This is a genomic window from Streptomyces sp. PsTaAH-137 (genome assembly GCF_003259365.1).
Classification (GTDB): domain Bacteria; phylum Actinomycetota; class Actinomycetes; order Streptomycetales; family Streptomycetaceae; genus Streptomyces.
In genome coordinates this window covers 283,876-340,472 of record NZ_QLLY01000007.1, presented here as the reverse complement: position 1 = coordinate 340,472, position 56,597 = coordinate 283,876, and the positions used below count along the sequence as shown (strand labels likewise).

Sequence of the window (56,597 nt, the reverse complement as noted above, 5' to 3'; positions counted from 1 at the left end):
CGCAGCTTCCCCTCAAGGCTGCGCTCACCGCGGGAAGCCGCATCCCAGGGTCGCGGGGAACTACGCGAGGCAGGGCCACCGGCCGTCAGGTAGCGACGAGACCTTGGCAGGGTTGAGGGGCGCGGGGAACTGCGCGAGAAGCGGCCACCGGCCGTCAGATGGCGACGAGCCCTTGGCGGGGCAGACGCGGGTCTTTGAGGGGCGCGGGGAACTGCGCGAGAAGCGGCCACCGGCCGTCAGATGGCGACGAGCCCTCCGCGAGGCAGACGCGGATCTTCCAGGGGCGCGGGGAACTGCGCCACCAGCCCCCACCGAACCGGCCCCCGGCCACGAAGCGTCACACAGCCCCCCGCACGGGCCGATCCCCCGACACCCGAGACCACCACACCCCCTCCCCGCGCGTGAGCCCCGCCAGAGCCACCTCGATCTCCCGCACCGCACGCGCCGTCAGCTCCCCGGTGATCAGCCACGACGTGTCGCCGCCCGAGGTCCGCCCGAACTCGGCCCCCAGGGAGGCAAGACGCGCGCTCACCGGGGCGAGCGAGTCCAGGGGAACCTCGGCCTCGAAGGTGTGCACGGGCTCGAAGACCCGGGTGCGGGCCCGCTCCAGGGCCCGCCGCAGCACGAGCGCCGTCACCGTGCGGAAGTCACCCGCCACGCTGACCGGCGAGTCGAACCCCGATCGGATCAGGGTGACATGACAGTCCGTCACCGGCCAGCCGTGCAGCCCGCCCGCGACGAGCGCGCCCAGCACCGTGTCCTCGACGGCCTGGTGGAACGCCCGCGGCAGGGCGCCCAGCTCGGTCTCGTACGAGAAGACCCGGCCGGAACCGGGCGGCCCGGGCGCGACCCGCAGGCCGACGGTCGCGGGCAGCCCGGTCGTACTGCGGTGCCCCATCTCCTCGACGTCCTCGCCGATGCCCACCGGACGCTCCACGCACCGGATCCGGCTCGGCTCGAACACCGCCTCGATGCCGAACTCCTCAGCCAGCGTGGCCCCCAGAACCTCCTTCTGCACCTCCCCGTACAGCAGCAGCCCCGTGGCTCCGGCGGCGGCCGGACGGGCGTGGATCAGCGGATCCTGGTCGGCGAGGTCGAGCAGGGCCGCGCGCAGCGCCGCACCCTGCCCGGGCCGCACGGCCCGGGCCACGGTCTCCAGCGTGGGCGGCGCGAACCGGGTGCGGCCGTCGTCCGTACGGCCGAGCCGGTCGCCGACCCGGATGCCCGCGACGCCCCGTACCTCGGCGATCCGGCCGGGCCCCGCGACCTCGCCCTCCGCCCCGACGACCCGCAGCCCGGTGAGGCGCGCCGGTACCGACTGGGTGCCGCCGTCGGCGTCCCGGCGCAGGAACGTCACCTTCTGCCGCGCCCGCAGCTCACCGTCGTACACCCGCAGGGATCCGACCCGTTCACCGGCGGGCCCGCGCCGCACCGCGAAGACGGTCGCGGCGGGCGGCGCCGACGCGTCCGCCCCGCCCGCCGGGGGCAGGAACTCGACGATCGTGTCGACGAGTTGCCGCACCCCCTGGCCGCCGAGCGCGGACCCGTACAGGACGGGATGCGCCCGGCCCTCGGCCGTCCGGGCGGCCAGCGCCCGCCGCAGCGTGCCGGAGGTCGGCGGCGGTCCGTCGACCAGCGCGGCGAGAACCGTGTCGTCCACCTCCGCGAGGGTCCGGGCCGCCGCGTCGTCCAGGCCCCGGGCGATGACCTCGGCCTGCGGGGTGCCCGCGCGGCGGACCCGGGACACCGGGACCACGTACGGGGTGAGCCTGCGGCGGATGTCGTCGAGCAGCGGGCCGGTGCGCGCGCCCGCCCGGTCGACCTTGTTGACGAACACGAGCGTGGGCAGCCCGAGCCGCCGCAGCGTCTTGAGCAGCACACGCGTCTGCGCCTGCACGCCCTCCACCGCGGAGATCAGCAGGACGGCCCCGTCGAGCACGTCGAGGGCCCGCTCCACCTCGGCGATGAAGTCGCTGTGGCCCGGGGTGTCGATGAGATTGATCTGGGTGTCGCCGACGGTGAACGCGGCGACGGCCGAGCGGATCGTGATGCCGCGCCGCCGCTCGATGGCGCCGGTGTCGGTGCGGGTGTCACCGGCGTCGACGCTGCCGAGACGGGCGATGGCCCCGGTGTCGAACAGGAGCCGCTCGGTGAGGCTGGTCTTACCGGCGTCGACGTGGGCGAGAATGCCGATGTTCAGGGTGGTGCGAAACTGCGGGGTCTGCATGGAAGGTCGAGTCCTCGAGAATCGTCCGGCGTGGGCGCTGAACTGCTTCGAGGAATCGGCGCATTCCGTTCTCCTGCTCCGTGAGGGCTGTGACCCGGCTATGGTGCGCAGCGGGTCAGGGAGCGGCGCAACTCATTTTCCCGGCGGCGCGAACCGGCGCACGTACCGCTTCTGCCACGGGGTCTCCACCGCGTGCGGGCCGTAGTGGCGGCGCACGTACGCCACCGCGTCGGCCGCGGGGACGCCGTCGAGCACCGCGAGGCACGCGAGCGCCGTCCCGGTCCTGCCGCGCCCGCCCGCGCACGCCACCTCCACCCGTTCGTCCGCGCTGCGCCGCCACACGTCGGCCAGTACCTCGCGGGCCCGCCGCCGGTCCGCGGGCAGCCGGAAGTCCGGCCAGCGCAGCCAGGTGAACTCCCAGTCGAAGGGCGGGGGTTGCTGCCCCAGCAGATAGAGGCCGTACGAGGGGTGCGGGCCGGGCGGCAGCGGCGCGCGCAGCCCACGCCCCCGTACCAGCCGCCCCGACGGCAGCCGCAGGACGCCCGGCGCGTCCGGGTCCCAGGTCACCGTGCTTCCTGTGCGGCCGAGAGCAGGAACGCCGCCAGCCTGCGGGCCCGCCCGAACGCGTCGGGGAACACGTCGAGACCGTCCGAGACGAGGGCGCCCTCGTGCAGCAGCATCAGCGAACGCCCCAACTCCCGTGCCGCGTCGGGCGACACCTCGTGCGCGAGGCCGGTGAACAGCTCCAGCATCCACTGCTTCTGTCCGGTGATGACGGCGTACGCGGGGTGGGCCGGATCGCTGATCTCGGCGTGCGCGTTGACCATGCTGCAGCCCTTGCCGCTGTGCGCGGCCATCCACTCCTGCGAGGCGTCGAACACCGCCAGCACCCGCTCTGTGGGCGTGAGGGTCGCCGGATCGTGGTGCGCGGCCAGGAAGGCGCGCCAGCGGGCGTCCCGGGTGGCCAGGTAGTCGACGACGATTCTCTCCTTGGAGCCGAACCGGTCGTAGAGCGTCTTCTTCGTGACCCCCGCCTCGGCGGCGATCAGATCCACGCCCACGGCGTGGATCCCGCGCTCGTAGAACAGCCGTGAGGCGGTCTCCAGGACCCGCCGTGCGGCGGGTGTGAGATCGGGCCGGTCCGGGTCGACGGCGGGGGTGACGTGCGGGGCGGAAGAGGCAGCCATACCGCAAGACTATACCGATCTGTATAGTGGCGGTCGTGGCCGCAGAGTAAACAGATCTGTCTACTCGCGCTTCCTGTTCCGACCGCTGTCGTCCCGAGGTGGTGTTCCCACCATGAACGTGCTGCTGTCCATCGGCTTCGTCCTCACCTGGAGCTCCGGTTTCATCGGGGCCAAGCTCGGCGCCGCGGAGGCGAGCGCCGTGACCACGCTCATGTGGCGGTTCCTGCCACTGGCGCTCGTGCTCGCCGCCGTCGTGGGGCGCCGGGCCGCCCGCGAGCTGACGGTGCGCGGCCTCGCGCGGCAGATCGCCGTCGGCGCCCTCTCGCAGAGCGGCTATCTCCTGACCGTCTACTACGCCATCCAGCTCGGCGTCTCCAGCGGAACCACCGCTCTCATCGACGGCACCCAGCCCCTGGTCGCGGGCGCCCTCGCCGGGCCGCTGCTGCGCCAGTACGTCACCGCGCGCCAGTGGGCCGGGCTCTGCCTCGGTCTGGCCGGTGTCCTGGTCGTCACCACGGCCGACGCGACCGCCGTGACGGGCGTGCCCCCGTGGGCGTACGGGATCCCCTTCCTCGGCATGATGTCGCTGGTCGCGGCCACCTTCGTGGAGAGCCGCTCGACCACCCGCGTGGAGCCGATGGTCGGACTCGGCGTGCACTGCGCGACGAGCGCCGTCGTCTTCACGCTCCTCGCCGTGGTGACCGGACAGGCGACGCCGCCCGCCGCGCCGTCCTTCTGGCTCTCCCTCGCCTGGCTCGTCGGCCTGTCCACCTTCGGCGGCTACGGCCTGTACTGGGTCGTGCTGCGCCGCGACGGCCTCACCCGCGTGAACACGCTGATGTTCCTGATGGCGCCGGTGACCGCCGTGTGGGGCGCCCTGATGTTCGGCGAGCCCTTCGGGGTGCGGACCGCGCTGGGCCTGGCCCTCGGGCTCGCCGCTGTCGTCGTCGTACGGCTAGGGCCCGTCTCCCAGATCCCTCCTGCCCCGCGACGCCTGGCACGCGCTCTCGCCGCACCGGGCACAAGGCCGAGTACGTCCAGTACGAGGCCGTGCACCCGGCGCGCCGAGAGCACGCACCAGCCGCCGCAGGACCCGCCCTCCGGGCGGACGGAGGGATCTGAGAGACAGGCCCTAGGAGAGCGGCGGCGTGACCAGGTGGCGGTTGGGGAGGATCGCCGCCTCGGCGAACTCCGGGAGCTCGGCGACGACGACACCCGCCTGCGCCAGGACGCCGATCCCGTCGGCGCCCGGTACGAAGGTGTCCGGCTCGCGCCAGGCCGTCACGACGCGCCGCACCCCCGCGTCGACGATCAGCCGCGCGCACGGCTTCGGCCGTGAGGCGCGGCGGGCGCACGGCTCCAGGCTGCTGTAGACGGTGGCCGTCGCCAGACGCGGGTCGTCGACGGGAAGTTTGGCGAGCGCGGCCTCCTCGGCGTGCACGACCGGGTCGCCGCCCTCCCGGGAGTGCCCCCGCGCCAGCTCCGTGCCGTCGGCCGCGACCACCACCGCGCCCACGCTGAACGCCGTCTCCGAGGGCGGGCAGTCGGCGGCCAGGTCGCAGGCGAGCCGCAGCCAGTGCCGGTCCGCCGCCGTGGGCTTGTCCGTGGTCCCGGGCACCGTCGGCGCGTACCGCGTGACGATCACGTCGCCGACCCGCTCCGTGTCCAGGACCCGCATCCGGCTGCGCGGCCCGCCCGGATAGGCGCCGGGACCGAACAAGCGCGGCGCGTCCGGCTCGCCGACCACCAACGGGGCGACGGCGAGCCGCAGTTCGTCCGCGAGGCCCTCCTGGAGCAACTGGGTGTGCACCCGCGCCCCGCCCTCGACCATCAGCCGCCGCACACCACGCCCGCCCAGATCGTCCAGGAGCGCCGCCCAGCCGACAGCCGCCCCGAGCCCCACCACGTGCGCCGCGTCGCCGAGCCGGGCGCGGGCGACGGCGGCGCCCCGGTCCGTGGAGTAGACGAGGCGCTCGCCGCCCGTCGTCCAGAACGGATCGCCGGGATCGAGCTCCCCGGACCCGCTGACCGTCACCTTCAGCGGATACGCGGGCCGCCCGCCGGCGACCCGCTCGGCGCGCCGCGCCGCGGAGTTGACCAGCAGCCGGGGCCGGTCGGCCCGCAGGGTGCCCGCGCCGACCAGGATCGCGTCGCTCTCCGCGCGGATCGCGTCGACCCGGTCGAAGTCCTCCGCACCGGAGAGGAGCAGCCGCCCCTCCCCGGTGTCGTCGAGGCACCCGTCGAGCGACACGGCGGCGGACAACAGCACATGAGGGCGGGGCATGGCGACTCCGTGACCAGGAGGAACGAACACCCCGACCCTACCGAGGAGCCGGCGGCGTCCCGTCACCGAAGGGCCGGCCGCCGAGCCGCTCCCGCCCGTGCGGGGCCGACCAGCCCGACGGGTCGGGGCCGAGCGGCACGATCCCGGTCGGGTTGATCCCGGTGTGCACCTGGTAGTAGTGCCGCTTGATGTGGTCGAAGTCGACCGTGTCGCCGAAGCCCGGCGTCTGGAACAGATCCCGCGCGTAGGCCCACAGCACCGGGTCCTCCGTCAGCTTGTTGCGATTGCACTTGAAGTGACCGTGATAGACGGCGTCGAACCGCACCAGCGTCGTGAACAGCCGGACGTCGGCCTCCGTGATCGTGTCCCCGACCAGATACCGCTGCCCGGCCAGCCGCCGCGACACGAGGTCGAGCCGGCCGAACACATCGCCGTACGCGGCCTCGTACTCGCTCTGCTTCGTCGCGAACCCGGCGCGGTACACGCCGTTGTTGACGTCCTGGTAGATCCCCTCCATGACGTCGTCGATCTCGTCGCGCAGCGGCTCCGGGTACAGATCGGGGGCGCCGGGGCGGTGCAGCGCCGTCCACTCGGTCGCCAGATCGAGGGTGAGCTGCTGGTAGTCGTTGGTCACGAGCTTGCCGGACGGTACGTCGACGATCGCCGGCACGCTGACCCCGCCCGGATAGCCCGTCTCGCGGGCGTCGTAGGCCTCACTGAGGTAGCGGATGCCGAGCACCGGGTCGCGGCCGTCCGGGTCGAGCGTGAACCGCCAGCTGCGGTCGTCCTGGATCGGGTCGGTGACCGCGAGCGGCAGGGCGTCCTCCAGGCCGAGCAGCCGCCGCACCACGAGCGCCCGGCTCGCCCAGGGGCAGGCCAGGCTGACGACGAGCCGGTACCGGCCGGCCTCCACCGGCCAGCCGTCCCGGCCGTCGGCCGTGATCCGGTCGGCGAAGTGACTGCGGGAGCGCTTGAAGCCCTTCTTGCCGAGCGAGGCGTTGCCGTCCATGAGACATCTCCCTGAAAAACCGGATACGGACGTCCACGAGCCTGCCCGGGAAACGCGGGACGTACCACCGCTACCGCGGGAGGCGGCGCTTCGTGTGCGGTGAGAGGCTGGAATCGACTCACGGGACGCCCGAGAACCCTCCCTGTCCCCGAGGTCACTCCAGATCGCTTCGGACCGCGGAAGGTGCGCGCGCATGACGATCCTGACCGGCGACTACCTGACCCTGGACGACGGCCGCCCCGCCGTCCGCCTCACCCGCACCTACCGGCGCCCGGTCGAACAGGTCTGGAGCTACGCGAGCGACCCCGCCGAACTGGCCCGCTGGTTCCCCTCGGCGTTCGAGGTGGACGAACTGCGCCCCGGAGCCACGATCCGCTTCTTCGACGACCCCCACATGCCGGAGTCCACCGGCACCGTCCTCACCGCCGACGCCCCGCACCACCTCGCCTACACCTGGGGCGGCGACGAACTCCGGCTCGACGTCGCACCGCTCGGCGACGGCAGCACCCGGCTCACCCTGACGAACGTCCTCGAGAGCGCCGATACCGCGGCCCGCAACGCCGCGGGCTGGGAGGTCTGCCTGCACGCCCTCGACGCGGCCGACCGGGGCGAGGCGGAGGCGTCGTCAGGGCCCGCCTGGAAAGAGCTGTACGACGCCTACGTCCTGGCGGAGTTCCCCTCGGGCGCGCCGGTCCCCGGCCTGGACGACGCCGGCTGAGGCGGCCACACCCCGGGCACCAGAACCCCCGACGCATAGGCGCGGGCCACCAGTTCCGTACGGTTCGCCGCGCCCCAGCGGCTGGACAGCCGCCGCAGGTGGTACGTGACGCCGTCCGTCGTCAGGCCCGTCTCGCGCGCTGCCTGCGCGGTCGTCGCGCCCGCCGCGAGCAGCGCCAGGATCCGCTTCTCGTTCGGGTGCAGCGCGTCGGTCGACGGCTCGTCCCGGTCCGCCGCCGGGGCGGGAGCGGTACGCAGCATCACCAGCAGATCGGGCAGCGCGTTCGGCGCGTCGCTCACCGGGTCGACGATCAGCTCGCCGTGCCGCCGCGCGTCGTGCGTGTCCCGCCAGGTCACCGACACCGTGTAACGGGAACGGCGGCGCAGCTTCAGGGCCTCGGCGATCCGCTCCACCTGCGCCGCGTCCAGCGGCGGGAACAGATCCAGCATGTCCCGGCCCTTCAGCCGGCCCGGCGTGGTGCCCCACTCGGCGGCCAGCGCCGCGTTCGCCAGCCGCACGGTGCCGTACGGATCGCACACCGCGACCGGCATCGGGATCCGGTCGAACAGCACCATCGCGCGATTGCGCCACACCACCGCGTCCACGGACCCTCACCTCCCGCCGGGCATGTCACGGACCGGCGTCCGGCACAACCCCGGCGCGCCGCCGGTCACTACACAATCATGTAGTGGACCTGCGGCGACCGGCGGGGGAGCGGCAGCAAGCTGGAAGCTCCGATCCACCGCTTCGCGAAAGGCAGTTGTCGCACCATGCCGCACAACGCGCTGCTCCCGCCGCCCCCCACCGACGGCCTTCCGCTCATCGACATCTCCGCCACCGGCCCCGGCGCGGCCCCGCTCCAGCAGGTCATGGGCCTGATGCGGGAGCACGGCCCGGCCCTCGTGCGTCGGCTGCACGGCCGCGACGCCCTGTTCGTCGCCGATCTCGGCCTGGTCACCGAACTCGCCGACGAGGACCGCTTCGCCAAACACGTCGGCCCGGCCCTGCAGAACGTCCGGGAGTTCGCCGCCGACGGCCTGTTCACCGCCTACAACGACGAGCCGAACTGGGCCCGCGCCCACGACATCCTGATGCCCGCCTTCGCGCTCGGCTCCATGCGCACGTACCACCCGGTGATGTACCGCGTCGCCCGCCGCGTCATCGACAGCTGGGACCGCGCGGCCCGCGACGGCAGCCCCGTCGACGTCCCCGCCGACATGACCCGGATGACCCTCGACACCATCGGACTCGCCGGATTCGGCTACGACTTCGGGTCCTTCGACAGCGCGGAGCCCCACCCCTTCGTCGAATCGATGGTGCGCTGCCTGGAATGGAGCATGAAGCGCCTCGCCCGCGTCCCCGGCGGCGATCACACGGCCGTCGACGCGGCGTTCCGCACCGACGCCGACCACCTCGCGCAGGTCGTCGACGACGTCATCACCGCCCGCGTACGGGGGACGGAGGCGGCCGGTGACGATCTGCTCGGCCTCATGCTGACCGCCGAACACCCCCGCGACGGTTCGACGCTGGACACTGCGAACATCCGCAACCAGGTCATCACCTTCCTCATCGCCGGACACGAGACGACGTCCGGCGCGATGTCCTTCGCCCTGTACTACCTCGCCAAGAACCCCGCCGCCCTCGACCTCGTACGCCGCGAGGTCGACGACCTGTGGGGCGACACCGCGGATCCCGAGCCCGGCTTCGACGACATCGGCCGCCTCACCTACACCCGGCAGGTCCTCAACGAGGCGCTGCGGCTGTGGCCGACGGCCGCCGCCTTCAGCCGGCAGGCCCGCGAGGACACCCTCCTCGGCGGACGCATCCCGCTGCGCGCCGGACAGGGCGTCACCGTCCTCGCGCCGATGCTCCACCGACAGCCCGTCTGGGGCGACAACCCCGAGCGCTTCGACCCCGGCCGGTTCACCCCCGAGGCCGAGGCGGCCCGCTCCGTGCACGCCTTCAAGCCGTTCGGCACCGGCGAACGAGCCTGCATCGGGCGGCAGTTCGCCCTGCACGAGGCCACCATGCTGCTCGCGATGCTGGTGCACCGCTACCGGCTGCGCGACCACGCCGACTACCGGCTCACGGTGAAGGAGACCCTCACCATGAAACCGGACGGCTTCACCCTCACCCTCGCCCCGCGCACCCCGGCCGACCGCCGCCGCGGCCCACTGCCCGGCTCGGGCACCACCACCGGATCCGAACGGGGCGTGGAAACCGCCGAGTTGCCGGTGCGCGTGCGCCCCGGCACGAGCGCGCTGTTCCTGCACGGCAGCAACTACGGCACCTGCTCGGGACTCGCCCGGCAACTCGCCGACGAGGCCGCCACCCTGGGCTGCACCACCGAGGTCGCCCCGCTCGACGCCTACGCGGGCGCCCTGCCCACGGACCGGCCGGTGATCATCGTCGCCGCCTCCTACAACGGCCGGCCCACCGACGACGCACGGGAGTTCGCCGCCGCCCTCGACGACATCCCCGGCGACATTCCCGACGGGGTCGTGTACGCCGTCCTCGGCGTCGGCGACCGCAACTGGGCCGCCACCTACCAGCACGTCCCCACCCGCATCGACGAGCGCCTCGCCGCGGCGGGCTCCGACCGTCTGTGCGAGCGCGCCGCCGCCGACGCCTCCGGCGACCTGAACGGCACCGTGCGCACCTTCACCGCCCGGCTGCGCGCCGCCCTCCTGGAGCGCTACGGCGACCCGGACGCCACCGGCGCCGCGCCCGCGTCCTCGACGCCGTACGAGATCCGAGTCCTGACCGGCGGCCCGCTCGACGCCGCCGCCACCCGGCACGGCCTCGGCGAGCTGACCGTCACCGAGTCCTACGACCTCACGGCGCCCGGGCACCCCCGCGCCAAGCGGTTCCTGCGGCTTGCCCTGCCCGAGGGAACGACGTACCGCACCGGCGACCACCTCGCCGTGCTCCCCGCCCACGACGCGGCCCTCGTGGACCGGGCGACGGCGGCGCTCGGCCTCGACCCGGACACCCTGCTCGACCTGCGCGACCACCGGCCCGGACGGACCGCGCTCGCCGTCGACCGGCCGCTGACCGTACGCGAACTCCTCACCCGGCACGTCGAGTTGCGGCACCGTCCCACCGCCGACGCGGTGGCCGTGCTGGCCGCGGCCAACCCCTGCCCGCCCGAGGCAGCCGCCCTGAAGGCGCTCCCGGCCGACGACCCGCGCACCTTCGTCGAACTGGTCGAGGACCACCCGGCGCTGCGCGGAGCGCTCACCTGGCCGGCCCTCCTCGAGGTGCTTCCGCCCCTGCGGCCGCGCCACTACTCGATCTCCTCCAGTTCCGCGACGGGCGAACCCGGCCACATCGACCTGATGGTGTCCGTCCTCGACGCACCGGCCGCTTCCGGCCGCGGCCGCCACCGGGGCACCGGCTCCACCCATCTCGCCGGACTGCGGCCCGGAGCGGTGGTCCTCGGCCGCGTCCAGCCGTGCCGCGACGTCTTCCGCATCGCGCCCGAGGCGCCCGAACCGGTCATCATGATCGCGGCCGGGACGGGCCTCGCCCCCTTCCGCGGCGCGGTCGCCGAACGCGGTGCCGGGCTCCCGCCCGCCCTCGTCTACTTCGGCTGCGACCACCCCGACCGGGACTTCCTGCACGCCGGCGAACTGCGCGCCGCGGACGCCGCGGGGACGATCTCGCTGCGGCCCGTCTTCAGCGAGGCACCGGTCGACGGGCACGCGTTCGTGCAGCACCGCATCGCCGCCGAGGCCGCCGAAGTGGGCCGGCTCCTCGACGCCGGGGCCCGGGTCTACGTCTGCGGCGACGGCGCCCGCATGGCGCCCGGGGTACGGGCCGCGTTCCGGGCGCTGTACCGGGAGCGCACGCCCGGCGCGGACGAGAGCGCGGCCGAGGCATGGCTCGCCGGACTCGTGGCCGAGGGGCGCTACGTGGAGGACGTCTACGCCGGCTGAGGACCTTGGCCGGAGCCTGCCGTAGCGGGATCGTCACACAGGGCCCAGAATCAGATACATGTCCTTTATGTCCGCGGGTGTGACGTGGCTGGGACTGGGCCTGACGGTCGGTGTGGCGGGCCTGGTGACCTACGGTCTGGCGACCTTGCCGTGTTCGGCGACGGTCCGCCAGGAGGATGCCGAACTTGTCTGTCGCCCCGCCCGGCGCCTGGCGCTGGGCCTCGGAGCGCTGGCGGTGTCGGCGGTCGTGGTCGGTACGGTGCTGCTGGTGTTCGCCGTCACCGACTTCGGCTGAGACCCTTCGGGCCGCCGCACGGACGGCCCGAAGGGGGATGTGTTCCGGTCGGCGTCAGGCGCCGTCGCCGCCCCCGTAGGGGCGGGTGATGACCTCCATGCCGTGGCGTGCGGGATCCATGAAGTACACGCCACGACCGCCGTCGTTGTGGTTGATCTCGCCCGGCCGCGCGCCGTGCGGATCGGCGTAGTAGGTGATTCCGGCGTCCTTGATGCGCTGGAAGACGCCGTCGAACTCCTCCTCGGTGACGAGGAAGGCGTAGTGCTGGGTCACGATGGATCCGGCGGGGACGGACGCGAAGTCGAGGGTGACGCCGTTGCTGAGGTCGAGGGCGACGAACGGGCCCCACTCGGCGCCCACCTTGAGACCGAGGATGTGGGCGAGGAACTCCGCCGACTCCCGGTTGTCCCGGGCGTGGACGATCGTGTGATTGAGCTGGACAGACATACTGGATTGCCTCCAGAAGGCAACTCCGGCACCTCCATGCCTCACCGGGTCGGTGACCGGCACGCGATGCGGCCGGGAGTATAGGCACATCCCTGCGCGACCGGCCACCGAACAAGCCGGGAAGGTCAGTCCAGTGCCAGTTCCGGGTTGTACATGTCCAGCCAGAGCGCCAGGTCGAGCGTGCGCTCCAGGCCGCGCCGCGACGCCTGGGTGATCTGCGGGGCCTCGCGGTGCGCGGCCCGGTGCACCCGGTCGCGGTCGACGATGTCGAAGACCCGGTGCGAGGGGCGCGCCAGCAGATCCTTGGTGTGGTCCTGGAGCGCGACCGCGTACTTCGGGTCCTGCGTCGAGGGGTACGGGCTCTTCACCCGGTCGTACACCGACTTCGGCAGCACATCCGCGGTCGCCTCCCGCAGCAGGGACTTCTCCCGGCCGTCGAAGGACTTCAGCGCCCAGGGCGTGTTGTACACGTACTCGACGAGCCGGTGGTCGCAGAACGGCACCCGCACCTCCAGGCCCACCGCCATGCTCGCCCGGTCCTTGCGGTCGAGCAGCACCCGGACGAAGCGGGTCAGGTGCAGATGGCAGATCCGCCGCATCCGGTACTCGAAGTCGCTCTCGCCGTCGAGCCGCTGGATGCCGCGCACGGCGCCCGCGTAGTTGTCGGCGACATAGCCGCCCAGGTCGAGACGGCGCGCGAGGTCCGGGCGGAGCACGTCCGCGTCGTCACCCATGTGCCGGCCCATGTTCACCAGCCACGGGAAGGTGTTCGCGGCGCGCGCCTCCTCGTCGAAGAACTGGAGGTAGCCGCCGAACACCTCGTCCGCGGACTCGCCGGAGAGCGCGACGGTCGAGTGCTCGCGGATCGCCTTGAACAGCAGGTACAGCGAGGCGTCCAGGTCACCGAAGCCGGCCGGGAGGTCACGGGCCCGGATGACCTTGGCGCGGACCTCGGGGTCGGCCAGCGCGTGCGAGTCCAGCACGATGTCGCGGTGGTCGGTGCCGGACGCCTTCGCCACGTCGTGCACGAAGGGGGTGTCGGGCGTGCCGCGCAGTTCGTCGGCGACGAAGTTCTCCGCCTGCCCGAGGAAGTCGACGGCGAAGCTGCGCACCGTCTCGCCCCGCCCGGCCAGCTGCTGAGCGGCGATCGCGGTCATCGCCGAGGAGTCCAGACCGCCCGAGAGCAGCGTGCAGCGCGGGACGTCCGAGACGAGCTGGCGGCGCACGATGTCGTCGAGCAGCTCGCGCACCGTGGCGATCGTCGTGTCCTTGTGGTCGGTGTGCGCCTTCGTCTCCAGCGTCCAGTACGCGCGTGCCCGCAGCCCGGACCGGTCCACGGTGACGACCGTGCCCGGCTCGACCTCGTGCATCCCCTCCCACACCGCCTGCCCCGGAGTCTTCACGAACGTGAAGAGTTCACGCAGCCCCTCCAGGGAGACCCGGCCCCGGGCGAGCGGGTTGGCGAGGATCGCCTTGGGCTCGGAGCCGAACAGCACGCCGTCCGGGGTCTCGTAGAAGTAGAAGGGCTTGATGCCCATCCGGTCGCGGATCATGACGAGCTTGTCGGTGCGGCCGTCCCAGATGGCGAAGGCGTACATGCCGTTGAGCCGCCGGGGCAGCTCCTCGCCCCACTCCAGGTAGCCGCGCAGGACGACCTCGGTGTCCGAGTCGGTCCTGAACCGGTGCCCCTTGGCGGCCAGTTCGGCGCGCAGCTCGGTGTAGTTGTACGTCTCGCCGGAGTACACCATCGCGACCGTGCCGCCCGGTGTCTCCACGGTCATCGGCTGCCGTCCGCCCGGCAGGTCGATGATGGCGAGCCGGCGGTGGCCGAGCCCCGCGGGGCCGTCGATCCAGGTGCCGCGGTCGTCCGGGCCACGGCACTCCATGGTGGCCGTCATCGCATCCAATGTGTCGTGCGAGGTCCGCAGGTCACGGTCGAAGGAGACCCAGCCGGTGATGCCGCACATATGCTTCCTCCCGCTTGCCGTTCCGTCGTGTCGCAACCGGTGCGGCCGGTGTGACCTGCGAGAAAGCAGGGGTGAGTGCCATCGGACCCGAACCGGTTGTACACGGCATCTATGTGTCGAGCGTGTGTCATGGCGGCGGGGTCGGTCAATGCGCCCGTAACGCGGCGAACGGGGTCACCCCGTCGGTTTCGGCCGTGCGTCAAAAAGGTAAAGCGACTGATCCCCATAGCAAATCCGCCGTGTGCGGAGTCCTGGGTGATGGTCGCCTCGGGCAACCGGATAGATCCGGCCAACGGCAAAGATTTGATCAACCCTCGATCCGGGGCCGGGCGCGCGAAAGGGGCCCGGGAGAGTTTCCTCGCCGGGCCCCCAGGGGCCGTGTCAGTCGGTGGTCTTGAGGTCCCCGTCGAAGGTCGCGGCCGCCAGGCCGAAGGACAGGGTCATCCCGACCCCGGAGGTGACCGAGATGGCCCGCACGCCCGCCGCGACGTCCCGGACGAGCAGCGGTCCGCGCGGGCTGCTCGCGTACACGCCCTGCCAGCGCTCGGTGACCCGCACCTCGCGCACGCCCAGGACCCGGGCCGCCTCGCGCAGCAGCAGTGCCGAGACCGCCTCGTCCTGGAAGGGGATCTCGGTCGCGTCGTACGCGTGCGAATCGCCGACCAGGACCGTGCCGTCGGGCAGCCGCGTGAACATCACATTGGCCACCACGTCCAGCAACTCGGGGCTGTGCGCGGTCACCTCGGCGCGCAGCGCGGCCGCGGACGGCGTCGCCGTGAACGCGTCGTAGCGCAGCATCGAGGTCGCGGTGAGCACCGCCGCGTCCGTGCGGAACGCCTCCGGTGCCGCGATCCGCGCCATCGACAGTCGGCACCGCTCGATCCCGTGCGCCTCCGCCTCGGCCGGGTGCAGCCGGTCCAGGTCGTGGCCGACGCAGAGCAGGATCCGCTCGCCGTGGAGGTCGCCGCGGGCCGTGTGCACGATGCCCTCCTCGACCCCCGTCACGTTCGTGCCCCACACCACCGTCGCCCCGGGCTGCTCCGCCAGCCAGGCCGCGAGCCGTGGCGCCGCCTCGCGCGGGTTCACCCGCAGGTCGGCCGGGAGCAGGGCGCCGCCCACCAGGTCGTCGCGCGCGTCCGCGGCCCGGCCGAGCGTGTCCGCCACCTCGTCCCGGGTGCGCATCCGCACCGCGTCCGCGCCGCGCGTCCGGCGCAGTTCCTCCAGGACCGCCAGCTCCGTCGCCGAACGGGCCACCACCAGGGCACCCGCCTCCGGCGCCCACAGCCCCGCCCTCCCCGCGGCGTCCAGCCAGCCGGTGCGCGACCGCTCGGCCAGGCCGAGCAGATCGCCCTCCTGCGCGGTGACGCAGCAGTGCCCGAAGTTCCGCACGGACGCGCCCACCGGACGCCGGTCCCGCTCGACGACGGTGACGCTGAGGCCGCGCCGCACCGCCTCGACGGCGTGGGCGAGCCCGACGATGCCGGCGCCGACGACGACGAGGTCGCTGTGGCCGCGCGGCAGCTCCGCGGCGGGGGAGAGTGCTGTTGCGATGCTCATGATGACCAGCCTGCGGAGCGCGGCCCGCTCCCAGCAAGGGCTGTCTATACAAGTTTCCCGAGTGTTTACCAGCTGTCGATCAATCGGGACCTTGTCCTGTTCGGGGCGGAACTGTAAAACTCGACTTGTGAAGACAAGTGCGGAGAGCGGGCCGCTGCACCAGCGGCTCGGCGCCGAGTTCCGGCGCCGGATCGAGGCGGGGGAGTGGCCCGAGGGGCAGCCCGTGCCCAGTGAGTCCCAGCTGTGCGAGGAGTTCGGCACCTCGCGCGGTCCGGTGCGTCAGGCACTGGCCCAGCTGCGCGCGGAAGGACACCTCGTGGGCGGCCGGGGCAAGCCGCCCGTGGCCCGCAGGGTCACCCCGTCCCAGCCGTTCGCCTCCCTCATGTCGTTCACCCAGTGGGCGCGCTCCATCGGCCGCACTCCGGGCCAGTTCACCGTCGAGGTGGCCCGCCGCCGGGCGGGCGCGGAGGCGGCGGCCCGCCTCGGTCTCGACGAGGGCGAGGCGGTCGTCGACCTGATCCGGCTGCGCAAGCTGGACGGCGTACCGGCGATGGTCGAGCGCTCGACGTTCCTGCTCGACGCGGGAGTCCACCTCTTCGCTGTCGACCCCGACGCGGGCTCCGTCTACGAGGCCCTCACCGCCCGGGGCGTCGACCTCCACCACGCCCGCCACACCATCGACGCCATCGCCGCGGACCCGGAGGACGCCGACCTCCTCGGCATCGCGGCCAGCCAACCCCTGCTGCGCGTACGACGGTTGGCGTTCACCCGCGACGGCACGCCCGTCGAGTACGCCGACGACCGCTATCTGCCCTCGATGGCCACCTTCACCATCGAGAACACCGTCGGGGGCCGCACCGTCGCGGCCCGGGAACGCACCGACGACACGTCACTTCATCCCACGCAGGCTCACCACACGCTTAAGGACACCCAGTGATCGAACTCGCCGTCTTCGACATGGCAGGAACGACGATCGAGGAGCACGGCGCCGTCTACGAGGCGCTGCGCCACGCCGTTGAGGCGACGGGCGTCACCGTCGACCCGGCCGACCTCCAGACCTGGATGGGCACCGACAAGCGGGAGGCCATCGCCGCACTCGTCCGCATCGGCGGCGGCACGCCCGACGCGGACCTCGTGGAGCGGCAGTACGAGGTCTTCCGTACCTACCTCAAGCGGCGGTACGAGGAGGTGCCGCCGGAGCCGATCGCCCACGCCGACAAGACCTTCGACGAACTGCGCGCCCGCGGCGTCAAGATCGCGCTGACCACCGGATTCAGTGCCGACGTGGCGCTCCCGCTGCTCGCCTCGCTCGGCTGGTCCGCCGAGGAGGGCGGCAATCTCGACGCCGTCGTCACCGCCGACGAGGTGCGCCGGGGCCGTCCCGCCCCGTACATGATCCACCGGGCGATGGAGAAGTGCGGGGTGTTCGACGTGCGCACGGTGCTCGTCGCCGGTGACACGGTCGTCGACCTGGAGGCCGGGACGCACGCGGGCGCGGGTGTCGTCGTGGGCGTGCTCACGGGCCAGCTGACCCGTGAGCAGCTCGAAGCCCACCCGCACACCCACGTCGTGGACAGCGTCGCAGACGTCCCGGGCCTGCCCGAGGCCTCCGCTAGCTGAGCGCCGCGTCGACGATCGCCTGGGCCTCGCTCTGCACCTGGGCGAGGTGCTCCGGTCCGCGGAACGACTCGGCGTAGATCTTGTACACGTCCTCCGTGCCGCTGGGCCGCGCCGCGAACCACGCGTTCTCGGTGGTCACCTTCACGCCGCCGATCGCCGCGCCGTTGCCCGGCGCCTCGGAGAGCCGGGCCGTGATCGGTTCGCCCGCGAGGGTGTCCGCCGTGATCGCGTCGCCGGTGAGCTTCGCCAGGCGGGCTTTCTGCTCCTTGGTCGCCTTGGCGTCGATCCGCGCGTAGGCGGCGCCCGACGCGCCGTGCTCGGCGGCGAGTTCGGCGTAGTACACCGACGGCGTCTTCCCGGTCACCGCGAGGATCTCGGCGGCGAGCAGCGCGAGCAGGATGCCGTCCTTGTCGGTGGTCCACACGCTGCCGTCCTTGCGGACGAAGCTGGCTCCGGCGCTCTCCTCGCCACCGAAGGCCACGGACCCGTCGACGAGTCCCGGCACGAACCACTTGAAGCCGACGGGGACTTCGACGAGTTGCCGGCCGAGGGAGGCGGCGATCCGGTCGATCACGGCGCTGGAGACGAGGGTCTTGCCGATCGCGGCGGACGCCGACCACTGCGGGCGGTGGCTGAAGAGGTAGTGGATGGCGACGGCGAGATAGTGGTTCGGGTTCATCAGACCCGCGTCGGGCGTGACGATGCCGTGCCGGTCCGCGTCGGCGTCGTTGCCGGTCAGCAGGTCGTAGTCGTGGCGGCGGGCGAGCACGGAGGCCATCGCGGGCGCCGAGGAGGGGTCCATCCGGATCTTGCCGTCCCAGTCCAGCGTCATGAACCGCCAGGTGGGATCGGTCTTCGGGTTCACCACCGTCAGATCGAGGCCGTACAGCTCGGCGATCCGCGACCAGTAGTGGACGCTCGCCCCGCCCAGCGGGTCCGCGCCGACCCGCACGCCCGCGGACCGGATGGCGTCCACGTCGATGATGTCCTTCAGGTCCTCGACGTAGGCCTCGCGGAAGTCGTACGGCTCCCAGGCGGAGTCGTCACCGGTGGCCGCCTGCCAACCGGTGTCCTCCAGAAGCTCGTTGGCTCGCTCGGCGATCCATGCCGTCGTCGTCGAGTCGGCCGGACCGCCGTGCGGCGGGTTGTACTTGAAGCCGCCGTCGCGCGGCGGATTGTGGCTCGGAGTGATCACGATGCCGTCGGCGCGGTCCGGTCCGCCGCCCGCGGTGCGGTTCCAGCGCAGGATCGCGTGGCTGAGCGCCGGCGTCGGCACGAAGTCGCCGTGCGCGTCGGCCATGACGCGCACGCCGTGCGCCGCGAGCACCCCGAGCGCCGTCTTGAGGGCGGGTGCGGACAGGGCGTGCGTGTCGGGGCCGATGAACAGCGGGCCGGTGATGCCCTCGGCCGTGCGGTGCTCCACGATGGCCTGGGTGATCGCGGCGATGTGCTTTTCGTTGAAGGCGCCGTCGAGGCTGGAGCCGCGATGGCCACTCGTGCCGAAGACGACACGCTGCTCGGGGCGCGTGGGGTCGGGCTCCCTCGTGTAGTAGGCGTCGACCAGGGCGTCGATGTCGACGAGGTCGTCCGGCCGGGCGGGGGTTCCTGAGCGGTCAGTCATGGGAGCAGTTTCCCACTTGTGGCCTTGAGGCCCGGCCGGACCACCTCGCTTTTTCCTGTGGGTTCAGGCGTTCTTCGTCAGCTCGGCGAGGGCCGCGGTGATGTCCGCCTCGGACGCCTCCTTGGTGATGCCGAGCTCCGAGAGCACCCCCGTGCCGTTCTCCTGCTCGAGGAGCGCGAGCAGGATGTGCTCGGTGCCGATGTAGTTGTGGCCCAGGCGCAGGGCCTCACGGAACGTCAGCTCCAGGGCCTTCTTGGCCTCCGCGTCGAACGGGATCAGCGCCGGGGACTCGTCGGCCGCCGCCGGCAGCCGGTCCGCGGCGGCCTGCCGCACGGTGTCGAGCGGCACGTTCTGCGCCACGATCGCCCGGGCGCCCAAGCCGTCCGGCTCGTGGAGCAGTCCGAGGACCAGGTGCGCGGTGCCGATCGAGGTGTTCTTCGCGGCGTGCGACTCCTGCTGGGCGCTCACCACGACGTTCCGCGCGCGCTCGGTGTAGCGGCTGAAGCCCTGGCTGGGGTCGAGGTCGCTCTCCGAGCCCTTCGGCACGAAGCGCTTCTGCGCCGCCTGGCGCGTGACGCCCATGCTCCTGCCGATGTCGGTCCAGGAGGCGCCGGAGCGGCGGGCCTGGTCCACGAAGTGGCCGATGAGGTGGTCGGCGACGTCGCCGAGGTGGTCCGCTGCGAGGACCGCGTCCTGGAGCTGGTCCAGGGCGTCGGTGTGGACCTTCTTGATGGCGTCGATGAGGTCGTCGAGGCGGACGGACGAGGTCATGCCCGTGGTGTCCACGGCATCCGATGGATTCGTCATGAGGCAACCGTAGGTTGACAGTGCAGGGGTGTCAACCTTCGGTTGACACCCCGATGTGAGGTGCCCTGACTCCTCGGGGAACGGAGATTTCGTGCGTGATCGATGAGTCCCGGCGGCGGATCCGGTCTGCCGTGCATGACGCGCATCATCGCCGACATCTCGGTCTCCCTCGACGGGTTCGTCACCGGCCCCGACCCCGGTCCGGACAACGGCCTGGGCACCGGCGGCGAGGCTCTGCACACCTGGGCCTTCTCCGACGACCCCGACGACCGCCGGATCCTGCGGGAGGCGACCGCCCGCTCGGGCGCCGTCGTCCTCGGCCGCCGACTGTTCGACGTGGTGGACGGGCCGCACGGCTGGAGCGACACGGTGGGCTACGGCGCCGCCGAGGCGGGTACGCCCGCGTTCGTCGTGGTGACGAGCTCGCCGCCCGCCTCGGTGCGGCTCTCCGGCCTCGACTGGACCTTCGTCACCACCGGCCTGCCCGACGCCGTCGCCGTCGCCCGCGAGCGTGCGGTGGTGACGTCGGCGCAGAGTGGGAGGGACCTCGACGTCGTTCTCATGGGCGGCGGAGCCACGGTCCGCTCGGCGATCGACGCCGGCCTGGCCGACGTCCTGGTGCTGCATCTCGCGCCCGTCGTGCTCGGCGCGGGAACACCCCTGTTCAGCGGCGCGGTGCCGCGCGATCTGGTCCGGCGGAGCGTGACACCGACGTCGACCACGACCCACCTGACCTACGACCTTCACAGGAGAGCCGCATGACCACAGTCGATGTCAAGGGGATCGCCCTGGGCGTCCAGTCGTTCGGGGCCGACGACGCCCCGCTCGTCCTGCTCGTGGGCGGGACGACGATGCTCTCCTGGCCCGACGCCCTGTGCGAGCGCCTCGCCGCCGGCGGGCGCCGCGTCGTGCGCTACGACCTGCGCGACAGCGGGGAGTCGACGACGGTGGATCCGGAGGCGCCCGCCTACACCCTGCGCGACCTCGCCGCCGACGTGGCGGCGCTGGCCGACGTGCTCGGGGGCGCACCCGCACACCTCGCCGGGATCGGCGTCGGCGGGATGGTGGCGCAGGTGGCGGCCCTCGACCATCCGGACGCGTTCTCGGCGCTCACCCTGGTCGGCACCCGTGCCGTCGCCCCGGGACCGGTCGACGACGATCTCCCCGACCACGACGGGCCGACGATGAGCCGGCTGTTCGGGCACCCGATGCCCGACTGGTCAGACCGCGAGGCGGTGGCCGACTTCGCGGGCGCCGGCGCGGAGATCCTGGGCGACGATCCCGTCGCCGCCCGCGAGGTCGCCGCGCGCGTCTGGGACCGCACACCCGGCACCGCGCCCGCGCTCCGGACGGCGAACCACCTGGGCATGGTGTTCTCCCGGCTCGACTGTGCGCCCCGATGGCGCGAGCGCCTGTCCGGCATCGGGATTCCGGCGCTCGTCGTGCACGGCCGCCGTGACAGGTTCTTCCCTGTCGGCAACGGCGAGGCGCTCGCCCGCGAGATCCCCGGTGCGCGGCTGCTCGTCCTGGAGGACGCCGCCACCGCGCTCCCCGCCGCGGCGGCCGACGAGGTCGCCGCGGCGATGCTCGCGCTCGGGTAGCGCCCGGACCGGGTGTCGGTCCGGGCGGCTCAGACGGCGGGCGGATTGAGCCGGGCGAACCCGGCCTGCGTCCGGTACGGGTAATAGGGATACGGCACCTTCACCGCGCTCGCCGCGTCCAGCCTCTCCACCTGGTCCGCGGTCAGCTCCCAGCCCACGGCGCCGAGATTCTGCCGGAGCTGCACCTCGTTGCGGGCCCCGATGAGCACCGAGGAGACGGTGGGCCTGCGCAGGAGCCAGTTGATGGCGATCTGCGGAACCGCCTTCCCCGTCTCCTCGGCGATGTCGTCGAGCGCGTCGACCACCCGGTACAGCTGCTCGTCCTCGATCGGCGGCCCGAACTGAGCGGTCCTGTGCAGCCGGCTGTCCGCGGGCAGCGGCTGCCCGCGCCGGATCTTCCCGGTGAGTCGGCCCCAGCCGAGAGGGCTCCACACCACCGCGCCGACACCCTGGTCCTGTCCGAGCGGCATCAGCTCCCACTCGTAGTCCCGGCCGACGAGCGAGTAGTACACCTGGTGCGCGGCGAACCGCGGGCGCCCGTGCCGCTCCGCCTCCGTGAGCCCCTTCATCAGCTGCCAGCCCGAATAGTTGGAGACCCCGGTGTAGCGGATCTTGCCCGCCTTCACCAGGTCGTCCAGCGTGGCGAGCACTTCCTCGACGGGGGTGCTCGCGTCGTAGGCGTGCAGCTGGAAGAGGTCGATGTAGTCGGTGTCCAGCCGGCGCAGGGCCGCGTCGACGGACGTGATCAGGCGCGAGCGCGAGACCCCGGCCTCGTTCGGCCCGTCGCCGGTGGGCAGCGCCGCCTTCGTCGAGATCAGGGCCCGGTCGCGGCGTCCCTTCAGGGCCGCGCCGAGCACCTCCTCCGAGGCGCCGTCGCTGTACACGTCGGCCGTGTCGAACAGGGTGACGCCGGCCTCCAGGCTGAGGTCGACCATCCGTCGTGCCTCGTCGACCCCCGCGTCGCCCCAGGCCGAGAAGAGCGGTCCGCGCCCGCCGAAGGTCCCCGCTCCGAAGCTCAGCGCGGGAACCTTCAGGCCGGACGCCCCCAGCTGTCGGTACTCCATGTCGACCCCTCCTGCTTAAAGGTGCTGCCGTTCCGTTAAGGCGTGACGCAAAGCTAGCACGGCGAGAGGGGTAATGAAACCCCGGTTCCTTTAGTGGCGTCGGAGGGGCGTCCCGGTGATCGCGCGCGCACGGAAAGGGTGGCCGGGCACAGGCCCGGCCACCCCGTCGTACCGTGCCGCCTCGCTACGGCAGCTGGTTGATCTTGAACGTGGACGTCGTGTTGCGGACGTCCACCGCGTTGTCGCTCAACTTGAGGTTGTGGAAGGTCACTTCACCGACCGCCGGACCCTGTCCGGACTCCGGCATCTCGTTCGCCCACAGTCCGAATCCGGACTTGGCGTCGTAGGCGTCGCCGCTCTTGTGCGCGCCCGAGATCGTGACGTCGGTGAGGATCGTGTCCTTGATCGGGAACTGCGGCTGGCCTCCCACGTAGTTGGTCTGGAACATGATGCCGCTGTACGTCGGGTCGAGGATGTCGACGTCGTTGACGCGGATGCCCTGGAACACCTTGGACGCCGAGAACATCCAGATCCCGGGGAAGGTCTGCCCGCCCCAGAAGTGCCCGCCGGAGCGGACGATCGAGGTGTTCTCGACCTTCGTCGGGCCCGTGCCGAAGCCGTTCATCGGGTAGCCGAAGTCCAGCGAGCTGATCGTGATGCCGGAGTAGACGAGGGTGTCCGCGACGAGCATGTTGCGGAACGTGTTGTCGTACCCGCCGTAGACCGCGATACCGGCGGCCCGCCAGGTGAGCAGCGAGGTCAGGTTCTCGAACACGTTGTTCTTCTCGTCCGCGCCGCCCGCGTCGATCGCCGAGAACAGCGCGAAGCTGTCGTCACCGGTCGAGCGCGCCTCGTTGTTCACGACGTGGTTGTCCGTCGAGCCGTTCGTCATGTTGACGCCGTCGGCGAACGTGTCCCGGATCCGGGAGTTCTTGATGGTGACCCGGTCGGTGTTGGCGCCCCAGTACAGGCACACCGTGTGCTCGTTCCAGATGTCGTCGATGGTGATGTCGGCGACGTTGGCGAAGTCGAACACCTTGCCGGGGCCGTCGATGCGCGAGGTGTAGTTCCCGAAGAACGAGAAGTGCGCGAACGTCGATCCGTTGGCCGTGGCGTCCGCGCGGAAGCCCGCGTCGGTGTTCTCCTGCGACGACGGCGTGTGGAACCGGGTGAACCAGGGACCGGCGCCGACCACCTTCACGGCCTTGCCGTACACCTGGAACTTGTTCGACGTCTCGTAGTCACCGGCCGGCAGGTAGACGCCGACGAGCTTGCCCGTCGTGTCCATCCGCACCTTGTCCAGCGCGTCCTGCACCGCCTGCTGCGAGAAGCCGGTCGGCACGGCGTACGTCGCCGGGTCCGGGTTCGCGAGCTGAGTGGCCTCCTCCAGGTTGACGTAGTCGATGGTGTACGTGGATCCGTTCGCGGCGTCCTTCTGGAGCCGGATCTTGCTGCCCTTGGGCACGGTCGTGCCGAGCAGCAGGTTCGCCTCGTCGTAGATGTGCCGCGGCCCGCCCGCGCTCGGCGTGTTGCCGGGCCCGGTCTCGTTGCCGTACAGCCACGCGTACTTCGACGTCAGATCGATGGCCTTGAGGAACGTGCCGTCGACGTAGACGTTCAGCGTGGAGTTGGTCCCGCCGCCACCGGTCGAGTCCGGCATCGAGAAGCGGGTGACGAGGGTGTTGGTCGGTGCCTTCGTCGTCCACTCGACGTACGAACCGGTCGAGCCGAGGGTGACGGCCTTGCGGCCGGACGCCTCGCCCGCCAGGTCACCGACGGTGCGGTTCGGGCCGACGGACTTCGCGCCGCCGCCCGCCGTGCCGTCCTCCGCCTCGTACATGTCGTACGGCATGCTCGCGCCACGCCCCACGAACAGCGGCTGCGACGACGTGTTGTTGGCGCGCTTCACGGCCAGCTCGTTGGCGTCGTCGGCGATCACCGTCTTCACCGTGAACTTGCCCTTGCCCGCCGTCCAGCTGCCCAGTTTGACCGGGTCCGTGGTGCTCCCGGCCGCGATCGCGCCGCTCGCCGAACCCGTGAGCGTCTTGACGACCGTGCCGTCGGAGTCGGTCACCGTCAGCGTGACCCCGTGCGCGCTGCTCGAACTGGCCTGGTTGCCCTGGTTCTTGATGGCGACCGTGAAGTTGACCGTGTCGCCCTCGGCGGGCGCGCTCGGCGACCAGGCCACCGGCGAGGCCACCAGGTCCGCGCTCGTCACCGGCTTGACGACCAGCGACGTCGGACTCGTGTAGCTGTTGTTGCCCTCGTTCTGCTCGATCACGAGCCCGCTCGGGTCGACGACCGCGCCGACCGTGTACGTGCCCGCGTCGCGCGCCCCGATGTCCGCGCTGACGGTCGCCGTGGCGCCCGCCGCGAGCGCGCCCACGGAGGCGGTGCCGACCTTCTGCGAACCGATCAGGAAGTCGAGGTCGGTGGCGTCGGCGGCCTGCGTGCCCGCGTTGCGGACCGTCGCCGACAGCGTGATCTTGTCCGACTCGACCGGCGCGTCCGGCTTCGACGTGATGCCCGTGACCACCAGGTCCGGGTTGGGCGCCGGAGCGCCGAGCACCTGGAACTCCGCCACTTGGGCGCCCGAGGAACCGGAGTTGGCGGTGATCGAGAGGCGCACGTCCGCGACGCGGCCGCTCACCGGGATGCTCACCTTGTTGCCGCTCGCGGGGGAGAAGGAGTAGTCCTTCGCGGCGACCAGCGTCGTGAAGCCCGACGCCTTCTGTTCCCGGCCGAGCACCTCGATCTTCTGCGTCCGCGCCGACCAGGCCGCGTCCGGGTTGAGCTTGACTACGACCGACGACAGGTCCGCGTTGGAGCCGAGCTTGACCGTCAGCGTCCCCGGATACGCCCCGGCGGCGCCCTCCCAGTAGGTGCTGGTGTCGTCGTCCACCGCGTTCTCGGCGACGTAGGTGAAGGTCGAGGACGAGGCCGACACCGGCTTGCCCACGGCCAGGTTCGCGTCGTTGGACGTCGAGCCTTTGCGGGTCACGGAGTTGCTGGCGGCCGACGCGTTGCCCGCGGCGTCCTTCGCCCGCACGGTGTAGGTGACGGTCGCCGACTGCGGCTGGGTGTCGGTGTACGTCGTGACGTCACCGGCCACCGACTTCAGCAGCGAACCGTTCGCGTAGATGTCGTAGCCCGTGACCTTCACGTTGTCGGTCGAGGCGCCCCAGGTCAGCTTGACCTGGCCCGCCGTGGCCTCCGTGAAGGCGAGGTTCGACGGCGCGGTGGGCGCCTGCGTGTCGCCCGAAGCACCCGTCCGCGTCACGGAGTTGCTGTTCGCGGACTGGTTGCCCGCCGCGTCCTTGGCGCGCACGTAGTAGGTGAGGGTCGCCGACGCGGGCTGGTTGTCCGTGTACGTGAGCGTGTCGCCGTCGACCGAGGCGCGCAGCTGGTTGTTGGCGTAGATGTCGTAGCCGGTGACCTTGACGTTGTCGGTCGCCGCCTTCCACGTCAGCTTGATCTGCCCGGTCGCGGGCTCGGTGTACGCGAGCGAGCCGGGCGCGGACGGTGCCGTCGTGTCCCCGCTCGTCGGCCCGTACACCTCCAACTCAGAGAGCTGACCGGCCTGTTGCACGGTGTTCCCGGTGACCTTCACCCGCACGTAGCGCGTCGTCACCGTGTTGAACGTCAGCGTCTGGGCCTGCCCGTTCGCCGAGTTGAACTCGTACGCCTTCGACGCGACGAGATCCGAGAAGTCGCTGCCGTTCGTGCTGCTCTGCAGCGTCAGCGTCTGCGACCGGGTCTCCCACGTCGACGGCAGCCGCAGCACCACCCGGTTCACCTGCACGGATGCGCCCAGGTCGACCTGGACCCACTGCGGCAGCGCGTTGTTCTGGCTCTCCCAGTAGGTGGCGGCGTTGCCGTCACCGGCGTTCGCCGCCAGGTACGTCTGCGTCGTCGAGCTCGCCGTGAAGGTGCGCCCGCGCGCCAGGTTCGCCGAGGAGTCGCTGCTGCCGTGCACCTCCAGCTCCGACAACTGGCCCGCCTGCCAGCCGGAGTTGGCCGTGATCACGACCCGCACATAACGGGTCTGCGTCGCGCCGAAGGACACCGTCACGGTGTTCGACGATCCTTGCGCGAAGGAGTACTGGGCCGACGCCTTCAGGGTGTCGAAGGTCTGTCCGTCCGCGCTGCCCTGCACCGACAGCGTCTGCGTGCGGCTCTCCCACGCGGCCGGAAGGCGCAGCACGACCTCGTCGACGCGGGCCGCCGTGCCCAGGTCGACCTGCACCCACTGCGGGAAGCTGGAGCCCGAACTCTCCCAGTAGGTCGAGGCGTTGCCGTCCGAGACGTTCCCCGCGACGTACTCCGCGTTGGAGCTGCTCGCCTTGGCGGCGGCACCCGCGGCGAGGTTCGGCCCGCCCGCGGCCTGCGCCGAAACCGCCGGAAGACCGAGGAACGCCAGGGTGAGGGCGAGCAGCGCCACCGCGAGGCCGCGCCACCCACCCCCCGCTCTCCGTCTGCCGGATCCCGGCACGAACTGTCCGATCATGACTCCCCTGTCCCCGCGCCCGTCGGCGCGGTGAAGCGAATGAGGTGAGCTGGGTGAGTGACGCGAAGGATTGCCATCGTGTTCTTGCATTCAGTTGTTGGAGAATTGCAGAGTGATGTTGTGGAGTCCACCGTTTGCGCAGAGGGAGTTGCGATGAGAGAGAATCCAGGACCATGCCCCACGCACAGGCGTCCGACGGATCCGCCCTCTTCTACGACGTCCTGGGCAGCGGCGCCCCGTTGCTGCTGCTGGCCGGCCAGTCGAACCATCACCGCTGGTGGGATTCGGTGCGCGACCGGTTCGCCGCGCGCTTCACCACCGTCGTCATGGACTGGCGCGGCACCGGCGAAAGTGACGCCCCGGACACCGACACGTACAGCACCCGGAATTTCGCCCGGGACGCCGTCGCGGTCCTCGATGCCGCCGGTGTCGAGCGCGCCCATGTGTACGGGACGTCGATGGGCGGCCGCGTCGCCCAGTGGCTGGCCGCCGACCACCCCGGCCGCGTCGACCGCCTCGTCCTCGGCTGTACGTCACCGGGCGCGCCGCACGGCGTCGAGCGCGGCCCCGCCGTCCGCAAGGCCCTCGCCGATCCCGACCCGGACCTGGCCCGCGCGGCTCTTCTCGACTTGATGTACACCCCCGCGTACACCGCCACGCGTCCCGGCCCGTTCCACACCCTCGGCGACCCGGCGATGCCCCCGCACGCCCGCCGCCGCCATCTGCGCGCCAGCGCCCGGCACGACGCCTGGGACGCGCTGCCGCGGATCGCCGCGCCCACCCTCGTGGTGCACGGCACCGACGACGACTTCAACCCGGCGGCCAACGCGCCGCTGCTGGCCGAACGCATCCCCGGCGCCCGGCTGAGCCTGATCCCCGGCGGCCGCCACGCCTACTTCGAGGAGTTCGCCGACACGGCCACACCCCTGGTGACCACGTTCCTCGAAGGCTCCTGAGGGCACCGGATGCCGCCCGACGGCGGACTCCGTAGGCTGCCGATGGCCCGAACATCACGGAGGAGTACGACATCATGCCCGCCGCTCACGTCACCCTCGCCGACGTCCTTACCGCCGCGGACACCGGCGCCACCGGAGCGCTGTGGCGCCTGGACGGCGCGGCCCGGCAACTGGACGCCAACGTCATCCGGCTCCGGCCGGGCACCCGCGGCACGCCGCACGTCGAGCCCGACCTCGACGTGCTGCTCTTCATCGCCGAGGGCGGCGGCACCCTGTGGCGGGCGGGCGCGGAGGAGGAACTGGCGCCGGGCACCCTGCTGTTCGTGCCGCGCGGCGAGGAGCGCGCCGTCAGCGCGGGCGACGACGGGCTCGTCTACCTCACCGCGCACCGCAGGCGCCCCGGCATGACCATCGGCCGGGCCGTCGCACCGGTCACCGCGGAGGGCGGCGAGGCACCCTGTCTGCTGCCGCGTGTCTGCGCGGAGTGCGGCCGGGTCACCGACGACGCGGCCGCGGGATACTGCGCCTGGTGCGGCAAGCGCTTGCCCGGACAGGACCAGGGGCGGACTTCAGGCCTTGCTTGAAGCGGGGCGTTCACGCCAGACGGGCCTCTTCGCGACAGCAACTCCTTGGCGCCGCAAGGGTCTTGACGCCCCGCCTCCGTCACTTCTCGCCACTGATTCAACACACAAGGTTACCTAAAGCCGGGGGTGCGGGATGAGATCCCGGCCGCCGCGCGGCAGACTCTGGCCCGCGGCGGCCGCTGCCGACTCCCGGGCCGGCCGTCAGAGGTGGGGGAGCACCACCGGGGAGTCCGGGCGTGTGGGGCGCGCGGACTCCCCGCCCCCGGGCGGATCACCTCAGGACGACGGCACCGTGTCCTCGAACGCCGTGCCCGCCGAGCGGTAGGCGGCCACCTTCGCCGCCACCTGGGCCGGAGTGAGGACCTGGTCCTTGACGTGCAGCACGTAGTCGACCTGCTGGTCGTAGGCGCGCGCACTGGTGCTCGTGTTCCCGGCCAGGTCGATCAGCCACTGGTTGAAGTTGATCGACATCGGCCGCTCGGGCAGGTACGCGGCGTCGTGCGTGCCGAACAGCTGACCGTCGACGTAGTAGTGGATGGAGCTGTTGTCGATGGTGAGCACCAGGTCGTGCCAGCCGGCGTAGCTCTGGCGGCCCTCTGTGTGCTGGTTCACCGCCTGCCACGGATCCGGGTTGTACGTCTCCCAGGACGTCGTGTAGAGGATGTTCGACGGCTCGCCCCAGCCGCCGTTGGGCAGGTACTCGAAGTCGTACTCGGCGTAGTCGTCTGCCATCGGCGCCTTCAGGTCGTTGATGGTGAAGAACGTCTGGACGAGGTGGTCCCCGTCGGGCCCGCTCTTCGGCGCGTCCGCGAACTTCACCCGCGCCGCGTAGGTGCCGTTCTTGAACTTGGTCGCCTTGGTGAGCACTTCGGTCTGCTTCGTGCTCTCGCCCGTGCCCGAGGTCGACGTCTCCAGGTTCATCACGGAGTTCCCCGACACGACCGGGAAGGTCACCTTCTCCGGCGCCCAGGTCGCCCCCGGCACCCCGGGCCCGCCCGAGTTGGAGCGCACGCTCCAGCCGTTGGCCGCGATCCGCGGGTCGTTGTACGCCGTGTAGGAGAAGTCGTCGAAGAGGGTCGCGCCGCTCCCGGGCGGGTCGGTGGGGTCGGTCGGGTCCGTGGGATCGGTCGGATCCGTCGGGTCGTTGCCCTCCGGCGCCGTGCCCCACACGGTGGCGCCCTTGAGCTGTGCCGTCACCTTCGACCAGTTCCCGTACGCGGCTTGCGTGGCGCCGAACGAGTAGTCGTCGGCCTGGTTGAGCGGCTGCCAGTCGGCGCGGTAGAAGCGCAGCTGCATGTCGCCCGTGTCGGCGCCGGCCGCGAGCGTCCCCGCGTCGGACGTGAACCCGATCTCCAGATACCGGTCGGCCGTCGCGGTCGGATGGGCGAGCGTGCCGAAGGTGCCGGTGATGCGGGCACAGCCCTTGACCGCCCACGAGCAGGCGAAGCGGTAACTCGCGCTCGCCGAGTCGGACTTGAAGTAGTAGCGGATCTTGACATCGCTCAGGGCGACGGCCGAGGAGCCGGTGTTGCGCACCTTCAGCCAGGGCTCCGCCTGATCGCTGCCGGTGCTGCCCGTGTGGTACTGCACGCTCAGCCCGCTGTCGGCGGCCGCGGCGCCCTGCGGGAGCGCGAGCAGGCTCGCGCAGCCGAGCGCGGCGGCGACGGCGCAGGCGAGCGCCGTGCGCGTCCGGGGAGACGCGGTCGTCCTGGTCGCTCTGGGGGTCCTTCTCATGACTGTTCCCTTCCGGAACGGTGGGGGTCGGGGACGTACGGGTCGAGCGGCCCGTGCCGCACGCCGAGCGCGGCGAGCCGGGCGCCGTGCACGCCGAGACGGACACGGAAGTCCTCCCACGACGGGGAGCCGTGCCAGGCGCGGTCGGCGAGCGCGGACAGACGGGGGAAGACCCTGCGGTCGATGTGGCCGACCGTGGGGGCGTACTCGGTCCACAACTGGGCCTGCACACCGAGCAGACGACCCGAGACGTCCGGGTCGGTCGGTGGTTCGTGCTCGTGGACCGTGCGCAGCCCGAGCACCAGGCCCGGCTCCGCGTGCGGCTCGTCGGGGGAGTCGGTCTGCGCGTAGTCCAGGTACGAGGCGCGGTGCTGGCTGCTGATCACGGGGTGGCCGCGCTTGAGCGCGATCCGGGTGTGCTCGGGATCGCGCCAGGACATCACCGCGAACTCCGTGGGCAGCCCCTCCCCGGTCTCGGCCCACACCACGGGGGTCCGTCCGCGCTGGAGGAGATGGGCGCCGATCCGGCCCAGGAACCAGTCCCGCAGCGCGTCCGTGTGCGCCAGCCCCTCGGCGGCGGCCCGGGCCCGCGCCACCGGGCTCGCCGCCCACTCGGTGGTGGGGCACTCGTCGCCGCCGATGTGGATGTGCCGGGACGGGAAGACGTCGACGACCTCGTCGAGAACGGCGCGGCAGAAGTCGAGGACCGGCTCGTGGACACCGAACACCGTGTCGCACACGCCCCAGAGGGGCCACACGTCCAGCCGCCGCCCGGGAACGTTGCCCAGCTCCGGGTACGCGGCGAGCGCGGCCCGCGCATGGCCCGGCATCTCGATCTCCGGGACGACGGTGACACCGCGGGCGGCGGCGTACGCGACAAGGTCCAGCAACTCCCGGCGCGTATAGGCCCCTTCGTGCGGAACGGGGCCGGCGCGCCGTCCGCCGACCTCGGTCAGCAGCGGGTACGCGGCGACCGGCATCCGCCAGCCCTGGTCGTCGGTGAGATGCAGGTGCAGCACGTTGAGCTTGTGCAGAGCGAGCAGATCGACGGTGCGGCGCAGCACGGACACCGGCTGGAAGTGCCGGGCCACGTCGAGCAGGAAGCCGCGCCAGGAGTGCCGGGGCACGTCCGTGATCTCGACGCAGGGCAGCCGCCACGCGACGCCTGGCCGAGGCGCCCCGGAGAGGGCCTCGACCGGCAGCAGCTGACGCACCGTCTGGATTCCGCGCAGCAGCCCCGTGAGGTGTGCGGCGCGCAGGAGGACGGCGTCCGGGGCGACCGTCAGGCCGTAGCCTTCGGCGCCCAGGCCGCCGAGGTCCGGATCGAGCGCGAGCACGAACGCGCCGTCGGGGGAGACGGGCAGCGGCAGCCCGGTGGCGGGGGCGAGGAGGGTGCGGAGCAGATCGGCGGCGGCTCCGGCGCCGGGGGAGACCCGGACCGACGTCGTTCCGGACAGAGTGAAATGACCGGGCCGATGGGTGAGTTGAGTGGGGAGAGGGACGAGTGCGGGCAGGGGTGCGGGCACGGAGAACCTCCGAGGCGAGGGCGTCAGCCCTTGACGGCGCCGGCCGCGAAACCCGACGTCACATGCCGCTGGAGCAGCAGGAAGATCGCCAGGGCGGGCAGCGCGAACAGGGTGGAGGCGGCCATCGTGGCGCCCCAGTCGGTGCCGAACGTGTTCTGGAAGGAGGACAGCCACACCGGCAGCGTCCGGTGGTCCTGCTCCTTGATGATGAGGAAGTTGGCGTACGCGAACTCGTTCCACGCCGTGATGTAGCCGAACAGCGAGGTCGCCATCAGGCCGGGCGCGAGCAGCGGAAACGCGATGTGCCGGAACGCGCCGACCCGCGTACAGCCGTCGACCTGCGCCGACTCCTCCAGCTCCTGGGGAATCGTCGCGATGAAGCCGCGCAGCACCACGATCGTGAACGGCAGCGTCATCATGAAGTAGACGAGCGTCAGGGTGGGCAGCCGGTCCAGCATCCCGGTGTCCCGCGAGATGATGTACACGGGGATGATCAGCGACTCCCACGGTGCCATCTGCGCGACGAACACCATCAGCATGAAGTGCCGCCGGCCGCGCCAGCGCATCCGGGCCACGGCGAACGACGCGCCGAGCGCCACGAGCAGCGCCAGTGCCACCGCGGCGAGGGTGACCAGCACGCTGTTGCGCCAGAAAAGCCCGAACCCGTCGGCGTCGACCGCCCGTCGGAAGTGGTCGAAGGTCCAGCTCTGCGGCAGCAGTTGAGGGTTGTCCGACTGGATGTCCCGGGACGGCTTGAAGGCCGTGGTGACCATCCAGTACACGGGGAACAGGCACACGACGACCGTGACGGTCGCGGCGATGTTCAGCGGGAGGCGGCGCAGTGCGCGCGGCGTGCTCACAGCTCGGTCTCCTGTCGGAACATCTGCCGGAAGTAGGCGACGAGCACCCCGGACATCAGCAATACGGTGATCATGGACGCCGCGGAGCCCAGGTCGTAGCGCTGCTGGGCGAGCGCGGTCTGCACCGCGTACACGGGCAGGATCGTCGTCGCGTCGCCCGGACCGCCCCGCGTCATCACCCAGATCTGCACGAACGCCTTGAAGGTCCAGATCACTTCGAGCGAGAGCACCAGCATGAAGATCGGCCGCACGATCGGCAGCGTGATGGACCGGAAGATCCGCGGCCCCGACGCGCCGTCGATCCGGGCCGCCTCGTACAGCTCGGCCGGCACGGTGGTCAGCGCCGAGTACAGGGTGATCGCCGCGAACGGCACCGACTGCCACACCACCAGCGTCACCAGGATCGCGAACGCCGCCGAGCCGTGCGCCAGCCACGGATAGCCCTCGAAGGACGTGAACCCGAGCCCGGTCAGGGCGTGGTTGACGATGCCGAACTCCGAGTGGAACAGCCACTGGAAGACGGTCGTCGCCGCCACCACCGGCATCGCCCACGTGAGCACCAGCGCACTGAGCACCGCCGTGCGCCCGAACCGGCCGAGACGCTCGATCATGAGCGCCACCAGCGTCGAGAGCACCATGATGAGCGCGACACTGAGGGCCATGAACAGGAACGTGCGGCGCACCACCGTCCAGAAGCGCGGATCGGTGAGCAGGGTCGTGTAGTTGTCGAACCCGACGAAGGGCGCGTCACCCAGGATGAGCTGGCGCAGTCCGAAGTCCTGGAAGGAGATCAGGACCGTCCGGGCCAGCGGGTACACCAGCAGATACAGCATGCCGAGCACGGCGGGGGCGATCAGCAGGTAGGGCCAGACGCCGGACATGGTGGGGCGGCGGGGCGGGCGCGGTGGGCGCCGGGCCGGCCGGGACAGAGGGCGGCGGGGCGCGGTCCGCTCGCGGACGACCGACACGGCGCACACTCCTTTCGGGGAGGCGAGGCCCGGCGAGGACGCCGGGCCCGAGGGAGCCGGGGACAGGGCGTGGGCGTCAGGAACCGGCGTTCATCGCCGACGTGATCGCCTCGGACGCCTTCTTCGCCTCACCGGCCGGGTCGCCACCGGTCAGCACCGCCGTCAGATAGTCCTTGATCGGGTTCTTCGCCTCGACGGCCGCCCAGCCCGGCGTGTTCGGCGTCGCGTGCCCGACGGCCGCGCCCACCGCCATCGCGGACGCTCCCGGATCGGCGGAGACCGCGCTCGCGAGCGTCGTCCTGTTCGGCACGTAGCTCATGGCGACCGCCAGCTTCTTCTGCCAGGCGTCGCCCGTCAGCGCCTTGACGAAGGCGTACGCCTCCTCCTGGTGCTTGGCCACGGCCGGGATCACCAGGTCCGAGCCGCCCGTGAACACCGCTCCCGGAGTCCCGGCCGTCTTGCCGGGGATCGGGAAGAAGCCCAGCTTGCCCTTGAGCTCCGGGTTGTTCTGGGCGACGACGTTCGCCCCGCCCGGCGTGGAGATCACCTGGGCGACCTCGCCCTTCGCCATCACCTCGGCCTGCGGCGGCTGTGCCTCGTCGGAGTCCTTGGGGCCCTTGCCGAGCGCCTGGAGCTTCTTGTAGAAGGCCATCGCCCGCCCGGCCTCGGGCGAGTCCAGGGATCCCTTCCACTTGCCGCCGGACTCCTCGGCCAGGTCACCGCCCTCGTCCCAGACGAAGCCCGCGTACGTGTACCAGTTCTGCCCCGGCAGGTAGATGCCCTGCTGCTTGCCCTTGTTCAGCTTGCGGGTGGCCGCGACCCACTGGTCCCGCGTCTTGATCGTGGACGCGTCGACACCGGCCTTCTCGAACAGGTCCTTGCGGTAGACGACCACCCGGTTCGCGGCGTAGTACGGGATGCCGTACTGCTTGCCCTCGTACGCGCCCGGCTCGGCGAGCCCCTTCAGCCAGTCCTTGCCGCCGAGATCGTCGACCTTGCCGCTCAGGTCGGTCAGCCCGCCGCTCTGGGCGAACTGCGCGACCTGCGTGTTGCCGCTCTCGATCACGTCGGGTGCGTCGTTGCTGGCGAGGGCCGCGGTGACCTTCCCGCCGATGCCGTCCCACTCCTGGATCTGCACCCGCACGTCGATGTCGGGGTGCGCGGCCTCGAAGCCCTTCACGAAGTCCTTCTGGAAGGCGGCCGACACGCTGTCGCGCATCAGCCACACGTCGATCCTGGTGCGCCCGCCGGCCGAGTCTCCGTCGGAGCCGGACGAGCTGCTGCAGGCACTGAGCCCGGCGACCGCGACGAACGCGGACAGGCCGGCGAGGAAGCGGAGCTTCACGGTTCACCTCTGGGGGACGGACCTGACCAGTTGGCAACTGGTCAGGTGACCTCTGATGAGGCAGAAAGCTGGCATAGACCATTGGCCCCGTCAACCCCCTGGTAAAACATGGGTAGTTAGGCAAGCGCTTGGCGATCACCACGGCTGCGTGGTCAACTGGTAAGGCAACTGGTTGTACGTACGTAAGGGAGGCGGACGTGAAGGACGCGCAGGGGGATGCGCAGGGTGCGGTGCTCAAGCGGGAGCGGGTGCGCGACCACATCCTCGAACTGATCGAGTCCCACCGCCCCGGCGACGCCATCCCGTCCGAACGGGCGTTGTGCGCGAGTCTCGGCGTCTCCCGGCCCACGCTGCGCGCTGCCGTCGATGAACTCGTCGCCGCCGGACTTCTCGTTCGCGAACACGGCCGCGGGATGTTCGTCGCCCCCGAGAAGATCACCCAGGAACTCGTCCCGCAGGAAACGGGGCTGACGCTCCCGCAGGCGTCCGGTGCCTGGTCGAGCCGGCTCCTGGAGTTCACCACGATCCCGGCGGGCGCCCGCGTCGGCCGCAAGCTGCGGCTCTCACCCGCCGCGCAGATCGTGTACGTGGCCCGCCTCCGCCTCGTCGACGGGGCGCCGATGGCCATCGAGCACCTGCACATCCGCGCCGACCTCGTCCCGGGCCTCAGCGCTCGGGAACTGGAGGACGGTGACCTGTACGAGCATCTGCGGACCCACCACGACGTGCACGTCCAGGAAGCGGTGCAGGCCATCGAGCCCACGGTCGTCACCCGCGCCGAGGCCGATCTGCTGGAGGTGCCCGAGCTGTCCCCGGCGCTGCTCGTCGAGCGCCTCACCTCGGACACCGAGGGCCGGCCCGTCGAGTACGTCCATTCGCTCTACCGGGGCGACCGCTACCGGATCGTCTCCCGGCTCACGCTCGGGCCCGTCGCGGCGCCCGTCGCCCCGCTGCCCGGACACCACCCGGGCATCCCGCCCGGCGACTTCGCCCACCGCGACACGGTCGCCTCCATCACGCGTGGCGACGTGCAGACGCCCTGAGCCTGGTTACGGTTCCGTCATGGCCGACTACCGCATCGAAACCGTACGCAATGGCGAACGCGACTGGACCGCCCGCAACGACCGGGGAGCCGAGGTCCGCATGGCGCCCGCGGACGTCCCCGGCTCCCAGCCCTCCTTCACCCCCGTCGAGCTGCTTCTCGCGGCGCTCGGCGGCTGCGGGGGACTCGTCGTGGACCGTACCGCCCGCACCGTGCCCCACGACGATCTGCGCATCACCGTGGAGTCCGTCTCCCGCCCCGAGGACGACGGCCGCGTCGGCACCTTCAAGGTCTCCTACGAGATCACGCTGCCGGAGGGCGACACCGCCGCGGCCGAGGCCCTGGAGCGCGGTATCCGGCTGACCCACGAGAAGCACTGCACGGTCAGCCGCACCGTCGAGCACGGGGCACGCCTCGAAGCGTTCGGGCCCGACGGCACGATGCTGTTCATGGGCGGCTGACCGGGGGCGGACATGGCGAGGCCCCAACAGGCCGGTACAGCGAGCCTGTTGGGGCCGATCCGAGAATCTCGTGCCGTTCATCCGAACGGCACGGTCGCCGTGGCTACGGCAGGCTGTGCACCTTCGGCCCCACGGAGTTGGACCACGCGCTGCCCGCCGTGGCGTCCCAGTTCGTGGACCAGGTCATCGCGCCGCGCAGCCCCGGGTAGGTCTTCCCGGGCTTGAACGAGCCGCAGCCCGTGCCCCGCGCAAGGCAGTCGAGCGCGTTGTTGACCACGGACGGGTCCACGTAACCGCTGCCCGCGCCGCGCGTGGAGGCCGGCACGCCGAGCCCGACCTGCGACGGGTCGAGGCCGCCCTCCAGCTGGATGCAGGCGAGCGCGGTGAGGAAGTCCACCGAACCCTGGCTGTAGACCTTGCCGTCGCAGCCGAGCATCGAACCGCTGTTGTAGTACTGCATGTTGACGACCGTGAGGATGTCCTTCACGTTCAGCGCCGTCTTGAAGTACTCGCCGGACGTCGACTGCATGTCGATGGTCTGCGGCGCCATGGTCAGGACGAACTTGGAGCCCGCCTTCGCCGCGAGCGCCCGCAGCGCCTTCGTCATGTAGGTGGAGTTGAGGCCGTTCTCCAGGTCGATGTCGACACCGTCGAAGCCGTACTCCTGCATGAGCGCGTACGCGCTGTTGGCGAACGCGGTCGCGGAGGCGTCGCTGTTGACCGAGATGCTGCCCTTCTCGCCGCCGACCGACAGGATCACCGACTTGCCCGCCGTGTGCTTCGCCGCGATGTCCGCCTTGAAGTCGGCGGCGGAGGCGTAGCCGACGGCCGGGTCGAGGTTGAAGGTGATCTGGCCGGGCGTGGTCGTCGCGTCGGCGAACGACACCGCGATGATGTCGTACTGCGAGGAGACGTCACGGAGCTTCTGCACGGTGGCGCCGTTGTTGAAGTTCTGCCAGTAGCCGGTCAGCGCGTGCTTGGGCACGGTGCCGCCGCCGGGGTTCCCGCCCCCGGTGGCCGCCGTCCGCGCGCTCACCGCGGTCGACTTGGCGGACTCACCGGCCGCGTTGGTGGCACTGACCTGGAAGCTGTACGAGGTGTCGGCGCTCAGTCCGGTCACCGTGGCGGACGCGCCCGTGGTCGAGGCGACCTTCGTGCCGCCCCGGTACACGTTGTAGCCGGTCGCGCCGGAGACGGGCGACCAGGACAGGTCCACCGTGGAGGACGTGGTCGCGCCCGCGGCGAGCCCGGACGGCGTGCCCGGGATCTGCACCGGGTCTGTGCCGCCGCCCCCGTCGGGGCCGAAGACGTTCACGTCGTCGACGTAGTACGCGCCCTGCCCGTACCAGCCGTGCGTGTAGATCGTGACGGACGTCGTGTTCGCGCCGGTCTTGAAGCTGGTGGTCAGCTGCTGCCACGACGAGGCGCCGGGCGTCCACGTCGACACGTCGGTGGTCCCGGTGCCGCTCGCCCCGAGGTACACATAGCTGCCCTGCACCCAACTGCTCAGGGTATACGTCGAGTTGGCCTTCACCGCGACGGTCTGGCTGCACTGGGCGGTGTCCTGGCCCGCCGGTGTGGCCTTGAGCGCCTTGGCGCCGCCGTGCACGGGGGAGGAGACCGTGGCGCCGCTGCCCGCGGTACAGGTCCAGTTGCTCAGGTCCGACTCGAAGCCCGCGTTCTTGGCGACGTTGACGTCGGCGGCCTGGGCGGGGGCGGCGAGCGCGGTCACACCGAGCGCGGCCGCCGAGGTGACGGCGAGCGCTGCGGCAAGGCGCCGGGGTGCGCCGGGTCTGCCATGACGTGCACGGTCCACAGAATGCCTCCGGGGGAGAGGAGAAGGGCGGATGTGAACGACGGTGGCCACCGCTGTCGTGCGCCCAAGTTGGTCCAGACCATTCGCGTTGTCAAGACCTCTGGAGCGACAAGGAGTTCGGAACGTGCGAGAGCGGCGCCGGACCCGAGGTCCGGCGCCGCTCCGAAAGGGGCCCCGCGGCCCGCCGGCGAGGGTTCGTCAGAGCAGTCCCCGCGCGTACGCCGCCTGCCCCACGTGCTGCAGATCGTCCGAGAGAACGCTCACCAGGCGCACCCCCAGCGTCACCGGCGGATCCCAGCGCTCGTCGACGATCCGGTCCAGATCGGCGGGTGTGAGCCCGGAGAGGTGGCTCAGGGTCTTCTCGTGCACGGCGTCGTAGTAGTCGAGCAGCAGGTCACCGGAGGCGACACGCACCTGGCCGACCTCCTTCGCCGTGTGCCCGTACCCGGTGTCCGTCTTCGAGAGCGGCAGATCGAAGCGCTCGGCCCACCCGTCGGCGAGCCACACCTGGTCGGTCCCGGCCGCGTCGGCGACATGGTCGTCCTGCACCCGCGTGAGATGCCAGATCAGCCAGGTGATGGAATTCGCGCCGTCACCGGGACGCGCCTGCAACTGCTCCGGAGAAAGCCCCTCGACGACCGCGTGCACCTCTTCCTTAATGCGGTTGTAACCCTCAATGAGTACGTCATGTGAGTGCATGGTGTGCAGTGTCGTCGACGCGGCGCATTTCGGCCAACGGAGGCCGCGAATATGCCGGAAGACTGGCGTGAAAAGCGTGGTGACAGGGAGCGGCGAGTGCCGATACTCGACAAGTGGGACGGTTGAACATTGTTCGGAATCGGCGGGCCGCGGTAGTCGGCAGACCCATGGAACGGCTGCTCCCGCCGTACGGGTCGATTACTGATCACTCGCCACCGCGAAAGTGATCATAGGCGCCAGGCAATGGGGGAGATCGTGCACGACGAATTCCTGTGCCACGTCACCGCATACGGAATATGCGGCGGGCAGCGCGTGGGTGTCCCGCTCGGCACCTACCGTGCCCCGACCCTCCCCCTCGCCCTGTGGTGGCTGCGCGACCGCGCCACGTGGATCGCCGAACGTCTCGACCCCCGGCCCGAGCTGCCGCACGTGCCCGAGGGCGCCCTGATGCCGGTCGCCGCCGACGCCCCCGACGTGCCCTCCCTGCTGCGGGCCTGGTGCGCGGACACCGAGCACCAGGAGCGCGTCGCCGAGGAGCTCGCGGGCGGCCGCCTCGTCCGGGTCGCCACCCGCGACGACACCACCGAGTACGAACTGCTCGCCGAGTCCGTGGACGCCCTGCGCATGGCCCGCACCGTGCCCCGCGCCGAGGCGCCCGTGTGGGCGTCGGTATGACCTGACTAATCGCCGTCGCGGGTGAATGCGCGCGTGACGGCGGGTGGGCACGGGGAGTGTGGTCACGCACAGTGAGAACCACCACCTCGGGGCCGCCCACATGAAACACAGATCCGCATGCGCCGTCGCACTGCTCGTCGCCGCCGCACTCGTCCCGGCCGCGTCCGGCGCTCAGGCCGCGAAAGGCCCGGGACAGGTCTGTTTCTGGACCGAATCCGGCCAGCACGGCCAGGCATGGTGCTATGCGCCACCCGGATACGCGGAGGCCGAGAACGGCACGCAGCGCCGTGCCGCCTCCTTCGAATCGCGCGTCGGCCAGAGCGTCTACGCGATCAGCTACACCGTTTCCCACTGCCTCTACCGGGAGATCCGTCGCGACGACTACTCCGAGAACTGGGAGTGGGCCGACAAATTCGACGGCGTGAGCGACAACACCATGGGATGCGAGCGGGGCTGAACCGGCCATGATCCATCGCCCCCGCGTCCGGGCGCTCGCGTTCGTCACGGGCGCCCTGCTGCTCGCCGGCTGCGCGAGCCGTCCGACAGGCCCCGCCCGCTCGCCGGACGACACCATCAGAGCCGCCCAACAGGTGCTCACCGACCGCTGTCTGACCGATCGGGGTCTCACCCCGCCCCGGCCCGGACAGCGCGCGAGGAGCGCGGCCGACGAAGAGCGCGTCGCCGACGCCCTGTTCGGCAGGCCGCCCGCCGAACTGTCCCTGACCCTGGCGAACGGCATCCCCGTCCGCGCCCACACCGACGGCTGCCTCGCCGCGGCCCAGCGCACGCTCTACGGCGACCAGAAGCGCTGGTTCCGGGTGTCGACCGTCGTCAACAACCTCAAGCCCGAAGCCGCCTACCGGCACAGGTCGCTCACCGCCGTGCGCGAGCGGCACCGGGCCGACCTGACCGCGTGGCAGCACCTGCGATCCCATGCGCTCGACGTCTCCGCACGGATTCTGCGCACCACGCCCGACACCACCGGAGGAACCCCGTGAAGCATCCGCTCGCCCTGCTCGCCGCCGCCGCTCTCGCCCTCGGCGGCGCCGCCGTCACCACCACCGCGTACGCCGCCCAGTGCCCCAGCGGCGAATTCTGCGCCTGGACCGACGCCGACTACACCGGAATGCGCTGGAACTGGTCCGGCGACGACCGGGACTGGGAGCCCGGCATCCAGGACGAGGACTCCTCCTGGGCCAACCACGGCATCTCAGGACCCGGCATCAAGGACCACGTCCAGGTCTACGAGAACCCCGGACTGATCGGCCTCGGCACGGTCTGTCTGGCACCCGGCCAGGAGATCCCCCACGACGGCTGGGGCAACGACAGCGGCGACTCGCACACCTGGAAGATGGAGTGCTGACACCGCACTGAACCCGAACTCCCGTCCCGGCGGCAGGAGTTCAGAACGCGTCCGCCGTGTGCGGCAGCAACCCGGCGGAGAGCGCGGCGTCGAGCATCGGCGCCGCGCCCGGCGTGTGCTCGGTGACCAGGCCGGCCGTCACCAGCGCGCGGACCGTCACCGAGCCCATGAAGGCGCAGGCCAGATCGCGCACCTCCAGGGACAGGTCGGCGGCATCGCCGGTCGGGGCGTACGAGAAGCCGTCGGGGGACGCGATCAGCCGGAACGTGCCCTCGTTGGCGGGCAGTCGCGGATCGCGGACGTCGAGCACCACGTTCACCGGCGCGCTCCAGGAACGGGCCGCCAGCGCCGCGCGGACGTCGACGAGCCGCACCCACAGCGCCGGGAACTCCTCCGTGACCCGCACCTGGTCCGGATCGCCCGCGAACAACGTCAGCGGATCGTCGACCGGCCGCCCCCAGGCCCGTACCCGGTCCGTCAGATCGATCCCGGCCAGATAGCTCCACAGCGCCGCCGCGACCTGCGGTGAGTCCGCCTCCAGCTCGTCCAGACGCACCAGGCCCTTCGCCTGCGACGCCGCGTCGCCCTGCTTCGTGCGGTAGATCGCGTACCCGGCGAGCGGCTCGCCGAGCGCCACCACCCGGGCCGGCGAGAACTCCTCGTCCTCCTCGTCCTTCTCGGCGAGCCACTCCTCGCGCCACCAGTCGCGCGTGCGCGCGAGCCGCCCCGCCCGACGGGACCTGGTGCCCTCGAAGTACGGACCGAGCACATCGGGCGCCGCCTCGGCGTCGACCAGACGCAGGGGGCGGGGATCCGGCGCGATGCGCAGGGCCAGCGGACGGCGCGTGTCGATCTCCACCGTCGTGCCGTACGTACCCGGGCCGAAGCCGAAACGCCCGTAGATCGACGCCTCCGAGGCCCACAGGGCGACCAGCGGCGCCCCCTGGGCCACGCAGCGCGCGAAGAGTTCGCCGATCATCCCCGACAGCACACCCCGCCTGCGGTGCGTCGGTGCCACGGAGACGAACGTCAGCCCAGGACAGGACAGCGCGCCGCCCCCGGGCACGGAGAGCTCGAAGGGGTGCGCGGCCGCGAAACCCACCAGCTCGTCACCCTCGTACGCGCCGATCCGCAGGCAGGTGGCGAGCATCTTCTCGTGCCGGCGCCGCTGGTCGCTCTCCGGTGTCTCGTGGAAGACGAGGTAGGCGAGAGCCAGGGCGCGGGGGATCTCCGACTCGGGAACGTCACGGAACTGGACGGAAGGCGCATTCATGATCATCCAGCCTAGTCGTGAGCCTTCGCCCACGCGAGCGGCCTCGGCGGTGTCCGCTTCGCTGCGACCGTCCGGGTGGCGGGGTCCGGGCCACCCTCGGCCGCGCGGCAGCGGAGTCCTCCGAGGCGCACCCCTTCTTCCCGGGTTCCGTGCGCTACGGATGCACACCGCAGCCGATTTTTCTCAGCCGTGACCCCGGACGAGTCCGAGACGCACGCTGAGCCGCTGCATGCCGCGCCGCGCATGGCTCTTGACCGTGCCCAGCGGCCAGCCGGTGCGCTCGGCGATCTGCGGCTGGGTCAGATCCTCGTAGAACGCCAGACACAGCACGGTGCGCTGCTGCACCGGCAGCCTCGCCAGCTCCTGGGTCACCACGATCCGGTCGAGCACCGAGTCCACGGAGGCCGTCTCCGCCGTGTGCCGGGAGGCCGCCAGGTCGACGAGGGTCGCACGGCGGGCGCGGGCCGCGAGCGCGTCCGCGATCCGGCGCCGGGTGATGCCTGTCAGCCAGGCCGCCGCCGAGCCGAGTTCGGGCCGGTAACCGGAACGGCCGCGCCACGCCGCGAGAAAGACCTGCTGCACCACGTCCTCGGCGTCGCAGGCGTCGCCGAGCGCCCGCCCGGCGAGCCGGTGCACCAGCGGCGCCCACCGCCGGTACACCTCGGCGAGACACGCCGGGTCACCGGCGGCGATCCCGTCCGCCAGGACGGCCTCCGAGGCCGTGCGCAGATCGGGTGAGCGCCGTCGCACCGCTGTGCTCATCGATGTCTCGTCAACTCCTGGAAACGGTCGTGAACTCACCTCGTGGCGGCCATGACCGGGCGGACGGGCGCCACATCCGGCCGTGGCCCGGTCATCCTGGAAACGGCTTCGCCATCCCGGCAACCCGCATCGGTTGTGCGTCGTATCGTGAGGCGATGGACGAGGGGCGAGAGGCACGGCAGGCGTTACCGCCGCAGGAAGGCCCCGGTGTCACCACGGGAGCCCTCGCACGCCGGCTCGGCGTGTCGCCGACGACTCTGCGCAGTTGGGACCGGCGCTACGGCCTCGGTCCCGTCCAGCGCTCCAGGGGCCGGCACCGCCGGTGGACGGACGAGGACATCGCGGTCGTCGAGGAGATGTGCCGGCTCACCACGACGGGCCTGCCGCCCGCCGAGGCCGCACGGCTGGCCCGCAAGCGACTGGTGACGGGGCCCGCTTCGCTGCCGCGGCAGGGCCGGGTCGCCGCCGGAGCCCCCACCCCCGCCGCGCTGGAGCGGCTGACCCGGGGCATCTCCCGCGCCGCGACCCGGCTCGACTCACCCACCGTGCACGGCCTGTTCACCGACGCCGTGCGCACCTACGGCCTGGTGCACACCTGGCAGGACGTGATGGTGCCGGTGCTGCACGCGGTGGGCCGCAAGTGGGAAGAGGCGGGCGACCGGTACGTGGAGGTCGAGCACCTGCTGTCCTGGCACGTCTCCCGCACCCTGCACCAGGCCGTCCCCGTCGCCCCGGTGTCCACGCTGCCGCCGCTCGTCCTCGCCTGCGTACCCGCCGAACAGCACGTGCTGCCGCTGGAGGCGCTGAGCGCCGCGCTCGCCGAACTCGGCATACCGCAAAGGATGTTCGGCGCCGCCGTGCCCGTCGAGGCGGTCTCCGCCGCCGTGCGCAGGACCGGGCCGCGCGTCGTCGTGCTGTGGGCGCAGGCCCGCTCCACGGCCAGCCTGCCGCTGGCCCGCCACCTCGCCGAGACCCACTGGGGCGTGCGCGGGGCCCGCGGCAAACCCGCCGTGATGCTGTGCGGCCCCGGCTGGGCGGGCCGCAGCGTGCGGGGCGCGCTGCGGCCGTCGACCCTGCCGGAGGCGCTGCTCCAGATCGGGCGGCTGTACCCGGAGATCAGTCGAGACCCCGCGCCCGCTTGAACCGCGCGAGGCCGTCCGACAACTCGACGATCGGGTCGGGATAGTCGAGCGCGGCCCGCTCCAGGCCCTTCAGCTTCCACGGGCGGTGCACCGCGCCGCCCTCCACCTCGGCCAGTTCCGGCACCCATTGCCGCACATAGGCGCCGTCCGGGTCGTACCGCTCGGCCTGTGCCAGCGGATTGAGCACCCGGTTCGGCCGGCTGTCCGTTCCGGTGCCCGCCATCCACTGCCAGTTCAGCTGGTTGTTCGCCACGTCGCCGTCCACCAGCAGGTCCAGGAAGTGCCGGGCGCCGACCCGCCAGTCCACGTACAGCGTCTTCACGAGGAAGCACGACGCGATCAGCCGGCCCCGGTTGTGCATCCAGCCCTCGTGCCGAAGCTGCCGCATCGCCGCGTCCACCACCGGATAGCCGGTGCGGCCCTCCTGCCACGCCTCGATGTCCTCGCGCGCTGAGCGCGCGGTGCGCCAGCGGTCGCCCTGGCTGCGGTAGTCGGCGTGCGCCGCCGCCGGGCGCGCGGCGAGGACCTGGTGGTGGAAGTCCCGCCAGGCGAGCTGCCGTACGAACGCCTCCGCGCCCGGGCCGCCCGCGGCCCGCGCACGCGTCGCCGCCTCCACCGGACCGATCGTGCCGAAGTGCAGATGCGGGGAGAGCTTCGAGGTGGCGTCACCGGCCATGTCGTCGTGGCGGTCCTCGTACGCGGAGATCCCCGACCGCAGCCACGCCGTGAGGCGCTTGCGGCCCGCCTCCTCACCGCCCTCCGCGAGCCCCGGCGACACCCCCGGCACCTCGCTCCGCTTCGGCAGCGGCGCCGAGCCGACCCCCTCGGGCACCGTGATCGCGCGCGGCGCGCGCACCACGGAGCGGACGGGCTGCTGGTCCCAGTGCCGGTGGTAGGGGGTGAACACGGCGAAGTGGTCCTTGCCCGCGGGCGCCACCTCCCCGGGCGGCACACAGGTCACCACCGCGTCATGGACGACCACCTCGCAGCCCAGACCACGCAGCGCGTCGCGCAGCGCGTCCTCGCGCCGCCGCGCGTAGCGGCTCACACCGCCCGCGAGATGCACCGCGCACGCGTCGGTTTCCGACACCACCTTGGCGACCTCGTCCGTCACCTCGCCGTCCCGCAGGATCAGCCGTCCGCCGCGCTCGCGCAGCCCCGCGTCCAGATCCCGCAGACAGTCCGCGAGGAACGCCTCCCGGTTCGGCACGGTGAACGCCGCCGCGTCGATCCCGCTGTCCCGGACGAACAGCGGCACCACCGCGTCGGATGCGTCGAGGGCGGCCCGCAGCGGCGGATGGTCGTGCACCCGCAGGTCGGAGGTGAACAGGACGACACGGACACGCACGAACGACTCCCGGGGGAACGGTGGACAGACGCCTTCGTGAGCCCTTCCCCGGCGGGCCCGGCGCCGGATGCAGCGCTGGGCCGAACGGGTCGCCACGCAAGTGGGGAAGGGCCGTGCATGTACGCGACATGAGCGGGAAGGCGGAGAACAGGGACGACGGGACGCCACAGGGCGAGGGCGAACCGTCAGAGTGCGACGGGTGGAGGTGCCGGAGAGATGCGTGCAGAGGTGTTGCGACGGTTTTCCGCGGGAGGCCCGCGAGGGTCCTGGCCGGCCGAGGAGTACGCGGCGCGACTGCGCGCCCAGGGCCGCTCCGCGCGTGTGGTGATGGACCTGAAGACGGACGCGTTCCTGGTGGTGTCCGGGGACGCGGAGCACTCCGGCTGAACAGGGGAGCGGCCCGCGCACGCGCGGGCCGCTCCACCCTGTACCGAGCCCCCGGCCCCGTGGCCGGGGGCTTTCAGCGCTGTTCGGCGCCCACCTCCGAGAGCCGCTCCCCACCGGCCTCGGCGGAGAGACGCGCGGTGACCCGGACCGTGCCGTCCTCGGGGGCCCGCACCGCCATCGTGCGACCGGGACGGGTGGTGTCGACCGCACCGCTCGCCGAGATCCCGACGACCGCACGGCTGCCCGCGGCCACCAGGTACCAGTGCTCCTTCGGCGACTTCCACCGCGTCGACGCCACCACGTGCTGCCCGAACCGGCTGCACGCCGCCGTGTTCCGCGCCTGCCCCACCAGCTCGGCGGGCGCGGTCAGCGACGAAGCGGGCGTCCGCAGCAGCAGGGCCACGTCGCCGGGACCCCGCCACGTCGAGGCGCGGGCACACATCCACACCGCGTGGCCGCCGCCCTCGGGCAGTTCCTGCTCGGCGAAGTCCCAGGCGTTGACGGCGCTCACGGCGCCGCCCTCCCACGACCCGAGCCGGCACGCGCCGCGCGCCCACGCGAGCAGCGCCTGACTGCTCGTCGCCTCACGGGGCTGCCGCGCCGGGGGAGTGCCGTGCCCCGGCAGCGGCGTGTACGTGAGGTGCACGGGCGAGAGCCCGCCGAGATCCGCGACCACGAACGCGTGGTGCTCCACGATCCGCGACGAGGAGCGCAGTTGCAGCACCGGACGCTTCGAGCAGTTCCCGGCCGCGACCACCGGGACCGCGTCGGTCACTCCGTCGCCCGACACGTGCAGCGGCTCGGCCGGGCTGTCGGGCCGCAGCAGATCGCGGGTCGTCGACTCGGCGACCCACGGGGCGGTCAGATAGCGGGCCGAGCCCTTGGACCTGGTCAGGACGACGACGGCGGCCGTGGTGACGTCCGCGTCGTCCGCCCGGGCGAGGTCGAGCGCGGCGGGCTTGTCGCCGTCGGCGTCGGTGTACCGGGCCAGCCGGTCGCCGTCGCTGAACAGGACCACGCCCCGCCCGCCGAGGTCGCCCGCGTACAGCAGCTGCGGACTGCGCGGCGGCGCGTCGACCGGCGTGCCGGGCGTCGACGTCACCCGCACGTCGGTGGTGGGCTCCGCCCAGGTGGCGAGCGCACGGGACAGCAGGTCCTTGTCGTCCGTGCGGTCGCCGCGGGCCGGCCACGCCGTGAAGTCGACGCGGGAGGTGTCCGCCCACTGGTCCGGGGCGGTCCGCACCAGGCGGTCGGCCGAGAGGTACGGCGGCATGGCCGCGCGGGCCGACGTGGTCGGCCGCCCGGAGCCGTCCGTGGCCTGCGGGACGATCACCGCGGCCAGCGCGACGACGGCGGTCGCGCCCGCGAGCCACGCGGCCCGCTTGCGCCGGCCCCGACGCACCAGGTCGGTGGGCCGGCTCTGGACCGAACAGGCGTCGAACTCCTGGGAGCACAGCAGGGCTTCCGCGGCGGCCCCCGCGGCCTTGTCCAGGGCCTTGGCCGCCCGGACGCTCGTCGCGGCGTCGGGCACCCCGGCCGCCTCGAGGAGCGCCGCGGTCCGTCGGTCCGGCAGACCGTCGACGCGGCGCAGCACGAACGCGGCACGCGTCGGGGCAGGCGCGTCGGCGAGCGCCTGCCCCAGTGCGATCTCCTCCGCGCCGCCCGCGTGCGGGAACAGCCGCAGCCCCCACACCACGGGCAGCCTCGGCACCAGGGTCCGGGGCGGTGGCAGGGCGCCGGGCCAGCCGGCGGGGCGGTGGGCGGCGGACAGGGCCGCGCGCAGGACCCGTACCCGCAGGGCGTCACCGGTGACGGCGTCGCCGTCCTGCGGACCGCGCGGGCGGGGCACGAGCGTGCCGCGCGCCCCGGGCAGCGCCCGTTGCGCGGCTCCGTGGGCCAGCAGCACCCTGCGATGGCGGGAGAGGGCGGCGGGAAGAGTGAGGTACGCGAGCCGTACCAGCGCCGTGTACTGCGCCACGAGTGCAGCCTCGGCGCGGTCCTTGGCTATCCTGGTGCGCTTGACCGGACGGCCGGTTCGAAGAACGGACATGATCGGGCCTTTCGGATCGGAGGACGGACCGAACGACACGTCGGACCACGAGACGTGTCGACGACCGTCAAACGACCGGAACCCGATGCGGTCACTCGGCCGACCGATCAGGACTGCGAAGCCCGAGTCGGGGTATCAGCATGGCTGCGGGGGCCTCGCCACACGGGCCGGCCGGCGAGAGAGACATGGATGAGCGAGTACACCGAGTGCATGGGCGGACAAGTGATCCGATCGGGCTTCGAGGCGTCGGTCGAGCCGCTGCGGCAGGTGACGCACTACACCGGTGAACCGGGTTGCATAGCCGACGCGCGCGCCTTCACCGGCGCTTTCCTGACCCGCCTCCGCCAGGAGTGGTGCGTGGGTCTCGACGCCCACGTGACCGGTGACGTGATGCTCATCGTGAGCGAACTGGTCACCAACGCGGACCGGCACAGCGCGGGCCCCTACGTCCTGGAGCTGGAGGGGACGACGCGGCACATCGCCGTCACCGTCTACGACAGCAGCGCGGCCGTGCCCCTGCGCTACCCCAAGGACCCGGGGCGCATCGGGGGGCACGGCCTGGAGATCGTGGACGCGCTCGCCGAGGTCACCGTGGAGCGGGTGCCCGTCGGCAAACGCGTCAGGGCAGTGCTGACACTGCCCTCCTGAAGGCTCGCCTCGGATCAGACGGTGTCCGCCTCGGCGAGCATCCCGGACCGCAACCGGGAGATCAGCTGCTTGATGAGGCGGGACACGTGCATCTGCGAGTACCCGAGCCGCTCACCGATCTCCGCCTGGGTCAGCTCCTCGACGAACCGCAGGTGAAGCAGTTGCCGGTCCCGGTCGCGGAGCCCGGCCAGGAGCGGGGCGAGCGACTGGAAGTCCTCGACGAGCTCCATCGCCCCGTCCTCGACGCCGATGAAGTCGGCGAGCACCGACTCGCCGTCCTGCCCGGCGTCACCACCGGTCAGCGCCGCGTCCAGGGACGCCGACGTGTACCCGTTCGAGGCGAGCTGGGCCTCCACGACCTGGCCCTCCGAGAGGTCCATCAGGGTGGCCAGTTCGGAGGTGGTCGGCTCCCGGTCCAGGCGGCTGCACAGCTCGTCGCGCGCCTTCGCCAGCTCCAGCCGCATCTCCTGCAGCCGGCGCGGCACGTGCACGGCCCAGGTCGTGTCCCGGAAGAAGCGCTTGATCTCGCCGCTGATGTACGGCAGCACGAAGGAGGTGAACTCGACCTCGCGCGAGATCTCGAACCGGTCGATCGCCTTGATCAGACCGATCGTGCCGACCTGGACGATGTCCTCGAAGTCCTCGGTGGAACCGCCCCGGTGCCGGAAACGACCGGCCGCGAAGCGGACCAGCGACATGTTCATCTCGATCAGCGTGTTGCGCGTGTACTGGTACTCGGCGGTGCCCTCCTCCAGCTCCGCGAGCCGCCGGAAGAACTGGCGCGACAGCTCCCGCGCGTCCAGTGGCGCCACCCGGCCGGGGTCGGAGATCTCGTACGCGGATGCCTCGCCGTCCGTGGTCCGGGTCCTCTGCGCCGTGACGTCCGTCCCGCTCATGGTGGAATCCACCGTCCCTCCCGCGCCGTGAGCCGGCGCAACACCCTGTTCCATCATGGTGTTCGGCAGTTACCCGCGAACTCGCCGGTCATGCACATTTGCTCAGGAGGTACGCCATCAACACGGCAGACACAGCAGGGGCGGTGCGCGAACTCGCCGCCGCGCTCCCCGGCAGCACCCTGGTCACGGACCCCGACGTGCTCGCCTCACTCGGCCACGACGACGCCGAGTGGGCGCCCGCGGGCCGGCCCCTGGCGGCGGTGCGCGCCACGTCCGCCGACGAGGTCCAGGCCGTCGTCAGGGAGTGCGCGGCCCGGCGGATACCTGTCGTCACCCGGGGCGCGGGCACCGGCCTGTCGGGCGGCGCCAACGCCGTCGACGGCTGCATGGTCCTCGACGTGTCGCGGATGAACCGCATCCTGGAGATCGACACCGAGAACCTGATCGCCGTCGTCCAGCCCGGCGTCGTCAACAACGACCTCAAGGCCGCCGTCGCCGAGCAGGGCCTGTGGTATCCGCCGGACCCGGCCAGCGCCCCCTGGTCCACGATCGGCGGCAACGTCTCGACGAACGCGGGCGGGCTTTGCTGTCTCAAGTACGGCGTCACCCGGGACTACGTCCTCGGGATGGAGGTCGTCATGGGCGGCCCCGCGGGCGAGTACGGTTCCCGCGTCCGGCTCGGCCGGCGCACCACCAAGGGCGTCGCCGGATACGACCTGACCAGCCTGTTCGTCGGCTCCGAGGGCACCTTCGGCGTCGTCACCGAGATCACGCTGAAGCTGCGGCCCGCCCCGGTGGGGGAGCCCCGTACCGTCGTCGGCGCCTTCGACAGCCTCGTCGCCGCGGGCGCCGCCGTCGCCCTGGTCACCAGCCGCGGCCTGGCCCCGGCCGCCTTCGAACTCCTCGACCGGGCCTGTATGCAGGCGGTCGAGGACTGGAAGCACCTCGGCATCGAGCCCGGCGCCGAGGCCATGCTGCTCGCCCGGATCGACGCCCCCGGCGACGCGGGCGCGGCCGAGGCGGACGCCATGGCCGCCGCGTTCCGGGAGGCCGGGGCGCTGTGGGCCGAGCAGTCCACCGACGCCGTCGAGGCCGAGGCCCTGTTCGACGTACGCCGTCTCGCCTATCCGGCGCTGGAGCGGCTCGGCCCGGTCCTCACCGAGGATCTGTGCGTGCCGCGCTCGGCCGTGCCTGAGATGCTCGCCACCATCGAGAAGATCGGCCACCGGCACGGCGTGCGCATCGCCACCATCGCGCACGCGGGCGACGGCAATCTCCATCCGCTGCTGATCACCGAGCCCGGCGACGAGGCGGCCCGCGTCGCCGCGCAGGCCGCCTTCGAGGAACTGCTCCAGGCCGCGATCGCCGCGGGCGGCACCGTTACCGGAGAGCACGGCGTGGGGCTGCTCAAGCGCGCCGGGATGCGCGACGAACTCGGTCCGTCCGTGCTCTCGTTGCAGCGTGCCGTGAAGCAGACCCTCGACCCGCTGGACCTGTTCAACCCGGGGAAGGTCGTCGGCGAGGACTGACCCTCCCCGGGCGTCACGTCAGCGCGGCAGCCCCGCCGGATCGGTGGCCCACTGCGTGTCCGGCTGATCCGTCAGCCGGTAGGACAGGGTGCCACCGGTCCGCAGAAGGCCCGCGTCCGTCCAGGACCGGTCGTGGTCACGGCCGTCGAGCCGCACCCCGGCGACGTAGGCGTGCGCGTCGTCGGCCGCCGGGGCGTCGACCACCAGGTCCGTACGCCCCGGCCGGTCCACCACCGCGTGCGGGAACAGCGGGGCGCCGAGCAGCAGGTCACCGCTGCCCGGCGCCTTCGGGTACAGGCCGAGCGCGGAGAAGACGTACCAGGCGGACATGGTCCCGAGGTCGTCGTTGCCGGGCAGGCCCGTGGGCCCGGTCCCGTACACGGTGTCGACGATCTCGCGGACCGTGGCCTGCGTCTTCCAGGGCTGACCGAGCGCGTTGTAGAGCCACGGCGCGTGGATGCCCGGCTCGTTCGTCGGGTCGTAGCGCAGCGCGTCGCCGCCCTTCACCGACCAGGAGCCGTCCGCCTTGTGGAAGAACCCGTCGAGGCGGCTCGCGGCGGTCTCCCGGCCGCCCATCGCGTCCGCGAGGCCCTGCACGTCCTGCGGCACCATCCAGGTGTACGTGGCGCTCGTGCCCTGCGCGAACCCCAGGTCGCTGCCGGGGCTGAACGGGGTCACCCACGACCCGTCGGCCTTGCGCGCCTGGATGTAACCGGTCTCCGGGTTGAACACATTGCGCCACCAGGTCCCGCGTTCGGTGAAGTACGCGGCCTCCTTCTCCCGGCCGAGCAGCTTCGCCCACGAGCCGAGCGCGGCGTCCGCGACCGAGTCCTCCAGCGTCTCGGCTGCCCCGCCCCAGCAGTGGCACACGTCCTGCGGCGCGTAGTGCGAGGTCAGGTACTGCGCCAGGTTCGGGCGCTGGCCCTCGCACTGCCCGGGGCAGCCGGCGTCCGAGAGACCCGCGTCGCGCGGCTCGGTCGCCTGCCGCGCCAGCGACTCGAAGGCGCCCTCGTAGTCGAAGTTCCGTACGCCCATCGCGTAGAAGGTGGCCAGCGTGGCGGCGGACGGATCGCCGGTCATCACGTGCGTGGCGCCGTTGATGTGCACCCAGCGGTCCCACACGCCGTCGTTCTGCCGCGCGAAGTTGTACAGCGACTGCGCGAAGTCCCCGGCCACCTTCGGCTTGAGCAGCGCGAGCAGCTGGATCTGCGCGCGGTACTGGTCCCAGCCCGAGAAGTTGCTGTACTGCGCGCTCTGCCCGCGCGCGAGGCGGTGCGGGGCGCCGTCCATGCCGGGATAGCGGCCGTCGGTGTCGCTGACGATGTTGGGCTGCATCAGGGAGTGGTAGAGCGCCGTGTAGAACGAGGTGCGCTGCGCCTGGCTCCCGCCGGAGATGCGCACCGCACCCAGCTCACGGTCCCAGTCGCCGCGCGCCTCGGCCGCCACCGCGTCGACGCTCGCCCGCGGCGCGATCTCCTCGCGCAGGTTGGTCTCGGCGCCCTTCAGGGACACGTACGAGATCCCGAGCCGCATGTGGACATCGTTGTCAGACGCCGTGTCGAAACCGACCCAGCCGCCGGAGCCGCGGCCCGCGCGGTCCGCGCCGGTCGCGTAGCCCTCGCCGCCGTCCGCGCTGGTGGACCCGGGGGAGACGGTGGCGTCCTTCCAGGTTCCGTACGAGGCGAAGGCCCGGTCGAAGGAGGCGCTGAAGTAGAGCTTGTAGTAGCTCTTGCGGTTGTTGGTGCCGCCGTTGGCCCGGCGCCCGCAGAACGCGCCGGTCAGCACCCAGCCGGTGACCTTGCGGTGCGCCCGGTCGATCTCGACGTGTGCGTCCTCGCTGCCGTTGAGCGAGTTGGAGGTGCGGAACAGCAGCGAGGCGGCCTTGTCGGAGGGGAAGGCGAAGTCGGCGACGCCCGCGCGGCGGCTCACCGCGAGGTCGGCCTTCGCGCCCGAGGCGAGGCCGAGCGTGTAACGGCCGGGCACCGCGCGCTCGTCGGTGTGCGAGAAGTCGGACGCGTACACCGCGTCCTTCGTGTCGGCCGAGGGGGACGAGGTGACGTCGCCGACGAACGGCATGATCGGCACGTCGCCCGCGGCGCCCGGATGACAGCCCGCGCCGTTGACGTGCGTGAGGCTGAGGCCCCGGATCCGGGTGGTGTTGTACGCGTAGCCGTTCGCCGCACCGGTGTTGGTCTGGTCGCCGGTGGTGCTGGTCGGGGACCAGGCGATCATGCCGTACGGGCGGGTGGCCCCGGGATAGGTGTTGCCGCCGTTCGCCGAGCCGATCAGCGGGTCGACGGAGGCGGTGGGGCGGTCCTGCGGCGCGGCGGCCGAGGCGAGCGGGCCGGGCACGGTCAGGGCGAGGGCGGTCGCCAGACCGAGCACGGCGAGGCGGCGCGCGGGCGCCGCGGATCTGTCGGGCACGGAGTCGGCCTTTCGTCGGTGGGGCTCGGAGCGCCGCCGAGCGTAGATCGCCGCGCCGTCCCGGGGAACGGGGCGGGACGGATCGCAGATGAACACCCGGTGAAAGCAGGCCACTTGCGTCACTTCGACGGCGCCGGACCGCCGCGTCGGCGAGACTGCGGTGGGGACAAACCCGGCAGTAGGGCAAGATCGACGACAGCGGCCCGTCCGCGGCGGTGCGGAACGGGCGACAACCGACAGTGCAGTGCACGGATGAGGGAGGCGGTCCCATGGCCCGGCCGATCACCGCGGGAGTGGACGGATCACCCGAGAGCGCGGCGGCGGCCGCCTGGGCGGCACGCGAGGCGGTACGGCGCGAACTTCCGCTGCGTCTGGTGCATGTCAGCGAGGCCGTGCCGGAGAGCCTCGCGCTCGCCGCCGACGAGGCCGCGCGCGTGCAGTGGGCGCACGACCTGCTGGAGGACGCCGAGCAGGAGATCGCCGAGCGCCACCCGGGTCTCTCCGTCACCATCGACGTTCTCGACGACGGCGCCCCCGCTGCGCTGACGGGCGCCGCGCGCGACGCGGAACTCCTCGTGCTCGGCTCGCGCGGCTACGGCACCCTCGTCGGATTCCTGCTCGGCTCCGTCGGCCAGCAGGTCGTCGCCACGACGGAGCGGCCCGTGGTCCTGGTCAGGGCGGGCGACGAGGCGAGCGGGGAGGCGGCCGGACGCGAGGTCGTCGTCGGCCAGGAGGGCGACGCCGAGGACAGCGCCGCCGCCCTGGAGTTCGCCTTCCGCACCGCGGCCGCCCGCGGCGCGACGGTACGGGCGGTGCGCGCCTGGAGCCTGCCGCCGGTGTTCGCCTACAGCCCGGCCTCGCTCCAGCTCCTCGACGAGTCCGGAGGCATCGAGCCGTACGAGAAGAAGGCCCTGGGCGCCGCCCTCGCCCCCTGGCGGGAGCGCTTCCCGGACGTGCCGGTCGTCGAGCACGTCGAGATCGGCAGCGCGGGCCAGGTGCTCCTGTCGGTGGCCTCCGGGGCCCAGCTCCTGGTCGTCGGACGCAGGGCCCGGCGCACCGCCGTCGGCGCCCGCATCGGGTCCGTCGCGCACGCCGTGCTGCACCACGCGCCGTGCCCGGTCGCGGTGGTGCCGCACGGCTGACGTGCGCCCTAGGTGTTCTCCTCGTCGGTCAGCGCCACCGCGCCGACCGGACAGGCCCGCACCGCCTCCTTCAGCAGGGGATGCTCCCCGGCCGCCGTGGCGTGACCGGGGAGCACCTCGCTGAGTCCGTCGTCGTCCTGCGTGAACACGTCCGGCGCGGTCAGCGCGCACATGCCCGCGCCCACGCACCGGTCCTTGTCGACCTCGACCCGCACGGCGCTCACCACGCGACCGGCAGTTCGAGCATGCCCTGGATGGTGTCCCCGGGCTTGAACGGGATGTCCTCGGCGGGGGCCGCGAGCCGCAGCGCGGGGAACCGGTTCAGGAGACCGTCGAGGGCGATCTCCAGCTCGGCGCGCGCGAGGTTCTGGCCCAGGCACTGGTGGATGCCGAACCCGAACGCCAGATGGTGGCGCGCGCTGCGGTCCCAGTCGAGGCTCTCCGGCGCCGCGAAGGCCCCGTCGTCGCGGTTGATCAGCGACGTGGAGAACACGACGCCCTCACCGGCCCGAACGGTCGACCCGGCCACGTCCATGTCCTCCTTCGCGATCCGCAGCAGGCCGTCCGCGATGGACAGATAGCGCAGCAGTTCCTCCACCGCGGCGGTCGTCGAGGTGCGGCCCTCGCGCAGTGCGGCCAGTTGCTCGGGGTGGCGCAGCAGCGTGAAGGTGCCGAGCGAGATCATGTTCGCGGTCGTCTCGTGCCCGGCGACGAGCAGGATGACGGCGTACGCGATCAACTGCTCGCGGTCCGGCGGCCCGTCCGGTCCGTCCCGGTGGATGAGTTCGTCGAGGAGCCCGTCGCCGGGATCGGCGCGCTTGCGGTCGATCAGATCGCCGAGGTAGTCCTCCAGCTCTTCCCTGGCCCGCTGTACGTCGGAGGGGGCCGGGCCGCGCAGCAGCCGCCGTGACCGCTCCTCGAAGAACTCGTGGTCCGCGTACGGCACTCCGAGCAGCGCGCAGATCACCATCGACGGCACGGGCAGGGCGAACGCGCTGACGAGGTCGGCGGGCGGTCCCTGTCGTTCCATCGCGTCGAGCAGCCGGTCCACGGTCTGCTGGATGCCGGGGCGCAGTCCGGTGATCCGTTTGAGCGAGAAGCTCGGGATCAGCATCCGGCGCTGGGCGTTGTGTTCGGGATCGTCGACGCCGAGCAGCGCCACGCGCCGCGAGCCGGCCTTCGCGAACCGTTCGGTGGGCGCCGGGAAGCCGGGCCGTTCGCGGTCGCTCGACAGCCGGGGGTCGGCGAGCAGTTCCCGGGCCAGGGTGTGCCCGGTGACGGCCCAGACGGTGCTGCCGTCGTAGAAGGTGACCTGGCTGAGGGGGCCCTCGTCGCGCAGGGGCGCGTAGGCGGCAGGCGGGTGGTAGGGGCAGCCGCGGTCCTGCGGGAAGGGGATCGGGCCGGTCGATGAGCTGGAAGTGTGCGGTGTGTGGGGGGCCTGGCGGGCCGGTTCCGTCGTGGATTCCGTCATGGATCGGATCGCCTCGCAGTGCTCGGTCGTGCGCGCGGAGCTGGCCGTTCCGCGCTCCCTCGTCATTGGATGCCCATGCCACCGATCAGGTCGACGCGAAGACCGGCCAGTTCGTACGCACGGGGTAACTGGCCGGGGTCTTTCGCCGCCGGCCGGGGGAGGAGGCGCGGACTCGGCCCGGGCGGCGGTGCGGGAGGGACGCGGGGCGCGCGATTCGGCCCCTCGGGTGGCCGGATCACGGCGCGGAGGCGACCTGAATCGTGCCGTCCGCGGGCACCGGAAACGCGTCCCCTCAGGCGTTCAGCGCGACCACGGCCTCGTCGGTGTACGGAAGGAAGGTCAGCGTCTGGTGGAAGTACAGCTCGATGCCGCTCGTGTCGTGCGCCGTGTAGCCGATCGCCAGGTCCTGGCCGAGCCGCAGCTCGAAGTCGCCGCCGCGCGTGGAGATCACGAACGCGCCGTCCAGGGCCGGGGCCCAGATCAGCTCACCGTCGAGGATCCGGCTCAGGTGGTTGGCGACGGGGTAGCCGTGGTCGGAGGTCTCGCTGACGGCCGTGTACGCGTCGGCGCCCAGCAGCAGCGCGTACGGACCGTCGACGCCCGCCAGGCGCAGCGCGGTGAGGGCGCGGCTGATGGTGTCCGGGTAG

At 72.1% G+C, this 56,597-nt stretch carries 49 protein-coding genes and 1 pseudogene (1 of these 50 running past the window's edge); 21 read left to right on the top strand and 29 right to left on the bottom strand.

What is annotated here, in order from left to right; all coding sequences use genetic code 11:
- Positions 1-337 precede the first annotated feature (337 nt).
- From otr(A) to K377_RS18525, 3 genes are all read right to left on the bottom strand, one after another.
- Positions 338-2,227: a tetracycline resistance ribosomal protection protein Otr(A) gene (otr(A), locus tag K377_RS18535; protein ID WP_111664492.1), complete on the bottom strand. Its 1,890-nt coding sequence runs from the start codon at positions 2,225-2,227 to the stop codon at positions 338-340.
- Between the two features lie 132 nt (positions 2,228-2,359).
- A complete protein-coding gene (locus tag K377_RS18530) occupies positions 2,360-2,794 on the bottom strand; it encodes a protein-tyrosine phosphatase family protein (protein WP_111664491.1) in 435 nt (144 codons plus the stop codon).
- Positions 2,791-3,414, bottom strand: coding sequence for a TetR/AcrR family transcriptional regulator (locus K377_RS18525; protein ID WP_111664490.1), 624 nt, complete (start codon positions 3,412-3,414; stop codon positions 2,791-2,793). Before K377_RS18525 ends, K377_RS18530 begins: the two co-directional genes overlap by 4 nt.
- Positions 3,415-3,526: 112 nt before the next feature.
- On the opposite strand from K377_RS18525, the pseudogene K377_RS18520 reads away from it, so the two are divergent.
- Positions 3,527-4,375, top strand: a pseudogene (locus K377_RS18520) (DMT family transporter); the annotation flags it as partial.
- Positions 4,376-4,546: 171 nt separating this feature from the next.
- Here K377_RS18520 and K377_RS18515 read toward each other — a convergent pair.
- Positions 4,547-5,698 (bottom strand): dihydrofolate reductase family protein, encoded by a 1,152-nt coding sequence (locus K377_RS18515; RefSeq protein ID WP_111664489.1) that lies wholly within the window; start codon positions 5,696-5,698, stop codon positions 4,547-4,549.
- Between the two features lie 37 nt (positions 5,699-5,735).
- Positions 5,736-6,707 carry a glutathione S-transferase family protein gene (locus K377_RS18510; RefSeq protein WP_111664488.1) on the bottom strand — a complete coding sequence of 324 codons (972 nt, stop codon included), beginning with the start codon at positions 6,705-6,707 and terminating at the stop codon, positions 5,736-5,738.
- 193 nt (positions 6,708-6,900) lie between these two features.
- Here K377_RS18510 and K377_RS18505 point away from each other — a divergent pair, with 193 nt between their 5' ends.
- Positions 6,901-7,425, top strand: coding sequence for an SRPBCC family protein (locus tag K377_RS18505; protein WP_111664487.1), 525 nt, complete (start codon positions 6,901-6,903; stop codon positions 7,423-7,425).
- Here K377_RS18505 and K377_RS18500 read toward each other — a convergent pair.
- Positions 7,365-8,000: a PAS domain-containing protein gene (locus K377_RS18500; RefSeq protein ID WP_111664587.1), complete on the bottom strand. Its 636-nt coding sequence runs from the start codon at positions 7,998-8,000 to the stop codon at positions 7,365-7,367. The two genes, K377_RS18505 and K377_RS18500, sit on opposite strands and share 61 nt — an antisense overlap.
- 195 nt (positions 8,001-8,195) lie before the next feature.
- On the opposite strand from K377_RS18500, the gene K377_RS18495 reads away from it, so the two are divergent.
- Together K377_RS18495 and K377_RS18490 are read left to right on the top strand one after the other, a co-directional pair.
- The gene (locus K377_RS18495) at positions 8,196-11,363 is read left to right on the top strand and encodes a cytochrome P450 (RefSeq protein WP_111664486.1); all 3,168 of its coding nucleotides are present in this window, start codon (positions 8,196-8,198) and stop codon (positions 11,361-11,363) included.
- Between the two features lie 58 nt (positions 11,364-11,421).
- On the top strand, positions 11,422-11,658 hold the full coding sequence (locus K377_RS18490; protein ID WP_146614738.1) for a hypothetical protein: 237 nt from the start codon (positions 11,422-11,424) through the stop codon (positions 11,656-11,658).
- A gap of 54 nt (positions 11,659-11,712) precedes the next feature.
- On the opposite strand, the gene K377_RS18485 is transcribed toward K377_RS18490, so the two are convergent.
- The 3 genes from K377_RS18485 to K377_RS18475 all read right to left on the bottom strand — a co-directional run bounded on the left by K377_RS18485 (position 11,713) and on the right by K377_RS18475 (position 15,629).
- Positions 11,713-12,105, bottom strand: coding sequence for a VOC family protein (locus K377_RS18485; protein ID WP_111664484.1), 393 nt, complete (start codon positions 12,103-12,105; stop codon positions 11,713-11,715).
- 125 nt (positions 12,106-12,230) lie between these two features.
- Entirely contained in the window at positions 12,231-14,072 is a 1,842-nt protein-coding gene (gene asnB / locus K377_RS18480; protein WP_111664483.1) for an asparagine synthase (glutamine-hydrolyzing), read from the bottom strand.
- Between the two features lie 381 nt (positions 14,073-14,453).
- Positions 14,454-15,629, bottom strand: a complete 1,176-nt coding sequence (locus tag K377_RS18475) for a TIGR03364 family FAD-dependent oxidoreductase (protein WP_181512602.1) — start codon at positions 15,627-15,629, stop codon at positions 14,454-14,456.
- A 127-nt stretch (positions 15,630-15,756) separates the two neighbouring features.
- Here K377_RS18475 and K377_RS18470 point away from each other — a divergent pair, with 127 nt between their 5' ends.
- A complete protein-coding gene (locus tag K377_RS18470; RefSeq protein ID WP_111664482.1) occupies positions 15,757-16,566 on the top strand; it encodes a GntR family transcriptional regulator in 810 nt (269 codons plus the stop codon).
- Positions 16,563-17,249, top strand: coding sequence for a phosphonatase-like hydrolase (locus tag K377_RS18465; protein WP_111664481.1), 687 nt, complete (start codon positions 16,563-16,565; stop codon positions 17,247-17,249). The genes K377_RS18470 and K377_RS18465 overlap by 4 nt, the downstream gene beginning before the upstream one ends.
- Here the strand turns inward: K377_RS18465 and pgm are convergent.
- On the bottom strand, positions 17,242-18,870 hold the full coding sequence (pgm, locus tag K377_RS18460) for a phosphoglucomutase (alpha-D-glucose-1,6-bisphosphate-dependent) (protein ID WP_111664480.1): 1,629 nt from the start codon (positions 18,868-18,870) through the stop codon (positions 17,242-17,244). The genes K377_RS18465 and pgm overlap by 8 nt on opposite strands.
- A 63-nt stretch (positions 18,871-18,933) precedes the next feature.
- Positions 18,934-19,677 (bottom strand): Clp protease N-terminal domain-containing protein, encoded by a 744-nt coding sequence (locus K377_RS18455; RefSeq protein WP_237551775.1) that lies wholly within the window; start codon positions 19,675-19,677, stop codon positions 18,934-18,936.
- Between the two features lie 135 nt (positions 19,678-19,812).
- Here K377_RS18455 and K377_RS18450 point away from each other — a divergent pair, with 135 nt between their 5' ends.
- Both K377_RS18450 and K377_RS18445 read left to right on the top strand, forming a co-directional pair.
- Entirely contained in the window at positions 19,813-20,439 is a 627-nt protein-coding gene (locus K377_RS18450) for a dihydrofolate reductase family protein (protein ID WP_161195136.1), read from the top strand.
- A complete protein-coding gene (locus K377_RS18445; RefSeq protein ID WP_111664478.1) occupies positions 20,436-21,278 on the top strand; it encodes an alpha/beta fold hydrolase in 843 nt (280 codons plus the stop codon). Before K377_RS18450 ends, K377_RS18445 begins: the two co-directional genes overlap by 4 nt.
- A gap of 29 nt (positions 21,279-21,307) precedes the next feature.
- Here K377_RS18445 and K377_RS18440 read toward each other — a convergent pair whose 3' ends face one another.
- Together K377_RS18440 and K377_RS18435 are read right to left on the bottom strand one after the other, a co-directional pair.
- Entirely contained in the window at positions 21,308-22,342 is a 1,035-nt protein-coding gene (locus K377_RS18440; RefSeq protein WP_111664477.1) for an aldo/keto reductase, read from the bottom strand.
- A gap of 184 nt (positions 22,343-22,526) precedes the next feature.
- Positions 22,527-26,849: a discoidin domain-containing protein gene (locus K377_RS18435; RefSeq protein WP_237551774.1), complete on the bottom strand. Its 4,323-nt coding sequence runs from the start codon at positions 26,847-26,849 to the stop codon at positions 22,527-22,529.
- A 173-nt stretch (positions 26,850-27,022) separates the two neighbouring features.
- Here K377_RS18435 and K377_RS18430 point away from each other — a divergent pair, with 173 nt between their 5' ends.
- Together K377_RS18430 and K377_RS18425 are read left to right on the top strand one after the other, a co-directional pair.
- Positions 27,023-27,805, top strand: a complete 783-nt coding sequence (locus K377_RS18430; RefSeq protein WP_111664476.1) for an alpha/beta fold hydrolase — start codon at positions 27,023-27,025, stop codon at positions 27,803-27,805.
- A 74-nt stretch (positions 27,806-27,879) separates the two neighbouring features.
- Positions 27,880-28,389 (top strand): cupin domain-containing protein, encoded by a 510-nt coding sequence (locus K377_RS18425; RefSeq protein WP_111664475.1) that lies wholly within the window; start codon positions 27,880-27,882, stop codon positions 28,387-28,389.
- A 276-nt stretch (positions 28,390-28,665) separates the two neighbouring features.
- Here the strand turns inward: K377_RS18425 and K377_RS18420 are convergent, their stop codons facing one another.
- The 5 genes from K377_RS18420 to K377_RS18400 form a co-directional block, all read right to left on the bottom strand.
- Positions 28,666-30,123 carry a cellulose binding domain-containing protein gene (locus K377_RS18420; protein WP_111664474.1) on the bottom strand — a complete coding sequence of 486 codons (1,458 nt, stop codon included), beginning with the start codon at positions 30,121-30,123 and terminating at the stop codon, positions 28,666-28,668.
- Positions 30,120-31,649, bottom strand: a complete 1,530-nt coding sequence (locus K377_RS18415) for a beta-N-acetylhexosaminidase (RefSeq protein ID WP_111664473.1) — start codon at positions 31,647-31,649, stop codon at positions 30,120-30,122. The genes K377_RS18420 and K377_RS18415 overlap by 4 nt, the downstream gene beginning before the upstream one ends.
- Positions 31,650-31,672: 23 nt before the next feature.
- The gene (locus K377_RS18410) at positions 31,673-32,509 is read right to left on the bottom strand and encodes a carbohydrate ABC transporter permease (RefSeq protein ID WP_111664472.1); all 837 of its coding nucleotides are present in this window, start codon (positions 32,507-32,509) and stop codon (positions 31,673-31,675) included.
- Positions 32,506-33,477, bottom strand: a complete 972-nt coding sequence (locus K377_RS18405; protein ID WP_111664471.1) for a carbohydrate ABC transporter permease — start codon at positions 33,475-33,477, stop codon at positions 32,506-32,508. The genes K377_RS18410 and K377_RS18405 overlap by 4 nt, the downstream gene beginning before the upstream one ends.
- Before the next feature lie 76 nt (positions 33,478-33,553).
- The gene (locus tag K377_RS18400; protein ID WP_111664470.1) at positions 33,554-34,822 is read right to left on the bottom strand and encodes an extracellular solute-binding protein; all 1,269 of its coding nucleotides are present in this window, start codon (positions 34,820-34,822) and stop codon (positions 33,554-33,556) included.
- A 197-nt stretch (positions 34,823-35,019) separates the two neighbouring features.
- Here K377_RS18400 and K377_RS18395 point away from each other — a divergent pair, with 197 nt between their 5' ends.
- Positions 35,020-35,865, top strand: a complete 846-nt coding sequence (locus K377_RS18395; RefSeq protein ID WP_111664469.1) for a GntR family transcriptional regulator — start codon at positions 35,020-35,022, stop codon at positions 35,863-35,865.
- 19 nt (positions 35,866-35,884) lie between these two features.
- Positions 35,885-36,325, top strand: a complete 441-nt coding sequence (locus K377_RS18390; RefSeq protein WP_111664468.1) for an OsmC family protein — start codon at positions 35,885-35,887, stop codon at positions 36,323-36,325.
- Between the two features lie 103 nt (positions 36,326-36,428).
- Here the strand turns inward: K377_RS18390 and K377_RS18385 are convergent, their stop codons facing one another.
- Positions 36,429-38,141, bottom strand: a complete 1,713-nt coding sequence (locus K377_RS18385; RefSeq protein ID WP_111664467.1) for a chitinase — start codon at positions 38,139-38,141, stop codon at positions 36,429-36,431.
- A gap of 198 nt (positions 38,142-38,339) precedes the next feature.
- Entirely contained in the window at positions 38,340-38,840 is a 501-nt protein-coding gene (locus tag K377_RS18380; RefSeq protein WP_111664466.1) for a DinB family protein, read from the bottom strand.
- Between the two features lie 255 nt (positions 38,841-39,095).
- On the opposite strand from K377_RS18380, the gene K377_RS18375 reads away from it, so the two are divergent.
- From K377_RS18375 to K377_RS18360, 4 genes are all read left to right on the top strand, one after another.
- Complete coding sequence (locus K377_RS18375) at positions 39,096-39,515, top strand: hypothetical protein (protein ID WP_111664583.1); 420 nt, start codon at positions 39,096-39,098, stop codon at positions 39,513-39,515.
- A gap of 100 nt (positions 39,516-39,615) precedes the next feature.
- Entirely contained in the window at positions 39,616-39,972 is a 357-nt protein-coding gene (locus K377_RS18370) for a hypothetical protein (RefSeq protein WP_111664582.1), read from the top strand.
- 7 nt (positions 39,973-39,979) lie between these two features.
- Positions 39,980-40,513 (top strand): hypothetical protein, encoded by a 534-nt coding sequence (locus K377_RS18365; protein ID WP_111664465.1) that lies wholly within the window; start codon positions 39,980-39,982, stop codon positions 40,511-40,513.
- A complete protein-coding gene (locus K377_RS18360; protein ID WP_111664464.1) occupies positions 40,510-40,878 on the top strand; it encodes a peptidase inhibitor family I36 protein in 369 nt (122 codons plus the stop codon). The genes K377_RS18365 and K377_RS18360 overlap by 4 nt, the downstream gene beginning before the upstream one ends.
- A 40-nt stretch (positions 40,879-40,918) precedes the next feature.
- Here the strand turns inward: K377_RS18360 and K377_RS18355 are convergent, their stop codons facing one another.
- Positions 40,919-42,151: a GNAT family N-acetyltransferase gene (locus K377_RS18355; RefSeq protein ID WP_111664581.1), complete on the bottom strand. Its 1,233-nt coding sequence runs from the start codon at positions 42,149-42,151 to the stop codon at positions 40,919-40,921.
- Between the two features lie 183 nt (positions 42,152-42,334).
- Positions 42,335-42,913, bottom strand: coding sequence for an RNA polymerase sigma factor (locus K377_RS18350; RefSeq protein WP_111664463.1), 579 nt, complete (start codon positions 42,911-42,913; stop codon positions 42,335-42,337).
- Between the two features lie 155 nt (positions 42,914-43,068).
- On the opposite strand from K377_RS18350, the gene K377_RS18345 reads away from it, so the two are divergent.
- Entirely contained in the window at positions 43,069-44,055 is a 987-nt protein-coding gene (locus K377_RS18345) for a MerR family transcriptional regulator (RefSeq protein WP_111664462.1), read from the top strand.
- On the opposite strand, the gene K377_RS18340 is transcribed toward K377_RS18345, so the two are convergent.
- Entirely contained in the window at positions 44,030-45,403 is a 1,374-nt protein-coding gene (locus tag K377_RS18340; RefSeq protein ID WP_111664461.1) for a deoxyribodipyrimidine photo-lyase, read from the bottom strand. The two genes, K377_RS18345 and K377_RS18340, sit on opposite strands and share 26 nt — an antisense overlap.
- Positions 45,404-45,619: 216 nt before the next feature.
- On the opposite strand from K377_RS18340, the gene K377_RS41695 reads away from it, so the two are divergent.
- Positions 45,620-45,790: a hypothetical protein gene (locus K377_RS41695; protein ID WP_181512601.1), complete on the top strand. Its 171-nt coding sequence runs from the start codon at positions 45,620-45,622 to the stop codon at positions 45,788-45,790.
- A gap of 73 nt (positions 45,791-45,863) precedes the next feature.
- Here K377_RS41695 and K377_RS18335 read toward each other — a convergent pair whose 3' ends face one another.
- On the bottom strand, positions 45,864-47,840 hold the full coding sequence (locus K377_RS18335; protein WP_111664580.1) for a hypothetical protein: 1,977 nt from the start codon (positions 47,838-47,840) through the stop codon (positions 45,864-45,866).
- A 189-nt stretch (positions 47,841-48,029) separates the two neighbouring features.
- Here K377_RS18335 and K377_RS18330 point away from each other — a divergent pair, with 189 nt between their 5' ends.
- The gene (locus K377_RS18330) at positions 48,030-48,488 is read left to right on the top strand and encodes an ATP-binding protein (RefSeq protein ID WP_111664460.1); all 459 of its coding nucleotides are present in this window, start codon (positions 48,030-48,032) and stop codon (positions 48,486-48,488) included.
- A gap of 14 nt (positions 48,489-48,502) precedes the next feature.
- Here K377_RS18330 and K377_RS18325 read toward each other — a convergent pair whose 3' ends face one another.
- On the bottom strand, positions 48,503-49,384 hold the full coding sequence (locus K377_RS18325) for a SigB/SigF/SigG family RNA polymerase sigma factor (protein ID WP_202455569.1): 882 nt from the start codon (positions 49,382-49,384) through the stop codon (positions 48,503-48,505).
- 143 nt (positions 49,385-49,527) lie between these two features.
- Between K377_RS18325 and K377_RS18320 the strand changes: the two genes are divergently transcribed.
- Positions 49,528-50,913 carry an FAD-binding oxidoreductase gene (locus K377_RS18320; protein ID WP_111664458.1) on the top strand — a complete coding sequence of 462 codons (1,386 nt, stop codon included), beginning with the start codon at positions 49,528-49,530 and terminating at the stop codon, positions 50,911-50,913.
- A gap of 18 nt (positions 50,914-50,931) precedes the next feature.
- Here the strand turns inward: K377_RS18320 and K377_RS18315 are convergent, their stop codons facing one another.
- Positions 50,932-53,337 carry a GH92 family glycosyl hydrolase gene (locus K377_RS18315; RefSeq protein ID WP_111664457.1) on the bottom strand — a complete coding sequence of 802 codons (2,406 nt, stop codon included), beginning with the start codon at positions 53,335-53,337 and terminating at the stop codon, positions 50,932-50,934.
- Between the two features lie 269 nt (positions 53,338-53,606).
- On the opposite strand from K377_RS18315, the gene K377_RS18310 reads away from it, so the two are divergent.
- Positions 53,607-54,479: a universal stress protein gene (locus K377_RS18310; RefSeq protein WP_111664456.1), complete on the top strand. Its 873-nt coding sequence runs from the start codon at positions 53,607-53,609 to the stop codon at positions 54,477-54,479.
- Positions 54,480-54,487: 8 nt separating this feature from the next.
- Here the strand turns inward: K377_RS18310 and K377_RS18305 are convergent, their stop codons facing one another.
- The 3 genes from K377_RS18305 to K377_RS18295 all read right to left on the bottom strand — a co-directional run.
- Complete coding sequence (locus K377_RS18305) at positions 54,488-54,694, bottom strand: ferredoxin (RefSeq protein ID WP_111664578.1); 207 nt, start codon at positions 54,692-54,694, stop codon at positions 54,488-54,490.
- Between the two features lie 5 nt (positions 54,695-54,699).
- The gene (locus tag K377_RS18300) at positions 54,700-55,950 is read right to left on the bottom strand and encodes a cytochrome P450 (RefSeq protein ID WP_111664579.1); all 1,251 of its coding nucleotides are present in this window, start codon (positions 55,948-55,950) and stop codon (positions 54,700-54,702) included.
- A gap of 292 nt (positions 55,951-56,242) precedes the next feature.
- Positions 56,243-56,597, bottom strand: partial view of a family 1 encapsulin nanocompartment shell protein gene (locus K377_RS18295; RefSeq protein WP_111664455.1) — the 3' portion only. The gene runs 461 nt beyond the window's last position; the window shows 355 of its 816 coding nt (coding positions 462-816); the start codon falls outside the window, past its right edge; it ends in the stop codon at positions 56,243-56,245.

What these genes read in the sequence shown, in the direction of transcription:
- K377_RS18525 (WP_111664490.1), bottom strand. Translation starts at nt 3,414, where the DNA reads ATGGCTGCCTCTTCCGCCCCGCACGTCACCCCCGCCGTCGACCCGGAC.
- K377_RS18515 (WP_111664489.1), bottom strand. Translation starts at nt 5,698, where the DNA reads ATGCCCCGCCCTCATGTGCTGTTGTCCGCCGCCGTGTCGCTCGACGGG.
- K377_RS18510 (WP_111664488.1), bottom strand. Translation starts at nt 6,707, where the DNA reads ATGGACGGCAACGCCTCGCTCGGCAAGAAGGGCTTCAAGCGCTCCCGC.
- K377_RS18505 (WP_111664487.1), top strand. Translation starts at nt 6,901, where the DNA reads ATGACGATCCTGACCGGCGACTACCTGACCCTGGACGACGGCCGCCCC.
- K377_RS18500 (WP_111664587.1), bottom strand. Translation starts at nt 8,000, where the DNA reads ATGGTGCTGTTCGACCGGATCCCGATGCCGGTCGCGGTGTGCGATCCG.
- K377_RS18495 (WP_111664486.1), top strand. Translation starts at nt 8,196, where the DNA reads ATGCCGCACAACGCGCTGCTCCCGCCGCCCCCCACCGACGGCCTTCCG.
- K377_RS18490 (WP_146614738.1), top strand. Translation starts at nt 11,422, where the DNA reads ATGTCCTTTATGTCCGCGGGTGTGACGTGGCTGGGACTGGGCCTGACG.
- K377_RS18485 (WP_111664484.1), bottom strand. Translation starts at nt 12,105, where the DNA reads ATGTCTGTCCAGCTCAATCACACGATCGTCCACGCCCGGGACAACCGG.
- asnB (WP_111664483.1), bottom strand. Translation starts at nt 14,072, where the DNA reads ATGTGCGGCATCACCGGCTGGGTCTCCTTCGACCGTGACCTGCGGACC.
- K377_RS18475 (WP_181512602.1), bottom strand. Translation starts at nt 15,629, where the DNA reads ATGAGCATCGCAACAGCACTCTCCCCCGCCGCGGAGCTGCCGCGCGGC.
- pgm (WP_111664480.1), bottom strand. Translation starts at nt 18,870, where the DNA reads ATGACTGACCGCTCAGGAACCCCCGCCCGGCCGGACGACCTCGTCGAC.
- K377_RS18455 (WP_237551775.1), bottom strand. Translation starts at nt 19,677, where the DNA reads ATGACGAATCCATCGGATGCCGTGGACACCACGGGCATGACCTCGTCC.
- K377_RS18450 (WP_161195136.1), top strand. Translation starts at nt 19,813, where the DNA reads ATGACGCGCATCATCGCCGACATCTCGGTCTCCCTCGACGGGTTCGTC.
- K377_RS18445 (WP_111664478.1), top strand. Translation starts at nt 20,436, where the DNA reads ATGACCACAGTCGATGTCAAGGGGATCGCCCTGGGCGTCCAGTCGTTC.
- K377_RS18440 (WP_111664477.1), bottom strand. Translation starts at nt 22,342, where the DNA reads ATGGAGTACCGACAGCTGGGGGCGTCCGGCCTGAAGGTTCCCGCGCTG.
- K377_RS18435 (WP_237551774.1), bottom strand. Translation starts at nt 26,849, where the DNA reads ATGATCGGACAGTTCGTGCCGGGATCCGGCAGACGGAGAGCGGGGGGT.
- K377_RS18430 (WP_111664476.1), top strand. Translation starts at nt 27,023, where the DNA reads ATGCCCCACGCACAGGCGTCCGACGGATCCGCCCTCTTCTACGACGTC.
- K377_RS18425 (WP_111664475.1), top strand. Translation starts at nt 27,880, where the DNA reads ATGCCCGCCGCTCACGTCACCCTCGCCGACGTCCTTACCGCCGCGGAC.
- K377_RS18420 (WP_111664474.1), bottom strand. Translation starts at nt 30,123, where the DNA reads ATGAGAAGGACCCCCAGAGCGACCAGGACGACCGCGTCTCCCCGGACG.
- K377_RS18390 (WP_111664468.1), top strand. Translation starts at nt 35,885, where the DNA reads ATGGCCGACTACCGCATCGAAACCGTACGCAATGGCGAACGCGACTGG.
- K377_RS18380 (WP_111664466.1), bottom strand. Translation starts at nt 38,840, where the DNA reads ATGCACTCACATGACGTACTCATTGAGGGTTACAACCGCATTAAGGAA.
- K377_RS18370 (WP_111664582.1), top strand. Translation starts at nt 39,616, where the DNA reads ATGAAACACAGATCCGCATGCGCCGTCGCACTGCTCGTCGCCGCCGCA.
- K377_RS18365 (WP_111664465.1), top strand. Translation starts at nt 39,980, where the DNA reads ATGATCCATCGCCCCCGCGTCCGGGCGCTCGCGTTCGTCACGGGCGCC.
- K377_RS18355 (WP_111664581.1), bottom strand. Translation starts at nt 42,151, where the DNA reads ATGAATGCGCCTTCCGTCCAGTTCCGTGACGTTCCCGAGTCGGAGATC.
- K377_RS18350 (WP_111664463.1), bottom strand. Translation starts at nt 42,913, where the DNA reads ATGAGCACAGCGGTGCGACGGCGCTCACCCGATCTGCGCACGGCCTCG.
- K377_RS18345 (WP_111664462.1), top strand. Translation starts at nt 43,069, where the DNA reads ATGGACGAGGGGCGAGAGGCACGGCAGGCGTTACCGCCGCAGGAAGGC.
- K377_RS41695 (WP_181512601.1), top strand. Translation starts at nt 45,620, where the DNA reads ATGCGTGCAGAGGTGTTGCGACGGTTTTCCGCGGGAGGCCCGCGAGGG.
- K377_RS18335 (WP_111664580.1), bottom strand. Translation starts at nt 47,840, where the DNA reads ATGTCCGTTCTTCGAACCGGCCGTCCGGTCAAGCGCACCAGGATAGCC.
- K377_RS18330 (WP_111664460.1), top strand. Translation starts at nt 48,030, where the DNA reads ATGAGCGAGTACACCGAGTGCATGGGCGGACAAGTGATCCGATCGGGC.
- K377_RS18325 (WP_202455569.1), bottom strand. Translation starts at nt 49,384, where the DNA reads ATGAGCGGGACGGACGTCACGGCGCAGAGGACCCGGACCACGGACGGC.
- K377_RS18310 (WP_111664456.1), top strand. Translation starts at nt 53,607, where the DNA reads ATGGCCCGGCCGATCACCGCGGGAGTGGACGGATCACCCGAGAGCGCG.
- K377_RS18300 (WP_111664579.1), bottom strand. Translation starts at nt 55,950, where the DNA reads ATGACGGAATCCACGACGGAACCGGCCCGCCAGGCCCCCCACACACCG.